Genomic DNA, 57172 nt, shown 5'->3' with positions numbered 1-57172 from the left:
TGCCTGTGCCGGTGCCGGTGCCGGTGCCGGTGCCTGTGCCGGTGCCTGTGCCGGTGCCTGTGCCGTCAAGAACCGGACGGCATGATCTCCGGCTTGTAGAGATCGAGCCACAGCGCGAGATCCAGGGTCCGCTCCAGACCGCGCCGGGACGCCTGGGTGATCTGCGGCCCGTCGTGCTGCGCCAGCCGCGCGACCCGGCCCCGGTCGACGAGGTCGAAGACCCGGTGCGAAGGCCTCGCGAGCAGGTCCTTGGCATGGTCCTGCAGGGCGAGTGCGTACTTGGGGTCCTGTGTGGAGGGATAGGGGCTCTTGACCCGGTCGTAGACCGACTGCGGCAGGACGTCCGCCGTCGCCTCGCGCAGCAGGGACTTCTCCCGGCCGTCGAAGGACTTCAGCGACCAGGGGGTGTTGTACACGTACTCGACGAGACGGTGGTCGCAGAACGGCACGCGCACTTCGAGTCCGACGGCCATGCTCGCCCGGTCCTTGCGGTCGAGCAGGACGCGGACGAAGCGGGTCAGGTGCAGATGGCAGATCTTGCGCATCCGGAACTCGAAATCGCTCTCGCCGTCGAGGCGCCGGATCCCGGCGACCGCGGTGTCGTAGCTGTCCTGGATGTACGAGGGGAGGTCGAGGGTGGCCGTCAGGTCGGGCCGCAGCACGCCGGAGTCGTCCCCGAAGTGCTGGGCGAAGCGCACCAGCCAGGGGAAGGTGTTGGCGTTCCTGGCGTCCTCGTCGAAGAACTGCAGGTAGCCGCCGAACACCTCGTCGGCCGACTCCCCGGAGAGCGCGACCGTGGAGTGCTCGCGGATGGAGCGGAACAGCAGGTACAGCGAGGCGTCCATGTCGCCGAAGCCCATCGGAATGTCCCTGGCCCGGATCACCTGGGCCCGCACCTCGGGATCGGCCAGGGCATGCGAGTCGAGCACGATGTCGCGGTGGTCGGTGCCCGAGGCCCGTGCGACGTCGTGGACGTAAGGGGTGTCGGCGGTGGGGCGCAGTTCGTCGGCGACGAAGTTGTCTGCCTGGCCGACGAAGTCGACGGCGAAGCTGCGGACGCTCTCGCCCGTCTCGGCCAGCTGGCGGGCGGCTATCGCCGTCATCGCCGAGGAGTCGAGACCGCCGGAGAGCAGGGTGCAGCGCGGTACGTCCGCGACCAGCTGGCGCCGCACGATGTCGTCGAGGAGGTCCCGCACATGGGCGATGGTGGCGTCCTTGCCGTCCGGGTGCGGACGGGTCTCCAGCTCCCAGTAGACGTGCCGGCGCAGCCCGCCCCTGTCCACCGTGACGACCGTGCCGGGCTCGACCTCGCGCATGCCCTCCCATACGGCGTGGCCGGGGGTCTTGACGAAGGCGAAGAGCTCCCGCAGCCCGTCGATGCCGACGCGGGCGCGGGCCAGGGGGTTGGCCAGGATCGCCTTGGGCTCGGAGCCGAAGAGGACGCCGTCCGGGGTCTCGTAGTAGTAGAAGGGCTTGATGCCCATGCGGTCGCGGATCATGACGAGCTTGTCGTGGCGTCCGTCCCAGACGGCGAACGCGTACATGCCGTTGAGGCGCTCCGCGACCGCTTCGCCCCACTCCAGGTAGCCGTGCAGGACGACCTCGGTGTCGGACTCGGTGGTGAACCGGTGCCCGCGGCCGGTCAGTTCGCGGCGCAGTTCGGTGAAGTTGTACGTCTCGCCCGAGTAGACGAGAGCGACCGTGCCCTGCGGCGTGTCGGCCGTCATCGGCTGACGGCCGCCGGGCAGGTCGATGATGGCCAGCCGACGGTGCCCGAGAGCGGCCGGACCGCTGATGAACGTGCCGCGGTCGTCGGGTCCGCGGCAGGACATCGTCTCCGTCATCGCGTCCACGGTCGCGGACGCGGACGCACCCTGCAGATCACGTGCGAAGGAGACCCAGCCGGTGATGCCACACATGTGCTACCTCCTGCTTGAAACAAGGTGTATCTAGCAGTTACGTAACAAGCGTGTGTCCGACGGCCGTATACGGTCAACGGGGCCGCAACACGGCCGCGCCTCCCACCCGCACGCTTTCGGCCCTGCGCCCGGCAGGTGGAGACGGGCGGGTCCGGGGCGGCCCGTGCCCCGCCCGGCCGGTGCGGAGTCGGACCATCATGTTCCGGCCACGGGCAAAGACTTACTCAATGATGCAAAAGGGGCCGGCCCACCTGGGCCGGCCCCTTTTGCGTCACGGTCAGACGAGGTCGAACCGGTCCAGGTTCATGACCTTGTCCCACGCGGCGACGAAGTCCTTCACGAACTTCTCCTTCGCGTCATCGCTCGCGTAGACCTCCGCGAGCGCGCGCAGCTCGGAGTTGGAGCCGAAGACCAGGTCGGCACGGGTACCGGTCCACTTGACCGCGCCGGAGGCGTCGCGCCCCTCGAACTCGTCCTGCGCGTCGGACGTCGACTTCCACTCCGTGGCGAGGTCGAGCAGGTTGACGAAGTAGTCGTTGGTCAGCGTGCCCGGACGGTCCGTGAGGACGCCCTGCTTCGCTGCGCCCGCGTTGGCGCCGAGAACGCGCAGACCGCCGACGAGAACCGTCAGCTCGGGGGCGCTCACGGTGAGCAGGTTCGCCTTGTCCGTCAGCAGGAACTCGGCCGGCAGCCGGTTGCCCTTGCCGACGTAGTTGCGGAATCCGTCGGCCTTCGGCTCGAGCGCGGCGAACGCCTCGACGTCCGTCTGCTCCTGCGAGGCGTCCACCCGGCCCGGCGTGAACGGCACCTCGACCTGGACGCCGCCGGCCTTGGCCGCCTGCTCCACGGCCGCGGTACCGGCGAGCACGATCAGGTCGGCCAGGGAGACCTGCTTGCCGCCCTTCGCGTTGAAGGACTCCTGCACGCCCTCGAGCGTACGGAGCACCTGCGCGAGGTCGTCCGGGTTGTTGACCTCCCAGCCGCGCTGCGGCTCGAGGCGGATGCGGGCGCCGTTGGCGCCACCGCGCTTGTCGCTGCCACGGAAGGAGGAGGCCGAGGCCCAGGCGACGGAGACGAGCTGCGCGATCGTGAGGTCCGAGCCGAGGATCTGCTCCTTGAGGGAAGCGATGTCCGCGGCGCCGACGACCTCGCCATCGCGCACCGGCAGCGGGTCCTGCCACAGCAGCACCTCGGAGGGAACCTCCGGGCCGAGGTAGCGCTGGACCGGACCCATGTCACGGTGCGTCAGCTTGTACCAGGCACGGGCGAACGCGTCCGCGAACTGATCCGGGTTCTCGTAGAAGCGCCGCGAGATCTGCTCGTAGACCGGGTCGAGGCGAAGCGAGAGGTCGGTGGTGAGCATCGTCGGGAGCTTCTTCTTCGACGCGTCGTGCGCGTCCGGGATGATCGCCTCCGCGTTCTTCGCCACCCACTGGTTGGCACCGGCGGGGCTCTGGGTCAGCTCCCACTCGTAGCCGAAGAGGTTCTTGAAGAACTCGTTGCCCCACTGGGTCGGCGTGCTGGTCCAGGTCACCTCGAGGCCGCTGGTGATGGCGTCGCCGCCCTTGCCCGTGCCGTGGGTGCTCTTCCAGCCGAAGCCCATCTGCTCCATCGGGGCGGCCTCGGGGTCGTCGCCGACACTCTCGGCGGGACCCGCGCCGTGGGTCTTGCCGAAGGTGTGGCCGCCGGCGATGAGAGCAACGGTCTCCTCGTCGTTCATCGCCATCCGGAGGAACGTCTCACGGATGTCGCGGGCCGCGGCGATCGGGTCCGGGTTGCCGTTGGGGCCCTCCGGGTTGACGTAGATGAGACCCATCTGGACCGCGCCAAGCGGGTCCTCCAGCTCACGGTCGCCCGTGTAGCGCTGGTCGTCCAGCCAGACCTGCTCCGGGCCCCAGTAGACGTCCTCGTCGGGCTCCCACACGTCGGCGCGACCGCCGGCGAAGCCGAAGGTCTTGAAGCCCATCGTCTCCAGGGCGACATTGCCGGTGAGGACCAGAAGGTCGGCCCAGGAGATGCTCTGGCCGTACTTCTTCTTGACCGGCCACAGCAGACGGCGGGCCTTGTCCAGGTTGCCGTTGTCCGGCCAGCTGTTGAGCGGCGCGAAACGCTGCTGCCCGGAGCCTGCGCCGCCGCGGCCGTCGCTGATGCGGTACGTACCGGCGCTGTGCCAGGCCATACGGATCATCAGCGGGCCGTAGTTGCCGAAGTCTGCGGGCCACCAGTCCTGCGAGGTCGTCAGCACCTCGGCGATGTCCCGCTTCACTGCCGGTAGGTCGAGGGTCTTGAACGCCTCGGCGTAGTCGAATTCCTCGCCGAGGGGGTTGGCCGCGGCGGGGTTCTTGGCGAGGATCTTCAGGTTGAGCCGCTCCGGCCACCACTGGCGGTTGTCCCCGCCCTGGGTCGGGTGCGGCGCGCGACCGTGCGCGACGGGGCAGCCCCCGGCCTCCTCCAGCTTCGGGTCTGTGACGATCGCGTCATGGTTCTCGGTCATGGGAATCCTTCCGGACGGGGCGGATCACGCTGCTCAGGAACTGCGGACGAGGGAACGGTCCGGGCCCGGACTCGCGGTCCGGATGCCGATGTACGGGGCGAACGGACCCGTCTCCTGAAGTCACGCGCTTTCCCCTGCTGCTGCCCTGTCCCTTGGCCATAGCCCGGAACTGATCCTACGATGGACGAAGTCCAAGTCAATACGACAGACAGGCCCGGACGAGTCATTCGTCGGACGAAGCACAGAGAGGCTGGTGTCCATGAGTGATCTGCTGGAACGTCTGCGCGGACGAGGCTGGCGCATGACCGCCCAACGCCGGGTGGTCGCAGAGGTACTCGGCGGTGAACACGTCCACTTCACCGCGGACGAAGTGCTCGAACGTGCGACCGCCCGATTGCCGGAGATCTCCCGTGCCACGGTCTACAACACCCTCGGCGAGCTCGTCTCGCTCGGCGAAGTGATCGAGGTGGCCACCGACGGACGCGCCAAACGCTACGACCCGAACGCCCACCATCCCCACCAGCACCTGATCTGCTCGGGCTGCGGCGCCATCCGGGACGTCCACCCCGGCGGCGACCCGCTGGCCGAGCTGCCGGCCTCCGAACGCTTCGGCTTCACCGTCTCCGGGGTCGAGGTGACCTACCGGGGCCTGTGCCCGGACTGCGCCCGCGCATGATCGGGACGTACGACATCGGGACGTGCGGTTCTGCCGGGTGCGGGCCTGTCCGGCGTGGTTCCCCAGCTCCCGGAAGAGGCCGAACGCCCGCGTGAAGTGACGGCACCGAGAGTCCGGTCAGGGGGGCGACCGGTGATCAGCGGCAGACAGCCGGGCAGCAGACTTCGGTACGGGCCGACCTGCGCGTCCAGCGTGTCCGGCACACCGGCCGCGCGTACGCCAAGGGCCTCCAGGAGTCCGCGTACCGCCCGGTCGGGGGGGGTGTGCTGCGCCGCCGTACCGGTGTACGCGCGAGGTGGTGCCCAGGTGGCGGCTCTGTCCGTACTGACCGATCCGGACCACCGGTTGGAACGCCTCGCCGACCGGCGTGCTGTTCCGCTCAGTGGCACAGCGGGCGACAGACCCGGCCCGTGTCAGCAGGCTGTGCACTTCGGCCGGAGTGCCACACGCACCGCACCAGGTGCGCAGCGGCTCCCAGGGTCACGAAGGAGGGCACCATGGAGTCGTCAGCGACGCGTGACGAGAACGGCGAGCACGCCCGCACTCCCCGCGGCAACGTTCCACGCGACCGCCGTGTCGACCCCTTGGCCCTGCTGACCTCGGAGTTCGACGGCGTCCACGACGTGTGGCGCTCGGCCGCCGGCACGGTGTGCGTGGCCGGTCCCGAGACCGCCAGGGCGGTGATGGGCAACCGGCACGCCGCCGTCGCCGAGACGTCCGACTTCTACCGGACCCGGCACGGCGTCTTCGGACCGCGCGCCGCACAGATCCGGATCGGCCGCTCGGCACGGGCACTGATGCGCCGGCACCTCGACGCGCGGCGGGCGGAACTGCCCGGCCTGGTCGCCGAGCACCTCGCGCCGAGCAGCGTCTGGCCGGACGCCGGGAATCTTCTCGTCTTCCGGCACCTGCGGGACGCCCTGCTGCACCCGGAAGCGCCTGCCCAACTGCACGCCACCGTCGAGGAGATCGTCAACCGCTCGGTGCTGGCGGGCGCGCGAAGGCGCCACTCGCCGCCGTCCAGGCTGCTCTTCCGGCGCCGTGCGCTGAGCACGCTCCACGCCGAGATACGCGCCAGGCAACGCGACCAGCGGCAGTGCGCGGGCCCGGCCGAACCCCGGGACCTGCTCGACGTCGTACTGGACGGAAACGGCGACGGGACCGGGGACGGAAGCGGAGAGACGAACGGGGGCGGCGACCTCGCCGACCCGAGTGAACTCGCCGAGGTCTACCTGTCGTTCCTGTTCGCCTCCGTCGGTTCGATCGGCTTCGCGCTCGGCTGGTCGCTCCACCTCCTCGGCACGCACCCGGGCACCCCTGCCGCGGAACCGGGCTGGACCGTACGCGAGGCCCTGCGCCTATGGCCGGTGGCCTGGCTGTTCGCGCGTACGCCGAGCAGGGTGCAGGACCTCGGCGGGACGACGGTGACCCCGCGGGACCAACTCGCCGTCTGCACCTATCTGGTGCACCGGCACCCCGGGCACTGGGAGCGGCCGGACGAGTTCGTCCCGCAGCGCTGGGCGGCCGCCGCCCCGGACGCGGCCTACCTCCCGTTCGGGCTCGGACCGCACACGTGCGCGGGCGCGACCGTCACCATGCGGCTCCTCGAAGACCTCATCGGCCTCATCACCCGTGACTGGCACCTGTCGGTCACCTCAGACGGCGGCGGACCCCACGTGGGCCCGGCGCTGGCTCCGCCGCGCTTCACCGCGGTGCTGAGCTTCCGCGACGGCTGCCCCGGAGGGGGGTGAACCCGCATGCGCGCGCTGTATCTCAAGGCGAAGTCGGTCCTCAACATCCGAGGCCAGTACGAATACTTCTGGTACCTGTACCACCACATCTGACCGGCCCGACGCGGGGAGCCGACGACCGGTCGGCTCCCCGCCACCCCACGAGGGGAACGCACACGATGACCACCCCGCAGCACCCCGAGGACTTCCTGCGCTTCATGCGGATGCGCAGCGCGAAAGAGGACGGCATCTTCTGGGTCGACGACACGCGCCTCGGTGTGTTCGAACCGGAGGCGGCGCGCCGGGTCAGCGCCAAGAACTGGCACCGGTTCGTCATGCACGACCGTCTGATCGACATGGTGCGCCGGCGCCCGAGCGCCGAGGTGCGCTGGAGCCAGATCCGCTCCGCCTGGCTCACCCAACTGCACACGCTCGCCACGGCGGAGCATCACGGCCGCCTCATCGAGCGCATGGAACGGATCATCGACGCGCGGCTCGGCGACGATGTGGACCTGGTCATGCTCACCCAGGACGTGGCCCTGCGGTCCATGCTGCCCGTCGCCCTGTCGGGCCTCACCGCCGGGGAGGAGGACCTGGTCCGCCGGGACCTGGAGATGAAACTTCTGCGCCTGATATCTCCCGACCCGGGCAGCACCTGGTACCACCTCCGCTTCATCGCGGTCCAGTTGCGCTCCGGGCTCGTCGTCCGCCGTGTCCTGCGCCAGCGCGCCCGCGGGAAGCGGACCCGCGAGCTGGACCTCGCCGACCCGTTCGTCGACCTGCTGCCCCAACTCGGCATGGACCGCGCGCTGGACGTGGTGACCGCCGTCCTCACCGCCATCGGCGGCCCGCCCGGCACCGCCGCCGCGAGTCTGCTGTACGAGTTCGCCCGCCACCCCGAGTGGCAGAAGCAGCTCGCCGACGAACTGTGCGCCGTGGACCCGGTGGAGTTCCGTACGTCACCGACGAGCGCGGCCCCGGTGACCCACCGGTTCGTCAAGGAGGTGCTGCGCCTCTGGAGCCCTCCGCTGCTGCTGGTACGGCGGTCCAAGTTCGGTTTCGACCTGGGCGGTACGCGGCTGGATCCCGGCCAGTGGTACCTGCTGAGCCCGCACCTGATCCACCGCGACGAACGCGTCTGGAAGCAGCCCGACGTGTTCGACCCGGACCGCTTCCTGCCCGGTGCACCGCACGGCCCTGCGGACCGCACCTGCTACGTGCCGTTCGGCTGGGCACCCAAGAAGTGCGTCGGCGCGAACATCGGCACCGTCCAGCTGATGGCCCTGTGCCATCTGCTGTGCACCCGCTACCGCCTGACCGTCGACCGGCCGGAAAAACTCACGATGGCCCTCCGCTTCGCACCGGTGCCGGAGAACTTCCGCGGCAGCCTCGCCGTGCGCTAGCTGTCGCGCCGGGCGGTGACCAGCCAGGCGGAACTGCGCAACCGGACCGCGTCATGGTCCTCGTACGGACGGAGCGCGTCCACGAGGGCCTGGCGGGCCCGTTCCCGTACCTCCGCTTCGACCTGCTGGGTCAAATGGCGTCCGGGACCGGAGTCCAGCAGGAAGTCGGCCGTCGCTTCGGCATGCGGACCCCAGACGCCGCGCGTCTCCGCACGCTCCACGGTGATGTGTACGAATCCAGCCGCCGCCAGGACCGCCCGGACGCGTTCCGGATCGCTGAGGGAGAACATGCCGGGTCCGCCCGGCGTGCCGAGGTCCCCCATCGGCAGATGCGCGCGCAGCGATGCCATCGCCGTCAGCCACTCATTGCGCTCGGGGCCGGCACCGCAGACGAACGCCAGTCGCCCTTCGGCGCGCAGCGCACCCGCGATATTCGTGAACGCGGCAACAGGGTCGGCGAAGAACATCACTCCGTAGCGGCTGATGGCCACGTCGAAGGCACCGGGCTCGAACGGATGGACCTGGGCATCCGCCTGCTCGAACGCCACGTTGTCGAGCCCCTCCCGCTGCGCCGACTCCCGAGCACGGGCGAGCATCGGTGCCGACAGGTCAAGTCCCCGCGCCTGCCCGGCATGCGCCGTCCGTGCGGCGAGGCGCGTCGTGAACCCGGCCCCGCAGCCGATGTCCAGGACGCGGTCCCCTTCGGCGATCGAGGCAGCGGCGAACAGCGGGGCATTGAAACCGGCGTTGACGCTGTCCCAGCGGTCCTGGTGCGTGGCCCAGTACGTGCCCTCGTAACCGTTCCACGCCTGCTCCTGCTCTGAGTTGGCGATGCGTCGCATGGGTGCTCCCTGGTGTATCGGCGCGGCATTAGTATGGGCGCCTGCCCATCAACAGTATGGGCGGACGCCCATACTGGCAATGCCGTTACGGAGAGAGGGCCTATGTCACCGCGCGGGGTAGCGACTCCAGACGTCCGTGAGCTGCTGTTCAGCGCTGCGGAGCGGGTACTGGAGCGCGAGGGGCCGGGAGCCCTGACGAGCAGGGCGATCACCGGCGAGGCGGGCTGTGCCAAGGGCCTTCTGCACGCGCACTTCGCCGGGCTGGACGAATTCGTGGCCGAGCTGGTCCTCGACCGGTTCGCCCGCGCGGCGCTCCATGCCGAAGAGCTCCACGGGCGGGTCGGGCACGACACCGTGGCGGAGAATCTCCTCGCGGTCGCCCTCACCCTGCTGTCGTCGGCCGGCCCCACGGTCGCCGGGCTCGCGCTCACCCGCCCCGGGGCGTCCCTGCGCGTCCATGAGGCGCTGGAGGGCGGTGCGCCGGGCTTCGCCTCGATCCAGGAGGCGATCACCGGGTACCTGGACGCGGAACGACAGGGCGGACGGGTCGCGGAACATGCCGAGACGGGAGCCGTCGCACTGGCCCTGGTCGGGACGGTCCACCACCTGCTGATGACCAGCGGGCACGACAAGCAGGACGCACGGGAGCGGGCCGGGCAACTGGTCTCCGTCCTCGCGACCGCCCTACGGCCGTAGCCTCCGCGGGGAATCCCCGTGGCAGGTCTGCCGGACTCAGCGCAGGTGCACCGGAAGCGACTCGATGCCGTACACGATCGACAGTTTGCGGAAGGCCAGGTCCTGGGGCGGGACGGCGAGACGCAGCTGCGGGAACCTGCGCACCAGGGCCGGATAGGCGGACCGTAGTTCCATGCGCGCCAGTTCGGCGCCGATGCAGCGGTGGATTCCGTAACCGAAGGCGAGATGCCCGGTGGTGTCGCGGTGCGGGTCGAAGCGGCCGCCGTCCGCGGTGTACGAGGGGTCGCGGTTGGCGCCGCTCAGGGAGCACAGGACCATGTCCCCCTGGGGGATGACCTGCCCGGCTATCTCGATGTCCTGGCGGGCGAACCGGGGGAAGGCGATCTGCACCGCGGTGAGGTAGCGCAGTACTTCTTCGACAAAGGGGGCGGTCATCGCCTCTTCGGTCCGTATTCGCCCGAAGAGGTCCTGGTCCCGCAGCAGTACGAGCGAGCCCAGCGCGAGAGTGCTGGCGGTCGTCTCGAATCCGCCGGTGAGCACCCCGTCGGCGAGACCGGCGAGTTCCTCGTCGCCGACGCTGTCGCCGTGCTCGCGCACGATCATGCCGAGCAGGCCGTCTCCCGGCTCCGCACGCTGCTTCTTGACGACGTCCCGGAAGTAGGCGAGCGAGGCCGACATCGCGCCGAAGGGTGCGGTCGATCCGGCGGCGAGGTCGAAGCGGTCCATGGCCAGCTGCTGGAAGTCGTGGCGGTCCTCGTAGGGCACGCCGAGCAGTTCGCAGATCGTCAGGGAGGGGATCGGCAGCGCGAACTCCTGCACCAGGTCGACGGGGCCCTGCCGGGCGTCCATCGCGTCGAGGCGCTCCTCCACGATGGCCTCGATCCTGGGCGCCAGGCGCCGCAGCCTTCGCATCGTGAACTCGGGGGTGAGGATGCGCCGGAGCCTGGTGTGTACGGGAGGATCGCTGAAGCCCAGCCCTCCCGGGGCCTGTTCCGCAGTCACCCCGGCGTTCGCGGCGAGGTGGGCGAAGTCGGTGCTGAAGGCGTCCGCCGCGCCGAGGACCGCTCTCGACTCCTCGTAGCCCGTGACGACCCAGGCGTCCATGCCGAACGGCAGCGAGACCTTGGACACCGGCGCGTTCGCCCGCACCCTGGCCAGTCTGTCCACGGGGTCCATCCCGTCCCGGCGCATCAGCATCAGCAGATCCGCGGGCAGCAGTCTGATGGTGGAGGGGCCGAGTCCGCGCTGCTGGAGCCTGGACAGATAGGCGCGCCCGATCCGGGCGGTCATACGAGAACGGAACGTCGTCCTCAACGTGCACTCCAAGGGATGGACAGAAGGCGCGGAATCGCGGAACGGGCGAGTGCCGACGTGACGGACGGTGCGTGTGACTGCGTCCCGGGGCAGAACCCGGGAGACCGCCGACGCTACACAGTGCCCCGCGCGCACCCGTCCGCGCCCTCCACCAGGGCGATCTTCGATGGCCGGCATCGGCCGGGACCCCCGCGCGCGAGGCAGGCTCCGTGCAAAGCCAGTTGAGACAGCACTGCACACCTCTAGACACCCGATCTCTCCACCGAAAAGATGGCGAAATCTTCGCGAATGGCGATGCGGTCGTTGCCATTCCGCACAAAAGCACCGACCAATATGTCGAGAGGTCTCAACGTGCCCCAGGATTCCGCACCGCAGCGCCGGAGCGTCCTCAAGTTCAGCGGTGCACTCGCCATGGCACCGCTGCTCACTCAGGTGGCCGGCGGGGCCGGTGTGGGACAGGCCGTCGCCGCGGCTGCCGCGCCGACGGCCGTCCAGTGGCCGAAGTTGTCCCGCAAGGCGCTCAAGTACCCCGTCCCTGCCGTGGACTGGCAGTCGCAGGCCCTGCCGATCGGCAACGGCAGACTCGGCGCCATGCTCTTCGCCGACCCTGACGAGGAGCGCATCCAGTTCAACGAACAGAGCCTGTGGGGCGGCGTCAACAACTACGACAACGCCCTCGCGGGCAAGCCGGACGGCGATTTCGACACCAGCATGACCGGCTTCGGGGCGTACGGGACCTTCGGCGACCTCGTCGTCACCTTCGCCGCCCGCCCGAAGGTCACCGCTCCGGGGGGACCGTACGCCACCTCCGCGTCCGAGGGCGTCGACAAGACGTGCGACGGCGACCCCGGCACCAAGTGGTGCATCGTGGGCCCCGGTTCGAAGGTGCAGTGGCAGGTCGAGCTGCCCGACCCCGTCGCGGTCGGGACCTACCGGCTGACGAGCGCCAACGACGTGCCGGACCGCGACCCACAGCAGTGGACACTCTCCGGCTCCACCGACGGCACCACGTGGACCACGCTGGACAGCCGCTCCCTGGCGACGCCGTTCGAGAGCCGCCTCCAGACGAAGGAATTCACCTGCGCCGGCACCGCGGCCTACCGCTGGTTCCGGTTCGACTTCGTCCCGAAAGCGGGTGTCAGCCACTTCCAGGTGGGCGAGATCGGTCTGTCCGGTGTCGACCTGGGCGGGCGCGGTTCGATGTACCTGTCGTCGCCGAGCGGGCACTCCGAGGGGTCGGGTGCCGGGACCGGGTCCCGGGCCACGGACATATCGAGCTCGGTGGACCGTGATCCGGCCACGGTCTGGCGGGTCGGCGCCGGCGCGGCGAAGGTCGTATGGCAGTCCGATCTCCCCCGCCAGGCCGCCGTCACCTCGTACACGCTGACGGCAGCCCCGGACCGTCCGCAGGACGACCCACGGAGCTGGGTCCTCGAGGCGTCGCAGGACGGCAGCGCCTGGGTGACCCTCGACACGCAGAGCCCCGGGGCGCCCTTCGCGGGCCGCGGCGAGACCCGTACCTTTCAGCTCACCAACAGCGCGGCCTACCGCGCCTACCGGCTCTCCCTGACCCCGGGAGCGCCCTCGGCAGGCTTCCAGATCGCGGAGATCGCCCTCCAGGGCAAGGACTTCGACACACGCGCACAGCGCGCGGTCGTCGACTACCAGCGCACCCTCGACTTCGTCGAAGGCGTGCACGTCACCCGTTTCGGCGCGCCGGGCCGGCACGTCGTGCGGGAGGCCTTCGCCGGCCGGTCCGCCGACGTCATGGTTCTCCGGTACACATCGGACACCGCCCACGGCCTCTCCGGAGCGATCTCCCTGACGTCCGGACAGGCGGAGTCCCCGACGACCGCCGACGCCGGCGCCCGGCGGATCTCCTTCCACGGTGTGATGGGCAACGGCCTGAAGCACGCGTGCACCGTCCAGGCCGTGCACACGGACGGCGACTTCCGGACCGACGGGTCCGTGCTCCGCTTCAGCGGCTGCACGACTCTGACGCTGCTCCTCGACGCCCGTACGGACTACAAGCTGGACGCCGCCGCCGGATGGCGCGGGGCCGATCCGCAACCGCTCGTCGCCAAGTCGCTCGCCGCGGCGGCCGCCCGCACCTACGGCTCCCTGCGCGACGAGCACACCGCCGAGATGCGTGCCGTGATGAACCGCGTCGCCGTCGCCTGGGGCACGTCCTCCGACGCCGTCGTCGCCCTGCCGACCGATGCCCGGCTGGCGCGTTACGCGGCGGGCGGGCAGGACCCGACCCTCGAACAGACGATGTTCGACTTCAGCCGGTACCTGCTGGCCAGCTGCTCCCGCCCGAACGGCCTGCCCGCCAACCTCCAGGGCCTCTGGAACGACAGCAACCAACCGGCGTGGGCCTCCGACTACCACACCAACATCAATGTCCAGATGAACTACTGGGGGGCCGAGACGACGAATCTGTCGGAGTGCCATGAGGCACTCGTCGGGTTCATCCGGCAGGTGGCGGTGCCCAGCCGCGTGGCGACCCGCAACGCCTTCGGCCAGGACACGCGCGGCTGGACCGCCCGCACCAGCCAGAGCGTCTTCGGCGGGAACGCATGGGAATGGAACACCGTCGCGAGCGCCTGGTACGCGCAACACCTGTACGAGCACTGGGCGTTCACCCAGGACATGACGTATCTCCGTTCCGTCGCCTACCCGATGATCAAGGAGATCTGCGAGTTCTGGGAGGACCAGCTCAAGGAGCGCGCTGACGGACTACTGGTCTCGCCCGACGGCTGGTCGCCGGAGCACGGGCCGCGCGAGGACGGCGTCATGTACGACCAGCAGATCATCTGGGACCTGTTCCAGAACTACCTCGACTGCGAGGCGGCGCTCGGCACGGATCCCGCATATCGCGCCAAGGTCACCGACATGCAGGCGCGGCTGGCGCCGAACAGGATCGGCAAGTGGGGTCAGCTGCAGGAGTGGCAGGAGGATATCGACGACCCCGCCGACATCCACCGTCACACCTCGCACCTCTTCGCGGTCTATCCGGGCCGGCAGATCACCCCGCAGAAGCCGGACTTCGCGGCTGCGGCCCTCGTCTCGCTCAAGGCCCGTTGCGGCGAGAAGGAAGGTGTCCCCTTCACGGCCGCGACGGTCTCGGGCGACAGCCGCCGCTCGTGGACCTGGCCCTGGCGGGCGGCACTCTTCGCACGTCTCGGTGACGGGCATCGCGCCCAGATCATGCTGCGCGGGCTGCTGACGTACAACACGCTGCCCAACCTGTTCTGCAACCACCCGCCCTTCCAGATGGACGGCAACTTCGGCATCTCGGGCGCGGTGGCGGAGATGCTCCTGCAGAGCCACAACGGCGTCATCCAGCTGCTGCCCGCCCTGCCGGACGGCTGGAAGGCCGAGGGGTCCTTCACCGGGCTGCGCGCGCGTGGCGGTTACGAGGTCAACTGCGCGTGGCGGGACGGGAAGGTCACGTCGTACTCGATCGTGGCCGACCGGGTGAAGACGCGGAAGAAGGTCACCGTACGAGTGAACGGTGCCGACAGGAAGGTGAAGCCGGCCAAGTCCTGACGGCCGGGACGGCTCGCCGGGCGCGCCCTACTTGGGCGCGCCCTACTTGTTCGGGTCCCGGAAGCGGCCGAACGCCTTCGTGAGGGCGTTCAGCGGCGAGCCGTCCGCCCTGGTCTGCCCCGGTGCGGATGGCCGGGGCAGCCCCGTCGGACCACTGCCGCCGGTCGCCTCGGCCAGCGCGGCGTGCGCCGCCTCGGCCGCCTCGCGGTACCGGTCACGGGAGTTCGTCATGGCATCGAGCGCCTCGGCGTACTTGGCGACCATGCCCTGGGCGTGGACCAGCTCCTCGTCCGGGGTGAGCAGGTGCCAGCCCTGGCGCAGCCGCGTCAGGGCCCGCTCGGCGTCGGCCGGCAGCGGCCGGGGCAGCGCCGCGAACTCCTTGATCCTGTCGATGAGTTCGGCCGGTTCCGAGCCGTCCAGGAAGACGCTGCGCACGGTGAAACGATCCGCTTCGTAACCCGGGCCCTGCGGTGACGCGGGCAGGACGACGGCACCGCCGCGCGGCAGCCGTACGCTCAGCTCCTTCTTCAAAGCGAAATCGGCGATCTGCGCCTGCTCCGGCGTGCCCCGGTGCTCGACCACCCGGTGCCGCAGACTCGGCGGCAGAAACGCCGAGATCGGCTTCTGGCCCCTCGCGTCCGGCGTCATCGCCTCGTGCACGACGACATGGATGCACCAGCTCTGCCGGGCGCAGTCCCGCAGCCGGCGGCGCAGCTCGTCGTCGTCCTTCGGCAGGTGGTTCGTCGTCCGCAGACGGACGTCGGGCACCGTGTCGTGGTCCCAGGCGACCCGGTCGCTGTCCGGCCAGAACATGGTGGCGGGCGAGGGCCAGTGCGCGTCCCACGTCCGTACCGCCTCGGCCGCCAGGATCCAGGCGACGCCCTCGCCTTCCTTGCGGCGACTCTCGGGGTCGTACGTGGTGAGCTGTGCGCGCACCGTGATGTCGCCGCCCACCCGCCAGCGGGCCTCGAAGACACGGCGGGCCGCCGGACCGGGGTCGGCGGACTCGTCCAGGGGGTGCAGGACGGTGGAGCGGGCCGCCTCGACGGGGTCGAGATCCAGGAAGTCGTCGAGCACCCCGGCCGCCTTGAGGGCGATCAGATTACGTCTGACGTCCTGCTCGGGCTCGGGCCCGAAATGGCGCCCGCGCCCCAGCCACGCGGTGTCGGGGACGGTGGTCGATGAGGTGCTGTTCTTGGCCATGGACTCGTTCTGTGGGTTGTCGGGGCCCGACCAGTATGGCCCGACGCCCTGCCGGAAAGGCAGCGCCGGGTCCGATCAGCAGCCGCTTCCACCACAGCAGGAGGTGCCCTCGGCCTCGGCGGCCGGCAGGTGAGCGGCGGCGCCAGGAGTGGCGGCCGGCTTGCCTGCGCGGACGATGGCGGAGTGCATGCCGTCGGCGACGGCATGGGCCGGGGTGAGTTCGATGTCCGTGAATCCGGCCGCGGCCAGCCCTTCGCGGTACTCGGCGAAGGACAGTGCCCCCGCGATGCATCCGACGTGGTCGCCCCGCTCCGCGCGCTGGGCGGCAGTGAGCTCGTCGTCGGCGACGACGTCGGAGATGCCGATGCGTCCGCCGGGAGCCACGACACGGAACATCTCCGCGAAAACGGACGGCTTGTCGGTGGACAGGTTGATGACGCAGTTGGAGATCACGACGTCGATCGTGTTCGCGGGCAGCGGGATCGCCTCGATGGTGCCCTTGAGGAACTCGACGTTGGTGGCGCCGGCCTTCTTCTGGTTGGCCAGGGCGACCGTCAGCATCTCCTCGGTCATGTCCAGCCCGTACACCTTGCCGGCGGGACCGACGCGACGGGCGGAGAGCAGTACGTCGATGCCGCCGCCCGAGCCGAGATCCAGGACGCGCTCCCCTTCGCGCAGGTCGGCGACGGCGGTGGGGTTGCCGCAGCCGAGCGAGGCAGCGACGGCTTCCGCGGGCAGCGCTTCGCGCTCGTCGGCTGCGTACAGCGTGGATCCGAAGTTCGCGTCGACCGCGATCGCCTGCGGGCCGCAACAGGCGCTGCCCCCGCTGCAAGCATCGGCTCCACTGGAGCTTCGCACCCCCTCTTGGACCTGGACGGCGGCTGCGGCGTATCGCTCACGAACGGCCTCGCGCAGGTCAGCGGACTGATCACTCATGGTGTGCCTCCTGGATGGCAGGGCTCGACCGGGCTGTTTCGATGCATCTCGATGCAACCTTGCGCTCTGAATTGACGTTTGTCAATATAGAAACATGTCGAATCAAGAGCTTGTGGTGCTCGGCCAGGCGGACAAGGACCGGGCCACCGAGCCGGCCAAAGTGTTCAAGGCCCCTGCCGTCGTGGAAGCGGTGCACGAAGCAGCGCCTCGCGTGCAAGGTCGGGAGCGGCGTCCATGACCGTACGGGCCGCCCCGGCCTGCAACTCGCGGGCGATGCGGGCCCGTTCGCGCTCGGCGGCGCGGCGCAGATCCTCGACCCGCTCGCGCTCGAGTCCCGCCAGGATGGTGGGCACGTCCGGGGTACGGACCATGTTGAGCGCGAGGAGGGCCACCGGGATGCTCGCCAGGACGGGCACCCGGTAGGCGCTGTACGTGATCGCGGAGTACGCCGCGCCGAGGACGGTGTAGAGGATCACCCGCGCCTCGCTCCCCGGCGCCACGAGGCCCGCGGCGATCACGGTCCACATCACCCTCTCGCAGCCGTCCGGCCGCCGGTGCGTTGGTCACCGGCCCATGGTCACCACCCGCCCCACCCCGGGACATCCTCCCCAGGTCCGCCGTACCGCGATCACGTACATCAGCGGTCCACACCGCGAGGAGGACCCCTGGTAGCGCCAGGGAGACGTACCGAGGGGGACGTAGTGTTCGAGCAGGTCCTCGCGCGTCCCCGCCCCCTCGCCCGGAGGAGTACCCCATGGCTTCGCTGCCCCTGGAAGGCATCACCGTGGTCAGCCTGGAACAGGCGGTCGCCGCCCCCTTCGCCACCCGCCAGCTGGCCGACCTCGGCGCCAGGGTGATCAAGATCGAGCGCCCGGGACCGGGGGATTTCGCCCGGGGCTACGACGAGTCCGTACACGGCCAGTCGAGCTATTTCGTGTGGCTGAACCGGTCGAAGGAATCGCTCACTCTCGACATCAAGACACGGGGCGGCCGCGAGGTCCTGGAGAAGCTGCTCGGCAAGGCGGACGTCTTCGTACAGAATCTGGCGCCCGGCGCCGCGCGCCGACTGCACCTCGGCGCCGACGAGTTGGCCGCCAGGCACCCGTCGCTGATCGTCTGTGACATCTCGGGGTACGGCAACACCGGCCCGTGGGCGCACCGGAAGGCGTACGACCTGCTGGTGCAGTGCGAGACCGGCGTGGTCTCCCTCACCGGGTCGCCCGAGGAGGCCGCCAAGGTGGGGATCTCCATCGCCGACATCGCCGCCGGCATGTACGCGTACTCCGGGATACTGACCGCGCTGTACGAGCGGCAGGCGACCCGGCGGGCCCGCGCGGTCGAGGTCTCCCTCTTCGAGTCGCTCTCGGAGTGGATGGGCTCCCCGGCCTACTACACGGCGTATTCGGGCAACCAGCCGGCACGTGTCGGCGCCCAGCACGCCACCATCGCGCCCTACGGGCCGTACAGCGCTGCCGACAAAGTGACTGTCCTGCTCGCCATCCAGAACGAGCGCGAGTGGGCTTCGTTCTGCGACGTGTTCCTCGGTGACGCCTCGCTCGCCGCCGACCGGCGCTTCCACCGCAATTCGGCCCGGGTCGCGCACCGGGAAGAACTCAACGCGATCGTCTCCGCTCGCTTCGCCGAGCTGGACGCGGCCTCGGCGGTGGCGCTCCTCGACAGCGCGAAGGTCGCGAACTCACGGCTCAACTCGGTGTCCGAGTACTGGGACCACCCTGTCCTGTCGGGCCGCGACCGGTGGCGGGACGTCGTGACACCCGGCGGTTCCGTGAAGGCGCTGCTGCCGCCGGCGACGCTGAGCGGCGTGAGCCCGCGCATGGACCCGGTCCCCTGGGTCGGCGAGCATTCGGACTCGGTGCTGCGCGAGTTGGGGTACGAGGACGCCGCCATTTCCGGACTGCGTGCCGACGGCGCTGTCTGACCAGGATTTTGGCGCTGGTCCGGGTTCAGGGAGTGTCGATGTGCACGTTTGTCGACTTCACACGGGCGGTGACCGTGTCACCGACTTCGATGCCGAGCTCCTCGACGGACTCCCGCGTCACCAGCGAGACGATCCGGTGCGGCCCCGACTGAATCTCGACCTGCGCCACGACGTCGTCGAGCGTCACCCGGGTCACGATCCCGGCGAACGCGTTCCGTACGGAAGTGACCACGGCACCCTCAGGCAGCGGATGCATGCCCTCCGCCCGCTCCTTCGCGAACGCGGCCAGGCTCACCCCGTCGACCGCGCGGTTCCCCGGCCCTTCCCGGTCCATGCGCAGCCGTCCGGAGTCGGCCCACCTCCGGGCGGTCTCCGAACTCACGCCCAGCAGCTTCGCTGCCTGCCCAATGCTGTACGACGCCACAGACCGCACCTTAAGCGCGCGGCGCCGCGGCGGGCGACCAGGGCTGCCGTGTCCGTCCCGCGCCGAGTCGCCCAACTCTTCCTCGATCCTGATGAGTTGGTTGTACTTCGCGGTGCGGTCGGAGCGGGACAGCGAACCGGTCTTGATCTGGCCGCAGCCCGTCGCCACGGCCAGGTCCGCGATCGTGGTGTCCTCCGTCTCGCCGGAACGGTGCGACATGACGACCGTCCAGCCTGCCCGGTGCGCGGTCGCGACCGTGGCGAGCGCCTCGGTCAGGGTGCCGATCTGGTTGACCTTGACCAGGACGGAGTTGCCGACCCCGGTGCGGATACCCTCGCGCAGCAGTTCCTCGTTGGTGCAGAACACGTCGTCGCCGGTGAGCTGGCAGCGGTCACCGACGCGGGCGGTCAGCTCGCGCCAGCCATCGAGGTCGTCCTCGGCCATCGGGTCCTCGACGGAGACGATCGGATATGCGTCGATCAGCTTGGCGAGATAGTCGACCTGCTCGGTGGGTGTACGGCGCACACCCTCGCCCTCGTACACATACGTACCGTCCCGGAAGAACTCCGACGATGCCGGGTCCATGATCAGGCCGATGTCCGCGCCGGGCCGGTATCCGGCACGCTCGACGGCCGCCATGACGAAGTCGAGTGCCTCCTCGGCGGTACGCAGCGCGGGCGCGAAGCCGCCTTCGTCACCGACGCCCGTGGAGTGCCCAGCGGACAGCAGGTCGCGACGGAGCGTGTGGAAGATCTCGGACCCCATGCGGACCGCTTCCGCGAAGGTCTCGGCACCCACCGGCGCGATCATGAACTCCTGGAAGTCCAGCGGATTGTCGGCGTGAGCGCCGCCGTTGACGATGTTCATCATCGGCAGTGGGAGGAGCCGGGCGTCGGCGCCGCCGAGGTAGCGGTAGAGCGGCTGGCGGTGAGCGGCCGCGGCGGCCTTCGCGGCGGCGAGGGAGACGCCGAGGAGCGCGTTGGCGCCGAGGCGGGACTTGTCGGACGTGCCGTCGAGCGCGACGAGCGCGGCATCGAGACCCGCCTGATCGTCGGCGTCGCGCCCCACGACCGCTGCCGCGATCTCGCCGTTGACGTGGGCGACCGCACGATCGACACCCTTGCCGTGCCAGCGGCCGGGCTCGCCGTCGCGCAGCTCTACGGCTTCCCGGGCACCGGTGGAGGCGCCTGAGGGGACCGCGGCGCGGCCGAGGGAGCCGTCGGCGAGGAGGACATCGGCCTCGACAGTGGGATTGCCCCGGCTGTCGAGGACCCTGCGGGCGGTGACGGACTGAATGGCAGTGAACCCAACCGAGCTGGTGGCCATGGGAGTTCCTTCGCGTTGCTGCATGCCGCGGCCCTGCTGCGACAACGCTGGCGCGCGCCGCGACAGAATCGACTCTACAGCAATGCTGTTCAGTTCCGCTGTTCAGTTCTGCTGTTCAGCATTGCTGCTCACCTCTGCTGCGCAGGTCAGCTGCGCAGCGAGAGTGCCCAGTCCCGCCGGCAACCGCGGGTTAAAGTGCCGTATGCCCACCCCGGAACCCGCCGCCGTCGCCGCCGAACTGCGTACCGCGATGGGCAAGCTCTCACGGCGCGTGAAGCACGAGGACCGGATCCCGCTCGGCCAGGTCGCCGTCCTCGGCACTCTCGACCGCGACGGCGCCATGACCACCAGCGATCTCGCCGCGGATCAGCGCGTACGCCCGCAGTCCATGGCCCGCGCGGTCGGGCTGCTCATGGAACAGGGCCTGATCTCCCGCCGGGCGCACCCCACGGACGGCCGCAAGTCCCTGGTCGAGCTCTCCGACGCGGGGCGGGCCGCGCTCGAAGCGGAGCGCGGGCGCAGGGTCGGCTGGCTCGCGCAGGCCATCGAGGCCGAACTCACCGGCGAGGAGCGCGAGACGCTGGCACGCACCGCCGCACTGATGGAGCGGCTGGCCGCCCGCTAGCGGACGGTGGCGAGAGAGATCTCGGTCGACTTGATCAGCGCGACGACCGAGGAGCCGGAGGCGAGCTTCAGGTCGGCGACGGCGTCCTTGGTGATGGCGGCGGTCAGTTCGCCGCCCTCGACGGCGACCTTCACGGAGGCCATGGCGCCACCGGTGGCGACGTCGGTGACCGTGCCGGGGATCTGGTTACGGATGGAAACGCCCTCGACCGGGCCGGTAGCGAGGGAGACCTCGGTGGACTTCACGAGGGCCTTGACCTCGGAGCCCTCGGCGAGGCCGAGCTCCTTGACGGCCTCCAGGGTGATCGCGGCGGTGACGTTCTGGCCGCCGGCAAGACGAACCTTGACGGTGGCCATGACCTCACCCGTAGTGACTGCGGTGACGGTGCCGGCGATCTGATTGCGGATGCTCAGACTCATGAAAATACGCCTCACAGAGAAGTTGATGCGGTGGCGTCAGGCTGCGGACCTGCGGTACTTCACACGCTAATGCCGCGAAACGGACGCGGCGCGCAGCACATCGCATCCGCAGGCCCGGCGCGCCGTTCCGCCTGGCATTCGCACTCCGCCGAGGCGTCTATCCGAAGGTGAAGGCGTAGCCCTGGATACCCGGGGTGAGACGGAGTTCGAGTTTCGCTTCACCCGGGTCGGCGTTGTCGACCAGGGAGTAGAGGGACGGCGTGCCGTGCACCTGCAGGGTCTTCGTCTCCTTGCCGTTGACGAGGACCGTGACCGACCCCTCGCCCGCCAGGACCAGGTTGACGTTCTTGGCCCGATAGGTGAACGCCAGCCGGGCATCCCTGCCCGCGGTGAAGTGGTCGTATCCGGCGGTCCACGTACCGTCCAGGGAGAGCGAGTTGAGGGGGATGTCGGCCGGGAAGCGGTAGACAGTCGCCTTGTCGTCGACGATCGGGGTGCCGACGTAGTTCCGTATGCGGAGGTTGCTGAGATAGGTCTCCGGGGTGCGGCCCGCGGTCAGGTCGTCGGCCTTCTGGCCCGTCTTGGGCGGCAGTTGGACCTGAGGGTCGGCCTGCTTCAGGAGCGTACGGATGAAATCTTCGGTCTTGTCGTACTGCCCTTCACCGAACTTGAAGTACCGCACCGTTCCCTTGTCGTCGATGAGGTACTTGGCGGGCCAGTACCGGTTGCGGTAGTTGTCCCAGGTGGTCAGGTCGTTGTCGAGGGCGACCGGGTAGCTCACACCGAGCTTCTTCGCCTGGTCGGCCACGTTGCCCGCGTTCTTCTCGAAGGGGAACTCGGGCGAGTGCACGCCGATCACTTCGAGCCCGTACGCCTTGTACGCCGCGTTCCACGCCTCGATGTGCGGAAGGCTGCGCTGGCAGTTGATGCAGGAGTACGTCCAGAAGTCGATCAGCACGACCTTCCCGCGCTGCTTCGCCAGGTCGACGGGCGCGCCGCCCGGGGTGTTGAGCCACTTGGCGATGCCGTCGATGGCGGGGGCCTGCCCGCAGGAACGGAGCTCGTCGGCACCGTCCTCGCAGCGGGAGAGTTCCTTGTTGGAGTTGTTGTACAGACCGGACAGCTTCTGCCGGGCGGTGTCGCTGTCCTCGATCTTCTTCTGGGCAGCAGAGGTGTAGTCGGGCAGGGCCCGCTGGATGGTGTCCGTGACGTTGAAGGCCAGCGCGAAGGCCAGGACGACCATCAGCACACCGGCGGCGATGCGCAGCTTGCGAGCCCGGGTACGAAAGGCCGCCACGCGCTCGGCGACACGCCTCCCGGCCAGGGCGAAGACCAGCAGCGGGACGGCCGTGCCGACCGCGAAGGACACGGTCAGGGTGACGATGTCGGCGCTGATCTGCCCGCGCGCCCCGGCCACCGTGATGGCGGCCAGCACGGGCCCCGCGCACGGTACGTACAGCAGTCCGAGCCCGAGGCCCAGCACGAAGGCGCTGCCCTCCTTGTTGACCTGCCGCTGCGGGATCCGCGCGAACGGCTTCTCCAGCAGCCGCTCGACCGGCGGGAAGATCAGCCCGAGACCGATCAGCACCAGCAGGGCCAGGCCCACGTACCGCAGGATGTCCTGCGGCAGGCCGAGCGCCGACAGCAGCGTCACCCCCAGCAGGGTGAAGAAGCTGAAACTGAGGACCAGCCCAGCCACCACGGCGTACGGACGGCGATTGCGCGCGGGAGTGGGCTCCGCCGGCGCCGCGGTCTCGGTTCCCGGGCCTCCGGCGAGGAAGACGACCGGCAGAACGGGCAGGATGCACGGCGATACAGCGGTTATCAGCCCTCCGAGAAGACCGATCAAGATCAACGTGAGCATGGCGAACGCCCTCCGGTCGGGAGACCGGTGCGCCCGTTCTCCATGACTGTGATTCGGAGGGCCTCGCCTGCCAGATTGGTCTTATTAGACATTCGGGGATATTTCCGGCCCCGAACGAGGTGAACAGGAGACCAGGGCGTGTTGCTAAAGCCTTGCTGCACGCGGCGTGAGCGCCCGGAAGACTGCGGCGACGTCTGAATCCGCCCCGCACAGCCGGGAGACGCCGATCAGGTCTGGCCCTTGGCCCGCGACTTCGCGACGTTGTTCGCTCCAGGACGCGGATCGTTCGACGTGACACGGCAGAGGCTCGGAGAGGCGCCCGGCGCGCTGGTCGCCCAAGGCTGACCGAAACTCGTTGCCCGCGCGCACCACGAAGCGTCTACTGGTCAGAAGGGATCGGTGAACGAGATCGGCTTGCCGGTGACGTGGGCGTATGCGATCTCCCTGCTCGTGGACTCGCCGATATACCCGCCTGGGTTGACGACAAGAACCCGGTCTGCCAGGTCGATCTTGCGCAGGTGGAGGGCGTCCAGCGCGGTCTTCTGCTCGTTGGTGATCAACTCGTCTGCTTCGTGATCCTCGGCGCGCAGGAAGACGCCTGGCGCGACGACGATGACACCTGCGAAGGTCAGATCACGGTTCGCCGCGCTCATCTCGTCCACGAACCGGGTGGAGCCGCAGATACAGACAATCTCAGGTCGGTCGGGCACGGCTCAGTCCTTCAGGTCGAACGGGAAACCGTCAGTGTGCACGTAGCCATCACAGAGGGGCATACGAGCCAACCGTTTACGCAGCGAGATGGACACCACGCGGCTGCACCGTCGGAGGCGGGAGGTGCGGCCCGTGCTGGGAATGACGCTGCTCGACGCCGAAGTCCGGGGTGCACCCGGCTCACCAGCTTCCCTCAGCAACACGGCCTAGGCGTCCCGGCACTGGTCCCGGACCTCGGGGCACTCCTGGAAGCCCGCCGACCGGTAGGTGGCGACGGCGCCGACATTGGAACTCGGGGTGCAGACGAGCGCGCTCGACGAGCCCAGCTCCTGGAGTGCGGCCGCCGCCGCGACACAGATCGCCTCGCCGTAGCCATGACGGCGATGCTCCCGGTGCACGCCCATCGGTTCGAGCAACCCGGGCCTGCCCGGACCGGCGGACCACACCGTCACCACCGCCACCGCATGACCCTGGTCGTCGTACGCGACCAGACCCCGGGCATCGGCGTACGGCAGTCCGGCCGCCATCGCATGCCAGCGCTCGTCCGTGGCCGTCGACCCTTCGAACGCTGCCCGATGTACGGAGACGAACGTGTGCGCCTGCTCCGGCCCGACGACCTCGATGCGCACACCCGGGTCCTTCACCGGCTGCGTAAGGTCGCGGCGCAGGGGCGTCCACGGCTCATCGGTGTTCCAGCCGTCCTCGGACAGGAGATCTTGGACCAGTGCGTCCATCGGCGCCTCGATGTTGGCCTTCCCCTCGGGCAGTACGCCGCGCTCCGGGTCGGTCACGTCCTCCACCAACTGCCGCGCAAGCTCCTCGTCCCGCCGAACGTCCGGCGCGATGGTCATCCGCAACAACCCGGGACCGTCCAGCAGCCCGACGCCGAGAATCCGTCCGTCCCGGCTCCACGTCCGGACCGACGCGGCGGTCCCTTCCGCGCCTGCCCGCCAGAACCAGCCCAGGTCCCCCGGATGCAGTTGCATCGGCGCCCCCTCGTACTGCCACTCCCGCAGCACGCCCACAGCCTCGCTCAGCCCGTCGACTCCCGGCTTGCGCAACTCAATCGCCATGCCCCGATGACACACCATGGCACCGGCAGTCCGCACCTGGTTTCCGACCGGTGCCGAAGGGACACGGCCACGCTCACGCACGGCATGGGCGGGGTGAGCTCGGAAACGCAGTGGCGAGGCGGGTGAGCCATCGTCGACGCTCCGACGATGCCGTGCGGAAGCGGGCAGCACTGGCCCACGCGGACCTGGGGATCAGGGACGCGGTCGAGCCCTTGTGGCGCGTACCGCGCCTGTGCGGAGCGGGCGACGCCGCCTGCGACCCGGCCCTGCCCCCATTGACGGACCCACTGCACACTGCGACGGGAACGTTCAGTGCCGCGTGGCCGGCGCCCTGGCCGGAACTGGTCGAATCAGCCCGTGACCGGGCACCGCTCGAAGCCACCGAAGCTCACGCAGACGAGAGCTCACGCACCATGGCAAGAATCGCATCCGCGTCCGCGAAGGTCAGCTCCTCAACGAACCAACCCTCCTGGTGTTCCTGCCACGAGCGTCAGCGCGATCGAGGTGAGCACCGCTGGATATTTCGCGGCCACCCCTAGGACGATCTTGATCAACCCAGGAAGCTCAGTCGAACCTGACGGTTGGCATTGGAGATGTTCGTGTCGACCAGACAGACCGACTGCCAGGTACCCAACTCCAGCCGCCCGCTGATCACCGGCAGGGTCGCGTGCGGCGGTACGAGCGCCGGCAGGACGTGGTCCCTGCCGTGGCCCGGCGTGCCGTGGCGGTGCTGCCAGCGGTCGTCGGCGGGGAGCAGGGTGCGGAGGGCGGCGAGCAGGTCGTCGTCGCTGCCCGCGCCCGTCTCCAGGACAGCGATCCCGGCCGTCGCATGCGGCACGAAGACGTTGAGCAGGCCGTCACGGCCCGCCGCCGCCTCGCGCAGGAACTGCTCGCAGTCGTGGGTCAGATCGGTCACGGTCTCGGTCCGGCCGGTGGCGATGTGCAGGACGCGGGTGGTGAAGGTGTCGGACATGCGGCTCATTCTCGCGCGGCCCTGCGCTAGTCCAGAGGACGAGACGCCATTGACCGCGTCCGGGCCGCTCGCTACGTTCGGCGCCATGTTGCGTTCAGTGCTGCTCACCACGCGCGGTCATATCGACCTGCTGCGGGTGGCCTCTGCCGCGTGTTGTCGCCGCGGGTTCTGACGCCTTTCTTCCCCCTTCTTCTTTCTCTCTTTTCTTTCCCCCTGTCTTCCCTCTACGGAAGAGGCTTCGCCATGTCCGTGCATCTGCACTGGTTCCTGCCCACCGGCGGTGACGGCCGCACGCTGGTCGACCGTCACGCGTACACCGACGGAGGGATCACGCGTTCGCAGATCACTCCGGCCAGCGGGGTGCGCGCTCCCGACATCGAGTATCTGGCCCAAATAGCCAAAGCCGCCGAGCAGTTGGGCTTCGAAGCGGTGCTCACTCCGACCGGGACCTGGTGCGAGGACGCCTGGCTGACGACCGTCGCGCTGGCTCAGCACACCGAGCGGCTGAAGTTCCTGGTGGCGTTCCGGCCGGGGGTCATCTCGCCCGTGCTCGCCGCGCAGATGGCGGCCACGTACCAGCGGATCACGCGCGGGCGGCTGCTGCTCAACGTGGTGACGGGCGGGGACGCGACCGAGCAACGGCGGTTCGGGGACCACCTCGACCACGACCGGCGTTATGCGCGTACGGCCGAGTTCCTGTCGGTGGTGCGCGGCGCCTGGGGCGGGAAGCCGTACGACTTCGACGGCGAGCACTACCAGGTGGAGGGCGGGCTCACCCCGCTCCCGCCGGATCCGCTGCCGGAGATCTTCTTCGGGGGCTCGTCGGCGGCGGCCGGGCCGGTCGCCGCCGCGCACGCGGACGTGTATCTGACGTGGGGCGAGCCGCCCGCCCAGGTGAAGGAGAAGATCGACTGGATCCGGGGGCTCGCGGAGGAGCGGGGGCGGACCGTCCGGTTCGGCATCCGTATCCACACCATCTCGCGGGACTCGGCGCGCGAGGCCTGGGCGACCGCGGACCGGCTCCTCGGCGATCTCGACACCGAGACGATCGCGGCCGCCCAGGCGGCGCTCGGCAAGAGCGAGTCCGTGGGGCAGCAGCGGATGCTGGCGCTGCACGGCGGGACGCGCGACAAGCTGGAGATCGCGCCGAACCTGTGGGCGGGCGTGGGGCTGGTGCGCGGCGGTGCCGGAACCGCGCTGGTGGGGAGCCATGGCGACGTCGCCGACCGGATCGAGGAGTACCACGCGCTCGGCGTCGAGCACTTCGTGCTCTCGGGCTATCCGCACCTGGAGGAGGCGTACTGGTTCGGGGAGGGCGTACGGCCCGAGCTGGCGGCCCGCGGGCTGCTCCCGGGCAGCTGAGCCGCCCGTACGGGAAGATCCAGGACCCCGAAGCTGTTGGTAGAACCGTGAACAGCTTTGGGGTGCGGGCCATCGAAATGGCCGTGGTCGTGATCGGCGCCGGGCAGGCGGGCCTGTCAGGCGCCTACCATCTGCGGCGCGCGGGCCTGGAGCCCGACCGCGATTTCATCGTGCTCGACCATGCGCCGCGGCCCGGGGGCGCCTGGCAGTTCCGCTGGCCCTCGCTGACGTACGGCAAGGTCCACGGGATGCACGCACTGCCCGGGATGGAGCTGACGGGCGCGGACGGGCGCCGCCCCTCCTCCGAGGTGATCGGGGAGTACTTCAGCGCGTACGAGGAAGCCTTCGATCTGCGCGTGCACCGGCCGGTGGAGGTGGCCGCCGTGCGCGAGGGGGAAGGCGGGCGGCTGCTCGTCGAGACCTCCGAGGGCGGGTATGCGGCGCGTGCGCTGATCAACGCCACGGGGACGTGGGACCGGCCCTTCTGGCCACGCTATCCGGGCCAGGAGACCTTCCTGGGGCGGCAGTTGCACACCGCCGGCTACCCGGGACCCGAGGCGTTCGCCGGGCTGCGCGTGGTCGTGGTGGGCGGTGGTGCCTCCGGGACCCAGCATCTGATGGAGATCGCCGAGTACGCGGCCGGGACCGCCTGGGTCACCCGCAGGCCGCCCGTCTTCCGCGAGGGGCCTTTCAGCGAGGACGCGGGGCGGGCCGCCGTCGCGATGGTGGAGGAGCGGGTACGGCGCGGGCTGCCGCCGCAGAGCGTGGTGTCCGTGACCGGGCTGCCCGTCAATGACGCCGTTCGCCGCGCCCGCGAGCAGGGCGTCCTGGACCGGCTGCCGATGTTCGACCGCATCACCCCGCACGGGGTGGCCTGGGACGACGGGCGCACGGTCGAGGCGGACGTCATCCTGTGGGCCACCGGCTTCCGCCCCGCGATCGACCATCTGGCGCCGCTCAAGCTGCGCGAGCCGGGTGGCGGCATCCGGGTCGAGGGGACGGCAGCCGTCCGGGACGAGCGGATCCATCTGGTGGGTTACGGGCCTTCGGCGTCCACGATCGGCGCCAACCGGGCGGGGCGGGCCGCGGTGCACGACATCCGGCGGCTGCTCGGCAAGCGTGCGCCCGCGCTCGTCTGACGCCCCTCGCCCGACGCCCCTCGTCCGGCGCCCCTCGTCCGGCGCCGTCAGCTCCTCGCGCTCTTCTGGTTCCTGTTGAACTCCTGGACGTTCTTCTGCTGCTCGCTGTAGCTGTCGGTGAACCGCGTGTCCCCCGGTGCGACCGTGACGAAGTACAGCCAGTTCCCCGGCGTCGGGTTGATGGCCGCATTCATCGCGTCCTGCCCGGGGTTGCCGATCGGGGTAGGCGGAAGTCCCTTGCGCTCATAGGTGTTGAACGGGCTGTCGATCTTGGTGTCACCGGTGGTGGTGTCCAGGGTGGAGCGGTTCAGCGCGTAGTTGAGGGTCGAGTCCATCTGCAGCGGCATGCCCTGCGCGAGCCGGTTGTAGATGACCCGGGAGACCTTCCCCATGTCCGCGGTGGTGTCCGCCTCGGCCTGCACGATCGAGGCGATGGTGACGGTCTGATAGACCGTCACATCGTTGCGCCGCGCCCCTTGGGTGATGTGGTCGGCTCCGAAGTGCCGGTTGGCCGTGTTGACCATGTACGTGAGCAGACCGGCCGGGGTCGTCTGCGCGTCGATCGGATAGGTCGCCGGGAAGAGATAACCCTCGGGATTGCCCCTGGCCTCCGACGGCAGTTTCAGACTCGCCGCCCCCGCGGCCTTCTCCGTGGTGCCGGGTGCCACACCCAGGGACTTGTCCGACGCCGCGTACACCTGGACGGCGCGCCAGCCCTCGGGGATGACGAGAGGCGGCTTCTGCCCGCTGTCGCCCCCGCCGATCAGAAGGACTGCCAGCACGGCGACGGCGGCGGCCACGACGACTCCCGTCACCGCAAGAAGGATCAGTCGTCCGCGGCGCGTGATGCGGAGCTTGTCGTTCGGCATGCGGGCAACTTATCCCGCCATACCGCCCGATTACGCGAGCCTGGCGTCCCGGCAGGGCCAGGGGGAACGAACGAACACGGGATCGGGTGTTCGCTGGAACGTGTGATCGTTCCAGAATCCATTGCCCAACACCCCTGCTGCGCATGATGCTTACGGTGTGCAAGCGACGGGCTGCAGACCGTGATTGCGCAGTCCCACTGATGAATCATGCTCAAGGAGAAGGCACCACCATGAACTTCCTCACCAACCTGCTTGCCGGCATCGTCCACTTCGTGGGTTGGCTCGTCTGACCGTAGTCCCGACCGGCGCCGTCGTTCCCCGTCCCACGGGAGCGGCGGCGCTGCCGTGCGTAGCCGGTCAGGCCGGTCAGGCCGCCTGCGTCAGCTCACTGTCGCGGCGCACCAGGGCCGCGTACCGCCCGTCCAGGGCGAGGAGTTCCTCGTGCGTACCGCGCTCCGCCGTACGTCCGGCGTCCAGGACGACGATCTGGTCGGCGTCGCGGACGGTCGAGAGGCGGTGAGCGATGGTAATGGTCGTACGGCCGGCGGAGAGCCCGTCGATGGCCTGCTGCACCGCGTGTTCGGTGCGGGTGTCCAGCGCGCTGGTCGCCTCGTCGAGGATCAGCACGGGCGGATCGCGCAGGATCGTACGGGCGATGGCCAGCCGCTGCTTCTCCCCGCCGGAGAAGCGGTATCCGCGCTCGCCGACCAGGGTGTCGTACCCGTCGGGCAGCGAGGCGATGTGGTCGTGGATCTGTGCCGCCCTGGCCGCCTCCTCGAGCTCCTCGTCGGTGGCATCGGGCTTGGCGAACCGCAGGTTGTCGGCGACGGAGGCGTGGAAGAGGTACGTCTCCTGGGAGACGACGCCCACGGTGCGCGCCAGGGTGTCGAAGTCGAGGTCCCGTACGTCGACGCCGTCCAGGGTGACGCGGCCGCCGGTCACGTCGTACAGCCGCGGAACCAGATAGCTGAGCGTCGACTTGCCCGATCCCGTCGGACCGACGATGGCCAGGCTGCCGCCCGCGGGGACGGTGAGGTCGATCGCGTCGAGCGTGGATCCGCTCCGCTCGTCGTAGTGGAACTCGACGTCCTCGAAGCGGACTTCGCCCTTCGCCCGGTCGAACCGGACCGGGTCCGCGCGCTCGGTGATGTCCACCCGCAGGTCCAGATACTCGAAGATCCGCTGGAAGAGGGCGAGGGAAGTCTGTATGTCGACACCGGTCGACAGCAGGCTCACGGCCGGGCGGAGAAGACCCTGCTGGAGCGAGACGAAGGCGACGAGCGTGCCGATGGAGACCGAAGGGCCGCCCGTCTGGAGGGCTATGCCCGCGGCCCAGTAGATGACGGCGGGCATGGCGGCCATGACGATGCCGATGGTCGACATCCGCCAGCGGCCGGCCATGCTGGAGCGCACTTCGAGGCCGACCAGCTTCTCGGACTCCGCGGCGAAGCCCTGGGTGAGGGAATCCGAACGGCCCATCGTGCGGCCGAGCAGGATTCCGCTGACCGACAGCGATTCGGTGACCGTGGCGGCCATGGCCGCCATCTGCTTCTGCCGCTGCGTGGTGATCTTCCTGCGTTCGCGGCCGACCCGGCGGCTGATCCAGACGAACACCGGCAGCAGGAGCAGCGAGACGATCGTGAGCCGCCAGTCGAGCGCGAGCATCGCCACGACCGTGGCGATGACAGCGGTGAGATTGGAGACGAGGGACGTCGCGGTGGAGGTGACCGTCGCCTGCATTCCGCCGATGTCGTTGGCGATGCGGGACTGCACCTCTCCGGTGCGCGTCTTGGTGAAGAAGGCGAGCGGCATCCGCTGCAGCTGGGCATAGACGGCGGTGCGCAGATCGTGCATGACGCGCTGGCCGACCGTCGTCGAGATCAGGGTCTGCAGGACGCCGAAGACGCTGGTGACCACGGCGGTCACGATCATGCCGAGGGCGAGCAGGCTGAGGAGCCCGGTCCGGCCCTGCGGGATCGCGACGTCGAGGATCTCGCGCAGCAGGAACGGGGAGGCGACCGATACCAGCGACGAGGCGCCGACCAGCAGGCCGACGAGCGCCAGGCGGGCTCGGTAGGGATGGAAGAGACGGAGGATGCGCCGCACCTCGGCGGGCGGCTGCGTGCCGTCCCGGGGCGGTGGGGTCCAGTCGGGGCGATCGGGCTTCATGGGCTCCCTCAAGGGTTCGACAGCGAAGATTTTAAGAGCCTAGCTCATTGTTACCTATACTCACAATGAACTAGGTCCTGTTATTGTTCCCGGTATGAGCATTCCCGACGCCGACGGCGTGCTGGCCGAGCAGCTGCTGCGGCTCACCCGCAGACTCCACCGCATCCACAAGCAGCATCTGGAGCCGGCCGGCATCACCCCCGCGCAGGGCCGCCTGCTGCGCACCCTCTCGCACTACGACCGGCCGCCGCGGATGGCCGACATCGCCGAGCGGCTGGAAGTGGTGCCGCGCGCCGTGACCAGCCTGGTGGACGCGCTGGAGGAGTCCGGCAAGGTACGCCGCGCCCCCGATCCGACCAACCGGCGGGTGGTGCGCATCGAGCTCACCGACGAAGGACAGACCACCCTGCGGGCGCTGCGCGACGCGCGCCGCGGGGCCGCAGAGGAGATCCTTGCCCCACTGTCCGCCGATCAGCGCGAGGTGCTCGGCGGCCTGCTGTCCGCTCTGGTCGATGGAGCACCGGAGCGCCGCTGCTGAGGGGACTGTGCGCAGATGCCGCTGCTCGAGCCGAAACCCGGAGCTCTCCGCCCGACGACGAGCGAGGGGCCCTCACCCGACCGGGTCACCGACAGCCGGGCAACCGGCACGCCCGAGCCGCTGCGCCGCGAGCTGTCCGCCCTGCTCGGCCCCGACAAGGTCCTGACCAAGATCTCCGATCTCGTACGGTACGCGTCGGACGCCAGCCCGTACCGCTTCGTCCCCCAGGTCGTCGTGATCGCCGAGACCGTCGCCGACATCTCCGCGATCCTCTCGTACGCCCACACCAAGGGGCGGGAGGTCGTCTTCCGGGCCGCGGGCACCTCGCTCAACGGGCAGGCCCAGGGCGAGGACATCCTCGTCGACGTACGGCGCCACTGGGCGGGCATCGAGGTCCTGGAGGACGGCGCGCGGGCCCGTATCCAGCCGGGCACCACGATCGTGCGGGCCAATGCCACCCTCGCCCGGCACGGCCGCGTCCTGGGCCCGGACCCGGCCAGCGCCATCGCCTGCACGCTCGGCGGGGTCGTCGCCAACAACGCGTCGGGAATGACGGCCGGCACCACCCGCAACTCCTACCGGACGCTCGCCTCCCTGACCTTCGTGCTGCCGAGCGGCACCGTCGTGGACACCGCGTCCCCGACCGCCGACACCGATCTGGCCAGGACCGAACCCGACCTCTGCGCGGACCTGCTCGCCGTCAAGGCCGAGATCGAGGCAGACGCCGAGCTCACGGCCCGTATCCGCGCCAAGTACGAGATCAAGAACACCAACGGCTACCGCCTGGACGCCTACCTCGACGGAGCGACACCCGCCGAGATCCTGCGCGGCCTCATGGTCGGCTCCGAGGGCACCTTCGGCTTCATCTCGGAGGTCGTCTTCGACACCCTCCCGCTCAACCGCCTGGTCTCCACCGCGCTGCTCTTCTTCCCCTCCCTGCCCGCCGCGGCCGCTGCCGTGCCCCTCTTCAACGAGGCCGGCGCCATCGCGGTGGAGCTGATGGACGGCAACACCCTGCGCGCCTCGGTGAGCGTGGAGGGAGTGCCCGCCGACTGGGCCGGACTGCCCAAGGAGACCACCGCGCTCCTGGTGGAGTTCCGGGCGCCAGACGAAGAGGGGCGCCAGGGTTACGAACAGGCGGCGGCACGTACGGTCACCGGGCTCGAACTGGTCGCCCCCGTCGCCTCGGTGACCAATGAGTTCACCCGTGATGCCAAGACCATCGCCGGGTACTGGAAGGCCCGCAAGGCCTTCGTCACGGCGGTCGGCGGCGCCCGCCCCTCCGGTACGACGCTGATCACGGAGGACTTCGCCGTACCTCCGTCGAAGCTCGCCGATGCGTGCACGGCCCTGATCGAGCTCCAGACCAGGCACGGTTTCGACGCCGCCGTGGCCGGTCACGCGGCCCACGGAAACCTGCACTTCCTGCTGGCCTTCGACGCCGCGGACCCTGAGGACGTGGAGCGCTACGGCGCCTTCATGGAGGACTTCTGCCGCCTCACCGTCGAGCGCTTCGACGGCTCGCTCAAGGCCGAGCACGCCACCGGCCGCAACATCGCGCCGTTCCTGGAGCTCGAATGGGGCCCCAGGGCAACGGAGTTGATGTGGCGTACGAAGCAGATCATCGACCCCGCCGGGATCCTCGCCCCCCGTATCGTCCTCGACCGCGACCCCAGGGCCCATCTGCGCGGCCTCAAGACCATCCCCAGGGTCGAGCTGGTCGCCGACCCCTGCATCGAGTGCGGATTCTGCGAACCGACCTGCCCCAGCCACGACTTGACCACCTCGCCGCGCCAGCGGATCGTGCTGCGCCGCGAGATGATGCGCCAGCCGGGCGGCTCGCCGGTCGAGGAGAGCCTGCTCCAGTCGTACGGTTACGACGCAGTCGACACCTGCGCCGGCGACTCCACCTGCAAACTCGCCTGCCCCGTCGGCATCGACACGGGCGCGATGATGAAGGACTTCCGCCACCGGCGGCACACCCCGCGCGAGGAGCGGATCGCCGCCCTGGCCGCCAAGAACTTCAAGACGGTCGAGAAGTCGGCGCGCCTGGCCGTGGCGGCCGCGGACCGGATCAGCGACCGGCTCCTGGAGTCCGTGACCGGCCTCGTCCGCAAGGCGGTACGCCCCGACCTGGTCCCTGAGTGGCTGCCCGAGATCCCGGGCGCCGCGGCCCGCACACTCCCCCGCACCCCCCGCGCGGGCGCCACCGCCGTCTACTACCCGGCCTGCGTCAACCGCATCTTCGGCGAACCCGACGGCCACCGCGGCCCCTCCCTCCCCCAGGCCGTCGTCCTGCTCGCGGAGCGCGCCGGAAAGCCGGTGTGGATCCCGGAGGACGTCACGGGCACGTGCTGCGCGACGATCTGGCACTCCAAGGGGTACGACGAGGGCAACATCGTCATGGCCAACCGGATCGTCGAGGCCGCCTGGGGCTGGACCGGCGGGGGGAAACTCCCCCTGATCGTGGACGCCTCGTCCTGCACGCTGGGCATCGCCCACGAGGTCGTCCCGTACCTCAGCGACGACAACCGTGCGCTCCACCGGGAGCTGCGGATCGTCGACTCGATCGTCTGGGCCGCGGACCAGCTGCTCCCCGAGCTGACGGTGGTCCGCAAGGCGCGCTCCGCCGTCCTCCACCCCACCTGTTCCATGCAACACCTCGGCGACGAGGGCCAGTTGAAGGCCGTCGCCGAGGCCTGCGCGGAGGAGGTCGTCGTCCCGGACGACGCCGGCTGCTGCGCCTTCGCGGGCGACCGCGGCATGCTCCACAAGGAGCTCACCGCATCGGCGACGGCGAAGGAGGCCGCCGAGGTCACCGCCAGGGACTTCGAGGTGCATCTCTCGGCGAACCGGATGTGCGAGGTGGGCATGGACCATGCGACGGGCCGCAGCTATTTCTCCGTACTGCTGGAGCTGGAGCGTGCGACCCGTCCGGGACCCGACTACCTGCGGCGGAGCTGATCCGCAGACCAATTACCGGACAATTCAAGAGAGTTGAGTCCAAGGGTTCGTAAACAAGAGTCCAAATCTTCCCCTTGCGCAACAGCAGCCTCAGCCACCAGGGTCCTGACGGGATCACAGAACAGCCGCGCACCGTCAGCACTCTTGGAGGCTCGATGAACGAGGCAGAAGTTCAGGATCACGGGAGCGAGGAGAGCCGGGAGGAAGGCCGCGACGGCGGCATCAGCCGTCGGTCGGCACTGACCGCTGGAGCGGTGGGAGCCGCCGGACTCGGACTCGGACTCGGCGCGCTCGGCACGGGCGCCGCGGCCGCCGAGGAGAGCACCTCGGCCCACGTACCGAAGCGCCAGGGCAGCACCATGGTCGGCGTGCCGTTCGAGCGCCGCTCCACCGTCCGCGTCGGCATCATCGGCCTCGGCAACCGGGGCGGCAGCGTCATCGACCTCTATCTCGCCGTCCCCGGCGTACAGGTCGTCGCCGTCTGCGACCCGGTGAGGACGAAGGCCGAGCAGGCCTCCGCCAAGGTCGTCGCCGCAGGTCGGCCCGCACCCGCTGTCTACGCCAACGGCGAGCACGACTACGAGAATCTCTACCGGCGCGGCGACATCGATTTCGTCCATGTGGCCACCCCCTGGGACGTCCACTTCGACATGGCGAAAGCCGCCCTCCTCAACGGCAAGCACGTCGGCGTGGAGTGCCCGATCGCGCTCAGGCTCGACCAGCTGTGGGAGCTGGTCGACCTCTCGGAACGCACCAGACGGCACTGCATGCAGCTGGAGAACTGCTGTTACGGCAGGAACGAGATGCGCGTCCTGCGCATGGCGCACGCCGGGCTCTTCGGCGATCTGCTGCACGGCGCGGGCGCGTACAACCACGATCTGCGCGGCCTGATGTTCTCGCCGACGTACTACGAAGGCCCCTGGCGGCGCCTGTGGCACACCCGGCTGCGCGGCGACCTCTACCCCAACCACGGCTTCGGCCCGGTCGCCAACTACATGGACATCAACCGCGGTGACCGCGCCGTGTCCATCACCAGCGTCGGCTCGCCCTCGCTCGGGCTCGCCGAGTACCGGGCGGCCAACATGCCCGCAGGCGACCCGAGCTGGAAGGAAACCTACATCGAGAGCGACCGGACGATCAGTCTCGTCCAGACGGCGAAGGGCCGGGTGATCCGCCTGGAGCACGATGTCTCGACGCCCCACCCGTACAGCCGGATCAACAGCCTGGGCGGCACCAAGGGCGTCTTCGAGGACTACCCGGAGCGGATCTACATCGAGCCGGACCACAAGAACGACTCCTGGGGCGACTTCTCGAAGTACGCCGAGTGGGACCACTGGCTGTGGAAGGAACACGCCAATCCGCCCGGCGGGCACGGCGGCATGGACTACATGCTCGTCTTCCGGCTGATGCAGTGCATCCAGCTCGGTCTCGTCCCCGATTTCGATGTGTACGACGCTGCGACCTGGACCTCGCCCGTACCGCTGAGCCATCTGTCGATCAAGGGCAAGGGGCAGCCGCAGCAGATACCGGACTTCACCCGCGGCGAGTGGAAGAAGGCCCGTTCCGGGATGGACTCCACGAGGCCATCGGTGTAGCAGCGGGGCAGGCCCGGCCGGACGTCCGTGGCTCATTCCAGGTCGGAGAGCGGAAAATCGATTGCCCCGGGGACCGCACAGGCGCGAACCTTGCACGGTTTGCGCCAACCATCAATCCCTGGGACGTCATGCAGATTCGCGATCTTCCGTATTCAGATCCTGGCGATCCGGACGTCCGGTCGGGCCCTCGTTTTCTCTACTGGCTCGGCCGCAACCAACTGCGCGGACAGCTCAAGTCCCTCGCCTGGGGCCTGCTCCACCAGTGCGGCATCGCCGGCTTTCCGTTCGGCGTCGGCATGGCCGTACAGGCCGTGATCGACCGCTCGGGCGTCCGGCTGATCATCTCCGGCGGGCTGATCCTGCTGTTCGGCGCGGTGACCGCGATCGGCGACACCATGCTGCACCGCACCGCCGTCACCAACTGGATCACCGCCGCGGCACGCGTCCAGCAGCTGCTGGCCCGCAAGACCGCCCAGCTGGGCTCCGCGCTGACCCGGCGGGTCGCCGCGGGCGAGGTCGTGGCGGTCTCCACCGGCGACGTCGAGAAGATCGGCTGGTTCGTCGAGGCGCTGTCGCGCTTCGCCGCCGCCGCGACCGCACTGGTGCTGATCTGCGTCGGCCTGGCCTTCTACCTGCCGTCGCTCGGGGTGCTGGTGGCGATCGCCATGCCCGTACTGGCCCTGGCCGTACTGCCGCTGCTCCCCCGCGCCACCCAGCGCGCCGACATCCAGCGCGAGAAGGCCGGCAAGGCCACCGAGCTGGCCTCGGACACCGTCGCGGGCCTGCGCGTCCTGCGCGGCATCGGCGGCGAGGAGCTCTTCCTCGACCGCTACCGCCGCGCCTCGCAGGAGGTCCGCAAGGCCGCCGTACGCAGTGCGCGCATGTGGTCGCTGATCTCGGCGATCCAGGTGCTGCTGCCGGGTCTGCTGCTGATCGGGCTGGTCTGTTACGGGGCGAAGCTCGCCTCCGAGGGCCGTATCTCGGTCGGCCAGCTGGTCACCGTGTACAGCGCGGTGACGCTGATGCTCTTCCCTCTGCGGCACTTCGAGGAGATCGCCATGGCGTACTCCTTCTCCCGGCCTTCGGCCAAGCGCGCGGCCAGGGTGCTGTCGCTGGAGCGGACGTCGTACGAGAACGAGGGCACCGCCTCCGGCAGCCCGGCCGGGGATCTCTACGACCCGGCCACCGGACTGCTCGCCCCGGCCGGCCGGTTCACCGCCGTCGTGTGCGGCGACCCGGACGCGGCGGGGGCCCTCGCGGAACAGCTCGGCGGGCATGCCGAGTCCGCGTCCGAGGAGAAGGCGCCGTCCGTGCTGCTCGGCGGGATCGCCCTCGACGACCTGGAGCTCGACGCGGCCCGCCGGGCCGTCCTCGTACAGGACAAGGATCCGGTGCTGCTCTCGGGCACGCTGCGAGAGCTCCTCGACGTCCCCTCGTCCGGCGAGGTGAGCGCCGAGGACGCGCTCGCCGCCGCCCAGTGCGGCGACGTACTGAACGCACTCGCACAGGCGTCCGTCGACGACAGCGACGACCCGATGCGGACCAGGATCACCGAGCGCGGACGGTCGCTCTCCGGCGGACAGCGGCAGCGGCTCGCGCTGGCGCGCTCGCTGGTCACCGATCCCGAGGTGCTGGTGCTCGACGAGCCGACGTCGGCCGTCGACTCGCACACCGAGGCGCGCGTCGCCGCCGGCATCAAGCACCTGCGCGCCGGGCGTACGACCGTGGTCTTCGCATCGTCGCCGCTGCTGCTCGACCACGCGGACCGCGTGGTGTTCGTGCACGACGGCACGGTCGCGGCGGTGGGTGTGCACCGCGAACTGGTGCACACCGAGCCGCTGTACCGCGCGGTCGTGACCCGTGAGACAGAAGAAGAAACCCAAGCCTTCGCAGAGATCGAGGAGTCGGCATGATCGGCCTGGCGCCCCCGGCGTACGACCCGGCGGCACCCCAGACGGCCACCACCCTGCCGGTCGGCACGCCCGCGACCGTACGGACCTATGTGGGCGAGCTGATGAAGCGGCATCGCACTGCTTTCGCGATGCTGATCGGGGTCAACGCGGTCGCGGTGATCGCCTCACTGGTCGGCCCCTACCTGCTGGGCTCCCTGGTCGAGGACCTGTCGAACGGGGCGAAGGAACTCCATCTGGAGCGCACCGCCGCCGTGTTCGGCGTCGCGCTCCTCGTCCAGACCCTCTTCACCAGGCTGGTACGGCTGCGTGGCGCGATGCTCGGCGAGGAGATGCTGGCCGACCTGCGCGAGGACTTCCTCGTGCGGTCGGTCGGGCTGCCGCCGGGCGTCCTTGAGCGGGCCGGCACCGGTGACCTGCTCTCCCGTATCACCACGGACATCGACCGGCTCGCCAACGCCATGCGCGAGGCCGTACCGCAGCTCGCCATCGGCGTGGTGTGGGCGGCGCTGCTGATCGGCGCGCTGACGGTGACGGCGCCGCCGCTGGCGCTCGCCGTGCTGATCGCGCTGCCGGTGCTGGTCGTCGGCTGCCGCTGGTACTTCAAGCGGGCGCCCTCCGCGTACCGCTCGGAGGCGGCCGGGTACGCGGCGGTCGCCGCCATGCTCACCGAGACGGTCGACGCGGGCCGCACCGTCGAGGCCCACCGCCTCGGCGCGCGGCGCGTGGCCCTGTCCGACCAGCGGGTGGCCGAGTGGACGGCGTGGGAACGGTACACATTGTGGCTGCGCTCGGTGCTCTTCCCGGTCATCAACATCACGTACGTGACGATCCTCGGCGCTGTGCTGATGCTCGGCGGCTGGTTCGTCCTGGAGGACTGGATCACCGTGGGCCAGCTGACGACGGGAGCGCTGCTCGCACAGATGATGGTCGACCCGGTGGGGCTGATCCTCCGCTGGTACGACGAGCTGCAGGTGGCGCAGGTGTCGCTGGCCAGGCTCGTGGGCGTACGGGAGATCGAACCGGACGCCGGGGACGAGCGGATCGGACCCGACGGGCGCGAAGTCCGCGCCGACGACGTGCACTTCGGGTACCGGGAGGGCGTCGACGTCCTGCACCAGGTGACCCTCGATGTGCCGCCCGGGACGCGGATGGCGCTGGTCGGGCCTTCCGGTGCGGGCAAGTCGACGCTGGGGCGGCTGCTCGCGGGGATCTACGCGCCGCGTACGGGCGAGGTCACGCTGGGCGGCGCGGAGCTGTCCCGGATGCCGGCCGAGCGGGTGCGTGAGCATGTGGCGCTGGTCAACCAGGAGCATCACGTCTTCGTGGGCTCGCTGCGCGACAATCTGCTGCTCGCCCGTACCGGGGCCGGGGACGCCGAACTGTGGGCAGCGCTCGGCGCGGTGGACGCGGACGGCTGGGCGCGGGCCCTGGAGGAGGGACTGGACGCCGAGGTCGGTTCGGGCGGGATCGCCCTCACGCCGGCCCAGGCCCAGCAGATCGCGCTGGCCCGTCTCGTGCTCGCCGATCCGCACACCCTGGTCCTCGACGAGGCCACGTCGCTCCTGGACCCGCGCGCGGCCCGCCACTTGGAGCGGTCGCTGGCGCGGGTCCTCGACGGTCGTACGGTCGTGGCCATCGCGCACCGGCTGCACACCGCACACGACGCGGATGTGATCGCGGTGGTGGAGGAGGGCCGGATCAGCGAACTGGGCAGCCACGACGAACTGGTCGCGGCGGACGGCGCCTATGCGGCGCTGTGGCGGTCCTGGCACGGCTGACCCGGCGCCTCTTCACGAGGCGCCTCCTCACGAGGCCACGCTGTCGGCGGCTTCCGTATCGGCCGCCGACAGGTGCGTGGCACGCAGCGGGCCCCGGGTGAGGATGCAGAGGAACAGGACGGCCATGACGGCGACGCCTGCCCACATGGCCTGCTGCCAGCCGCCGACGAACGATTCCCGGGCGGCACGGGCCAGCGCCTGTGCGTGGGAGCCCGCTCCGTTCGCGGCCTCCAGGGCGTTGGCGACGCCTTCGCGTGCGGTGTCGGCGGCGCCCCGGGGAACGCCGTCGAGCCGGGAGTCGATGGCATTGCGGTAACCGGCGGACAGGAGCGCGCCGAGCAGGGCGACTCCGAGCGCGGTGCCGAACTCCCGGGTGACGTCGTTGAGTGCGGAGGCAACACCCTGGCGCTCACGCGGCAGGGCGCCGGTGATGGCCTCGGTCGACGGCGTCATGGACAGCCCCATCCCGGTCCCCATGGCGAGCATGCCGGGAAGGACGGAGAGGTAGCCGCCGTCGACGGAGACGAAGGTGGCCATGAGGGCCAGACCGGCGCCTGCCAGGAGGATTCCGGTCGCCATCGTGGACCGGCTGCCGATCCGTGCGGCCAGCTTGGGGGCGAGGCCCGAACTCATCATCATGAGCACGGCCATGGGCATGAGGGCCAGGGTGGACAGCAGTCCCGACCAGCCGAGCACGGCCTGGAAGAACGGGAAGAGCACCACGAAGATCCCTGCCTGTACACCGAAGACCACCAGGAGCGTGATCGAACCGCCGGCCAGTCCGCGCTCGCCGAAGAGGCGCACGTCCAGGAGGGCGGCGTCACGGCGGCGCAGTTCCCAGGCCACGAAGCCGACGGCGGCGAAGAGGCCGACGACCAGGCCGAGCAGGGTGGCGGGGGCGGTCCAGCCCCGTTCGGGTCCTTCCTGAAGGACGAAGATGAGGCCGACCACCGCGACGACGGAGGTCAGCGCACCGACGGTGTCGAAGGTGTGCCCTGACTTCTCGCGGGAGTCGGGTACGGACCGCAGGGCCATGCCGAGCGCCACGACGACGAGCACGACGGGCAGGACGAACAGCCACCGCCAGTTCGCCACGTCGACCAGGGCCGCGGAGAGGAACATCCCCAGGACGCCGCCGCCTCCCGCGACACCGGTCCAGATCCCGATCGCCCGTCCGCGCTCTTCCTCCGGGAAGGTCGAGGTGATGACGGCGAGGGTGATGGGCATGATCATTGCCGCGCCCACGCCGCTGAACAGGCGTGCGGCGAGCATGACTTCCGTCGAGGGGGCGAGACCGGCCACCGCACTCGCGACGCCGAAGACGGTCAGTCCTGTGATGAGCATGGGCTTGCGGCCCCGGCGGTCGCCGAGCGCGCCGAGCGGCAGGAGCAGCGCGGCCAGGCTGAGCGTGTAGATGTTGATGATCCAGAGGATCGTGCTCTGCGAGGCGCCGAAGGCGACCGCGAGGTCGGGCTGGGCGACGTTGAGCCCGGACACCGAGGCGATGACGGCCATCAGCGCGATACAGACGGTCACCAGGATCGTGCGGCGCCGGCGCGCGTCGAGGACACCCTCGCCGGTGGCACCGCCGGGGTCGGCGGCGCGGGGCTGTGGAGACTGTTTCGTACGCATGGATTTCTCTCCCAGGGGCGGTGCGTCGTCGGGGGGCTGCGTTCACGACGGTAAACACTCCTTGCGGTGGGGGCATAAGATGTTGCCTATGACGCAAGACAATGGCGAGCTGGACAGCCTGGTACGCAAACGGATCCGGGCCCTGCGGGTGGCCCAGGGCTGGTCCCTGGAGGAACTGGCCGCGCGCGCCAAGGTCAGTCAGTCCACGCTCAGCCGCATCGAGAACGGCCAGCGCCGTCTCGCCCTGGACCAGCTCGCCACTCTCGCCCGCGCCCTGGACACGTCCCTGGACCAGCTCGTCGAGGCCGACACCGACGACGTCGTCATCAGCCCGGTGATCGACGGAACCCATGGGCTCATGCGCTGGCCCATCAAGGCGGACCCCGGCATGAGTGTCGTACGCCAGCGCATGACGAATCCGCCGCCCGACAGCCCCTCACGCATGCGCGCCCATCCGGGCCGCGAATGGCTCGTGGTCCTGTCGGGCACCGCGGTTCTGCTACTGGGCAACCGGCGCATTCGCGTGGAGACGAACCAGGCGGTGGAGTTCCCCACGATGCTGCCGCACGCCATCGGCGCCGAAGGCGGACCCTGCGAGATCATGGGCATCTTCGACCGCGACGCCCGCCGCGGCCACCCGCGCGGCAACGACGTCTGAGCCGGCGGCCGAGCCTGCCCGGCTTGCGCCTGCGGCCGTACATCCGGCCATCGTCTTGCGCATCCCGGGAACCATGGTGCCGCGACAGCAAGATCCTCTTAGCGTGGCCGACATGACCCACGCATCCCCGCACACGGCACACGAGGGCGCGCACCCCGCTGCCCAGCACACCCCTGACGACTCCGAAGGCCATGCGGAGATCCTCGATCTGGACGCGGAAGTGCTCGCCGAGCACACCGCGTCCATCACCGCATGGCTGCCCGTGGAGAAGGACCCGCGCCACATCGTGGACCTGGGCTGCGGAACCGGGACCGGCACCTTCGCCCTGCTCACGCGGTTCCCCGGAGCCGAGGTGACCGCGGTCGACACGTCGGCCGGCCATCTCCGGCGCCTGCGGGAGCGCGCCGAGGCACTCGGTGCCGGTGACCGGGTGCGCACGGTACAGGCCGATCTCGACGCGGACTGGCCCGAGCTCGGCCGGCCCGACCTGGTGTGGGCGTCGGCGTCGATGCACCACATGGCCGACCCCGGCCGCGCGCTGCGCAAGGTCCACGATCTGCTCGCGCCCGGCGGACTGTTCGCCGTCGTCGAGCTGGCCGGCTTCCCGCGCTTCCTGCCCGGCGACGCGCCGGAGGAGCGGCCCGGCATCGAGGAGCGCTGCCACGCCGCCCTCGCGCACCACGCCGCCGAGCGTGTGCCGCACCGCGGAGCCGACTGGGGGCCCATGCTGGCGGCCGCCGGGTTCGGCGTCGAGGGCGAGCGCACCATCACGGTGAACGTCGAAGGCTCCCGCAGCGACGCGGTCGGCCACTACGCGCTCAGCAGCCTGAAGCGCCTGCGGGACAGCGCCGCCCACGAGCTGTCCGCCGAGGACCTGACCGCCCTGGATCAGCTGCTCGACACCGACAGCCCCCGGAGCATCCTGCGCCGCGGCGACCTGGCGGTCCGTACCGAACGCACCGTGTGGGCCGCACGCCGCGTCTGACCCGGGCAGGAACTCAGATGTAGCCCAGCGCCGCGGCGCAGCCCACCCCGCCCGCCACCATGAACACCGGCATCAGCACCTTCAGCTCCACCCAGCTGCCGGCCCGGAACCGCATCAGCTTCGGCGGCCCGATCGGGTACCAGCGCCTGCGGCCGATCGGGATCGGCCACAGGATCGGGCACCCCGACACCGTCAGCGCGTCCCCGATGTCGTGCACCAGCGCGCCGAGCACGATCGGCAGGCCCAGCCACATGTACGCCTGGCCCGGCTCCGTGAACAGCCAGTCCGCGCCGTTCCCCGGCTTGTCCAGGACCCCCGCGAGGATCCACGCACCGGCGGCGGCGAGCAACCACACCAGGACGTCGCTGCTGGTCCCGCGTGCCGCCCGCCAGAGCAGGCCTTCGATCGCGAGGACCAGGTGGACGAAGAGGATGCCGAGCACCGCCCACCTGCCGCCGAAGATTGCCACGGCCGAGATGCCGGCCCCGAGCAGCACCGCCCACACCCAGGTGTGGGTCAGGGTCCGGTGGCCACCGTTCCTGCGCGGGTCGCCCTTGGCGCGGGTCGCTTTGTAGACGCCGGAGGAGATCTTGTCGACGATCTCGCAGAGCACCCAGGAGACCGGCCCGAAGGCCCGCGAGATGGTCGCGGACTTGTGGTCCAGGTCGGGCGCCAGGGCCGCGCCCGCACAGATCAGTGCTCCGACCACGAGCACCGGCCATGGCATCGGATGGCCCTTGGCCGCCGCGGCGGCCCCCACCCCCAGCCAGGCTGCCGCTCCTGACAGAGAGTGTGCCGGTCCCATCATGGTCGTTCCCGCCCCATTGCTGTTGTGGTGAAGCCAGTTGAGGTCAGAGCGTATCGCTCATGATCTTCGTCCTGACGTCCGGTTCCGTGATCCGGTCGTCCGGCAGGCAAGATGGGGGTGTGACCCTTATTGATCAGCTGCCGCCGACCGCCGACCCCGACGCCCTCTTCGAGGCCTTCTCGTCATGGGCCGAGGATCAGGGCATCACCCTCTACCCGGCCCAGGAAGAGGCGCTGATCGAGGTGGTCTCCGGGGCCAACGTGATCCTTTCCACCCCCACCGGGTCCGGAAAGAGCCTGGTCGCGGCGGGTGCGCACTTCGCCGCGCTGGCCCAGGACAAGGTCACCTTCTACAGCGCTCCGATCAAGGCGCTGGTCTCCGAGAAGTTCTTCGACCTCTGCAAACTCTTCGGCACCGAGAACGTCGGCATGCTGACCGGCGACGCCTCGGTCAACGCCGACGCACCCGTCATCTGCTGCACGGCGGAGGTCCTGGCCTCCATCGCCCTGCGCGACGGCAAGCACGCCGACATCGGCCAGGTCGTGATGGACGAGTTCCACTTCTACGCCGAGCCGGACCGCGGCTGGGCCTGGCAGATCCCGATCCTGGAGCTCCCGCAGGCCCAGTTCATCCTGATGTCCGCGACCCTCGGTGACATGTCGCGCTTCAAGGAGGATCTGACCCGCCGCACGGGCCTGCCCACCTCGATCATCCAGTCGGCGACGCGACCGGTCCCGCTCAGTTACGAGTACCGCCGCACGCCCATCACCGAGACGCTCACCGAGCTCCTGGAGACGAAGCAGGCCCCGATCTACATCGTGCACTTCACGCAGGCGAACGCCGTCGAGCGCGCGCAGTCGCTGATGAGCATCAATATGTGCTCCAAAGAGGAGAAGGAGAAGATCGCCGACCTGATCGGCAGTTTCCGATTCACCACCAAGTTCGGCCAGAACCTCTCGCGTTACGTCCGCCACGGCATCGGCGTCCACCACGCGGGCATGCTCCCCAAGTACCGCCGCCTGGTCGAGAAGCTGGCGCAGGCAGGCCTGTTGAAGGTCATCTGCGGTACGGACACACTGGGCGTCGGCGTCAACGTCCCCATCCGTACCGTCCTGTTCACCGCGCTCACCAAGTACGACGGCACCCGTGTCCGCACCCTGCGCGCCCGTGAGTTCCACCAGATCGCGGGCCGCGCGGGCCGGGCCGGCTTCGACACGGCGGGCTTCGTCGCCGCCCAGGCGCCCGAGCACGAAGTGGAGAACGTGAAGGCGCTCGCGAAGGCGGGGGACGACCCGAAGAAGCGCCGCAAGGTGGTCCGCAAGAAGGCCCCCGAGGGCTTCATCGCCTGGACGGACGCCACTTTCGACAAGCTGATCGCCGCCGATCCCGAGCCGCTGACCTCGCGCTTCCGGGTCACCCACACCATGCTGCTCTCGGTGATCGCCCGCCCGGGCAACGCCTTCGACGCGATGCGCCACCTCCTGGAGGACAACCACGAGCCGCGCAGGGCCCAGCTGCGCCATATCCGTCGCGCCATCGCGATCTACCGCTCCCTGCTGGACGGCGGTGTGGTGGAGCAGCTCGACACCCCCGACGCCGAGGGCCGCACCATCCGGCTCACCGTCGACCTCCAGCAGAACTTCGCGCTCAACCAGCCGCTCTCCACCTTCGCGCTGGCCTGCTTCGACCTGCTGGACGCCGAGTCCCCTTCGTACGCGCTGGACATGGTGTCCGTCGTCGAGTCGACGCTGGACGACCCGCGGCAGATCCTGGCCGCCCAGCAGAACAAGGCGCGTGGCGAGGCGGTCGGCCAGATGAAGGCGGACGGCATCGAGTACGAGGAGCGCATGGAGCTCCTGCAGGACGTCACGTACCCCAAACCCCTCGAAGAGCTCCTGGTCCACGCGTACAACGTGTACCGCACGAGCCACCCGTGGGTCGGCGACCACCCGGTCTCGCCGAAGTCCGTCATCCGCGACATGTACGAACGCGCCATGACCTTCGCGGAGTTCACCTCCCACTACGAGCTGGCCCGCACCGAAGGCATCGTGCTGCGCTATCTCGCGGGCGCGTACAAGGCGCTCGAACACACCATTCCCGACGACCTGAAGTCGGAGGACCTCCAGGACCTGACCGCCTGGCTCGGCGAGCTGGTCCGCCAGGTCGACTCCAGCCTCCTGGACGAGTGGGAGCAGCTCGCCAACCCCGAGGTGGAGACGGCCGAACAGGCCGCCGAGCGCGCCGACCAGGTCAAGCCGGTCACCGCCAACGCCCGGGCCTTCCGCGTTCTCGTACGCAACGCGATGTTCCGCCGCGTCGAACTGGCCGCGCTCGACCGCTTCTACGACCTGGGCCAGCTGGACGCCGAGTCCGGCTGGGACAAGGACGCCTGGAGCGAGGCCATGGACGCGTACTGGGACGAGCACGACGAGCTGGGCACGGGGCCCGACGCCCGCGGCCCCAAGTTGCTGATCATCGAGGAGGACGCCGCCCACGGTCTGTGGCGTGTCCGCCAGATCTTCGCCGACCCCAGCGACGACCATGACTGGGGCATCAGCGCGGAGGTGGATCTCGCGGCCTCCGACGAAGAGGCCCGTGCGGTCGTCCGTGTCACCGCAGTCGGCCAGCTCTGAGACCTCAGGAGATTCACAGATGACGAACCCCGCCGAGCGACTCGTCGACCTGCTCGACCTGGAGCGGATCGAGGTCAACATCTTCCGCGGCCGCTCACCCCAGGAGTCCCTCCAGAGGGTCTTCGGCGGCCAGGTCGCGGGCCAGGCGCTGGTCGCGGCCGGGCGTACGACCGACGGCGACCGCCCGGTCCACTCCCTGCACGCGTACTTCCTGCGCCCCGGCCGCCCGGGCGTCCCGATCGTCTACCAGGTCGAGCGGATGCGGGACGGCCGCTCCTTCACCACCCGTCGGGTCACCGCGGTCCAGCAAGGCCGCACGATCTTCAACCTCACGGCCTCTTTCCACAAGCCGGAGGAGGGCACCTTCGAGCACCAGCTGCCGCCGGCCCGCGAGGTCCCCGACCCCGAGTCGCTGCCGACGGTCACCGAGGAGATCCGCGAGCACCTGGGCGAACTCCCCGACGCCCTGGAACGGATGGCCCGCCGCCAGCCCTTCGACATCCGTTACGTCGACCGGCTGCGCTGGACACCCGACGAGATCAAGGGAGCCGAACCGCGCAGCACGGTCTGGATGCGCGCGGTCGGCGATCTCGGCGACGACCCCCTGGTGCACACCTGCGCGCTCACGTACGCCAGCGACATGACGCTGCTGGACGCGGTCCGCATCCCCGTCGAACCGCTGTGGGGCCCGCGCGGGTTCGACATGGCGTCGCTGGACCACGCGATGTGGTTCCACCGCCCGTTCCGTACGGACGAATGGTTCCTGTACGACCAGGAGTCCCCGATCGCGACGGGCGGACGCGGCCTTGCGCGCGGCCGGATCTACGACCGGGCGGGGAACCTCCTGGTCTCGGTGGTCCAGGAAGGGCTATTTCGTCCGTACAACACAGGTAACAAATCGACACCCTGAACGGGTATCCCGATCCGGTCCGGCCCATACACCCGAATCCGCTCACACCCAGTCGGCTGCAGCAGACTTGCTGCACAGGTCGTGAAAGCCGACAGTCCGGAGCTCGCCAAAGGGCCCTCCCTCGTATGGGCACCGGGTGGAGCCCCGTCGTCGCGCGAACACCGCAGCCGCCCAGGGCCGAGGTGTCAGTGGCTCATGCAAGGGTGCTCCCATGGAACCTTTGGCAGTGGTTGAGGCATTGTGGGATCGGATCCAGGCGCGCGATTGGTCAGGTGTCGCTGACTTGGTCGCAGAGGACGTCGTGGTGGAGTGGCCGGTCAGCGCGGAGCGCATCGTTGGCAACAAGAACTTCGTCGCGGTGAACAGCGAATATCCGGGGGGCTGGTCGATTCGGGTGCTGCGGATCGTAGCTGACGGCAGCGAGGTTGTTTCCGAAGTCGAGGTGCCGCATGACGAGTTCGGCGTGTTCCGTGTGGCCTCGTTCTGGACCGTCCAGCAGGGACGGATCGTGCGTGGCCGGGAGTACTGGACGAGTGTGGGGGCTGATCCGCGCCCGGAGTGGCGGGCGGCTCTGGCTGAGCCCATGTGAGGCGGTTGCCGCTCTCAGCGACGCTCCGGCTGATGTGGCCGTGCCGTAGCAAGGGCCGTGCGGGTTAAGTGAGTTGTGAAGCCGACCTGGGCCCGCGCGGCCTGCTCTCAGCCTGCCCTGTCCGGTGTCTCCCGCTCACACCTCGGCGAGTTGTTCGCCGAACTCGCCGCCCCGTGGGAGGCCACGCGGCAGTCCGGACTTCGCGAAGCCCGAGGTGGGGAACGCCGCAGGGCGGCCGACGCCGGGCGCAAGCCGAGGTCTGCACGGACCGACCCCTCCGATGCGTTACGGCGGGTCTCTGGAACAGTACGTACCCATAGACCCGCAATCCGCACGACAGGAGCTATCGATGAGCCTCTACGACATCCCCCTGCGCACCCTGACCGGCGAGCCCACCTCCCTGGCCGACTACAGCGGCAAAGCGGTCCTGCTGGTGAACGTCGCGTCCAAGTGCGGCCTCACACCGCAGTACGCCGGCCTGGAGCGCCTGCAGCAGACGTACGGCGAGAAGGGCTTCACGGTCCTCGGCGTACCGTGCAACCAGTTCGCGGGCCAGGAGCCGGGCAACGCGGAGGAGATCCAGACCTTCTGCTCGGCCACGTACGGCGTAACGTTCCCGCTGCTGGAGAAGGTCGAGGTCAACGGGGAGCACCGGCACCCGCTGTACACGGAGCTGACCCAGGTCGCCGACGCGGAGGGCGAGGCCGGCGACATCCAGTGGAACTTCGAGAAGTTCCTGACAAATTCACGCGGCGAAGTGGTAGGCCGTTTCCGTCCCCGCACCGAGCCGGACGCCCCCGAGCTCATCGCGGCTATTGAGGCCCAGCTGCCCGCCTGAAGCGGAATCGCCATCGGATAACCATGCACAGAATGAAGCGCCCGCCCTGAAAGGGGACCGGGCGCTTCTTTGCGCTCCGGTGCACTCGGTCCCCGGGCCCCGTGCTTGACGACCGCCGAGACGACACACGGCCCGGTTCCCGGTTCCTCTCCGAGATCCGGCGCACCTGCAAAGCCACCTGCGTAGATCCACTGGGCACGCTTACACCGAGCGACACGGCCTCACCCAGAGCGGCAAGGAGGGCGAGGCCATGGATGCCTTCGGGAGTCTCGTCTTCCTGCGCCCGCCGTGCGGCGGCATCGGGTGGACCGCCGACGCTGAATTCGTGAAGCCTGCCGGCTCACTGGCCGCACTCCGTCATACGCAGAGAAAAGCGCCCGCTCCCTGGCCGGGAGCGGGCGCTTTCGCGCTCCGGCTGTGGGCTCAGCTCTGGGGGCGGCTGCCGTGGTTCGCGTTGTGCTTACGGCGGGCCTTCTTCTTGCGGCGTCGTTTGGAGGCCATGCCTCCTCCTTCCTGAGGGTGCGTTTCTCACCGGAATCTATGATTCCACTCCCTCGCGCCCCGCACGACTCGGCGCTTCGCCCCTAGGAGTCGATGCCGGTGATGACCGCGTCCCCGAGCGGGGCTTCTGCTTCGGTGAAGCCCGCCACCTGCAGGGCGTCGGCCGCGATGCGGCGGGCCTCGTCCTCGGCGCCCGTCGTGTCGTCGGCCTCCACCTCCAGGCGGAGGCTGAACGCTTTGGTGCCGCTGTAGAGCGTGAGGAGAGCGAGATCCTCCGCCTCACCGAACGTGGTCGTCTGCGGATCGGCCGGACTCAGCCTGCTCAGGAGCGTCTGGTGCGCGGCCGGGGTGAGGTCGGCGAGGAATGTGCCGGGGATCGTCACGACGAAGATGGTCATGGTGGAAAAGGTTGCCCCGTCGTGGCCCGACGATGCGTGCGTGAAGGCGGTACGGCGCGTCGGGGACAGTCGAGGGCCCCGCAGGTCCGGCCTGCGGGGCCCTCTTCGTGCGGCGCGTGCTATTCCGGCTTCTTGTCGCCCGTCAGCGAGTCCTTGGCGCCCGCGAGGGTGTCCTTCGCGCTCTCGACCATGTCCTTGGCCTTGCCCTTGGCCTGGTCGGTCTTGCCCTCGCCGGTCATGCGGTCATTGCCTGTCGCCTTGCCGACCGCTTCCTTCGCCTTGCCCTTGAGCTTGTCGAAGGTGCCGTTGTCGTCGCCCATCACTGCCGCCTTTCGTCTACGGTCCCCCGCCCCCACCGTGCCGCAGGTGACGGAGGTCCGCATGCGGAGACGCCGCCGGGACGTCAGCGGATCGGCATGCCCGACAGAGTGCGGGCGATCACCAGGCGCTGGATCTCGCTCGTACCCTCGAAGATCGTGTAGATCGCCGCGTCGCGGTGCATCCGCTCCACCGGGTACTCGCGGGTGTAGCCGTTGCCGCCGAGGATCTGGATGGCCTGGGCCGTGACCTTCTTCGCCGTCTCGCTGGCGTACAGCTTCGACATCGAGCCCTCGGCCGAAGTGAACGGCTTGCCCGCGGACGCCATCCAGGAGGCGCGCCACACCAGAAGGCGGGCCGCGTCGATCTGGGTGCGCATGTCGGCCAGTTGGAAGGCGATGCCCTGGTTGTCGATGATCGGGCGGCCGAACTGGGTGCGGGTCTTCGCGTAGTCGAGTGCGACCTCGTACGCGGCCCGGGCGGTGCCCACCGCCATGGCGCCGACAGCCGGGCGGGACGCCTCGAAGGTGGCCATCGCGGCGTTCTTCACGCGCTCGCCGCCGCCCGCCTTCACGCGCTCACGGGCGCGGGCCAGGCGGTCGTCCAGCTTGTCCTTGCCGCCGAGCAGGCAGTGTCCGGGGATGCGCACGTCCTCCAGTACGACCTCGGCGGTGTGCGAGGCGCGGATGCCGTGCTTCTTGAACTTCTGGCCCTGGGAGAGGCCGGGGGTGTTCGGCGGGACGATGAAGGAGGCATGACCCTTGGAGCCGAGCTCCGGGTCGACCGCCGCGACCACGACGTGCACGTTGGCTATGCCGCCGTTGGTCGCCCAGGTCTTGGTGCCGTTGAGGACCCACTCGTCCTTGGCCTCGTCGTAGACCGCACGGGTGCGCATCGCGGCGACGTCCGAGCCCGCGTCCGGCTCCGAGGAGCAGAAGGCGGCGACCTTGACGTCGGCGGCGTCCCCGTACATCTGGGGAATCCAGGTGCCGATCTGCTCCTCGGTGCCGTTCGCGAGGACGCCGACCGCGGCCAGACCCGTACCGACGATGGAGAGGGCGATGCCCGCGTCGCCCCAGAAGAGCTCCTCCATGGCCATGGGGATGCCGAGACCCGTGGGGTCGAAGAACTGCTGCGCGTAGAAGTCGAGCGAGTAGATGCCGACCTTGGCGGCTTCCTGGATCACCGGCCAGGGAGTCTCCTCACGCTCGTCCCACTCGGCGGCGGCCGGGCGGATGACATCCGCGGCAAAGCCGTGGATCCAGTCGCGCACCTGCTTCTGGTCGTCGTTGAGTTCGAGCGTGAACTCGGCCATGTCCCCTCCAGTACTGCGGTCGTTCAAGGAGTTACTTGCGGTAACCGCAGTCTGTTACCGGTAAGTAGGCGCTGTCAACCTGTTACGTTTCGGCAGGGGATCGGAATCGTACGGACGGGCGGGGAGAAGCACCATGGAGACCACACAGGCCACCCAGCAGCGGTCGGCCGCAAACCGGCGACGCCAGCTGCTCGAGGCTGCCGACCGGGTGGTGCTCCGGGACGGCCCGCATGCTTCCATGAACGCCATCGCCGCCGAGGCCGGCATCACCAAGCCGATCCTCTACCGCCACTTCGGCGACAAGGGCGGCCTCTACCGCGCCCTGGCCAAGCGGCACACCGACGCCCTGCTCGACGCGCTGCGCGCGGCGCTCGACGCCCCGGCCGAGCGGCGCGAGCGGGTCGAGGCCACGCTCGACACCTATCTCGCCGCGATCGAGGCCCGGCCGCAGGTCTATCGCTTCCTGATGCATCCCGCCGAGGACACCGTGATGCCGGAGAACGGCTTCGACGTCGGTCTCCACTCGGCTCCGCTGCTGCGCCGGCTCGGCGAGGAGCTCGCCAAAGTGATCGCCGAGCGCGTCGACCTCGGACCCGGCAGCGAGCAGCTGGCGCGGGTGTGGGGACACGGCATCGTCGGGATGATGCATGCCGCCGGTGACTGGTGGCTCGGCGAACGGCCCTGCTCGCGCGCCGAGTTGGTGCGCTCGCTGGCCGATCTGCTGTGGGGCAGGCTGGCCGCCGCGGGCAACCGGGCCGGCGGCCCCGGCTTCTAGCGGTCCCGGCTTCTCACGTTCGAGGCCCGGTGGTCAGGCCCTCAGGCGTTCGCACCCCAGGGCGTCTTGCGGGCCGCGCGCATCACCTTGCTCTTGCGCCAGCCGCCGAGGCGGTCCGTGTAGACGAGTCCGTCCAGATGGTCGCACTCGTGCTGCAGACAGCGGGCGAAGAAGCCCGTCCCGCCGACCCGCACCGGATCGCCGTCCACCGTGAAGCCCTCGACGACCGCGTGGTCGAAGCGGGAGGTGGCGGCCTCCAGACCCGGCAGCGAGAGACAGCCCTCCGGGCCCCGTACGGTGATGCCATCCGCCTCGACCAGGCGCGGGTTGACCACATGCCCCAGGTGGCGGACGTCCTCGTCGTCCGGGCAGTCGTACACGAAGACCCGCTGCGCCACCCCGATCTGATTGGCGGCGAGCCCGACGCCCTGGGCCGCGTACATCGTCGCGAACATGTTCTCGACGAGCCGGGCGAGCTGGGGACCGAACGCGGTCACGGGTTCGCAGGGCGAGTGCAGCACCGGGTCGCCGAGCAGGGACATCTCCTGCGCGGCTCCCGAACTGCCGGGGATCGGACGGTTTCGCATGGCGGCAAGATTACGTTCTGTACGGGACGAGCCCGCCGCCGGTGGAGCCGAGGTCGGGCCCCGGTGCGGATCTCGATAGGCTGAGGCCCGCGCCGATGCAAGGAGGACCAGGGACGATGTCAGGCAACACGGAGCCGCTGTCGCCGCGGGCCAAGCTGGCCGTGACCGCAGGCAAGGCCGCGGCAGCGGTATCGCGCGCCGCGGGGCGCGGCAGCGGATCGGTGATCGGCGGCAAGGTCGCGCTGAGACTCGACCCGGATCTGCTGGGCCGCCTCGCCCAGCATCTGGACGTGATCCTCGTCTCCGCGACCAACGGCAAGACGACGACGACCCGGCTCATCGCCGAGGCGCTGCAGGCCAGTGGCCCTGTGGTGTCGAACGCCCTGGGCGCGAACATGCCCGCGGGCATCACCTCCGCGCTCGCCGGTGGTTCGGACGCCAGGTACGGCGTGATCGAGGTCGACGAGAAGTACCTCTCCGGGGTCGCACGCGATGTGACGCCCAAGGCGATCGCACTGCTCAACCTCTCCCGCGACCAGCTGGACCGGGCCGCCGAGACGCGGATGCTGGCCGAGAAGTGGCGCGAGGGCCTCGCGGGTACGCAGGCGGTGGTCATCGCCAACGCGGACGACCCGCTGATCGTCTGGGCCGCCTCGTCGTCCCCCACCGTGGTGTGGGTCGCGGCCGGCCAGGAGTGGAAGGACGACGCCTGGTCGTGCCCGTCCTGCGGCGGTGTGCTGCAGCGGCCGAGCGACGACTGGTTCTGCGGCGAGTGCGGTTTCCGCCGCCCCGCGCCCAGCTGGGCGCTCTCCGGCGACCATGTCCTGGACCCGCACGGCTCGGCGTGGCCGATCCATCTGCAGCTCCCGGGCCGCGCCAACAAGGCCAACGCAGCCGTCACCGCTGCTGTCGCCGCCACCTTCGGTGTGCCGCCGCAGGTGGCGCTGGAGCGGATGTACGCCGTACAGGCCGTGGCCGGACGCTATGACGTGGTCCAGTTCCAGGGCCGCGATCTGCGCCTGCTCCTCGCGAAGAACCCGGCCGGCTGGCTGGAGACCTTCTCGCTGATCGACCCGCCGCCCACCCCGGTGATCCTCGCCGTCAACGCCCGCGGCGCCGACGGCACGGACACCTCCTGGCTCTGGGACGTCGACTACACGCGTCTCGCCGGCCACCCGATCTCCCTGATCGGCGACCGCAGGCTGGACCTCGCGGTACGCCTCGAGGTCGCGGGCCTGGACTTCCGGGTCTGCGAGAGCGTGGACGAGGCGGTACGGGCCTCCGCGCCGGGACGGATCGAACTGATCGCCAACTACACCGCGTTCCAGGACGTGCGCCGCCGAGTCGGCAACTGACGCGTTGAGGAGAGCAAGCATGAGCGACAACAGCCTGCGCCTGGTGTGGGTCTACCCCGACCTGCTGTCCACCTACGGCGACCAGGGCAACGCCCTCGTCGTGGAGCGCCGCGCCCATCAGCGCCGCCTGGACGTCACGCGTATCGACGTACGCAGCGACCAGCCGGTGCCCACTTCGGGCGACATCTATCTGATCGGCGGCGGCGAGGACCGGCCGCAGCGACTGGCCGCAGAGCGGCTGCGCCGCGACGGCGGGCTCAGCCGGGCCGCCGCCAACGGCGCGATCATCTTCTCGGTCTGCGCCGGGTACCAGATCCTCGGCCACGAGTTCATCAACGACCTCGGTGAGCGTGAGCCCGGCCTCGGACTGCTCGATGTGGTCTCGACCCGCGGCGAAGGCGAACGGTGTGTCGGCGACGTGCTCGGGGACATCGACGACCGGCTCGGGCTGCCGCAGCTGACCGGTTTCGAGAACCACCAGGGCATCACCCACCTCGGCCCCTCCGCACGCCCCTTCGCACGAGTACGCCTCGGCAAGGGCAACGGTACGGGCGACGGCACCGAGGGCGCGTACAACGACACCGTCTTCGGTACGTACATGCACGGCCCGGTTCTCGCCCGCAATCCGCAGATCGCGGACCTGCTGCTGAAGCTGGCCCTCGATGTGAACGCGCTTCCGCCGACGGACGACCGCTGGTACGAAGCGCTGCGCGCCGAACGCATCGCATCTGCAACGCAGCCCGCATGACGCACAGTTCGCTCAGCTGAGCGAAGTCCAGCAGGCGGACGCCCGGTTCGGTCCCGCCACCTTGCGCCGGTAGGGTGGCGGGGATCCAACCGGACGACGTGGTCCGGTCATCGGCCCACGTTGCAAAGGTTTTCCGGGCAATGCGAATTGGTGTACTCACCTCAGGCGGCGACTGCCCCGGCCTCAACGCCGTGATCCGGTCGGTCGTCCACCGTGCCGTCGTCGACCACGGCGACGAGGTCATCGGCTTCCACGACGGGTGGAAGGGCCTGCTTGAGTGCGACTACCGCAAGCTCGACCTCGATGCGGTGGGCGGAATCCTGGCCCGCGGCGGCACGATCCTCGGCTCCTCCCGTGTACAGCCCGCTCACCTGCGCGGCGGCGTGGAGACGGCCAGGGGGCACGTCGCCGACCTGGGCCTCGACGCGATCATCCCGATCGGCGGCGAAGGCACGCTGAAGGCCGCCAACCTCCTCTCCGAGGCGGGGCTGCCGATCGTCGGCGTACCGAAGACCATCGACAACGACATAGCGTCCACCGACGTGACCTTCGGCTTCGACACCGCCGTCGGGGTCGCGACGGAGGCCCTCGACCGGCTGAAGACCACGGCCGAATCGCACCAGCGCGTGCTGATCGTCGAGGTCATGGGCCGGCACACCGGCTGGATCGCACTGCACTCGGGCATGGCGGCTGGCGCGCACGCCATCGTCGTACCCGAGCGGCCCTTCGACATCGAGGAGCTGACCGCGCTGGTCGGCAAGCGCTTCTCGGCCGGCAAGAAGTTTGCGATCGTGGTCGTTGCCGAGGGCGCGAAGCCGCGTGAGGGCGGTTCGATGAGCGTGGACGTCGGCGTCAAGGACATGTACGGGCACGAGCGCTTCACCGGTGTCGCCAACCGGCTCTCCGTCGAGCTGGAGGAGCGCCTGGGCAAGGAGGCCCGCCCGGTGATCCTCGGCCACGTCCAGCGCGGCGGCACGCCCACCGCGTACGACCGTGTCCTCGCCACCCGCTTCGGCTGGCACGCGGTGGAGGCGGTGCACCGCGGCGAATTCGGGATGCTGACCGCGCTGCGCGGCACCGACATCGTGATGGTCCCGCTCGCCGAGGCCGTGGAGACCCTGAAGACGGTTCCCGCCGAGCGGTACGCCGAAGCCGAGTGCGTGCTCTAGCACTTCCGGATCCGCTTCCGGATTCGCTTCCGGATCCGCTTCCGGATTCGCTTCCGGATTCGCTTCCGGATTCGCTTCCGGATTCGTCCGATACGTAACGAACTGCCCCCGGCCGCTGCTGCGGCCGGGGGCAGTTCTACTCTGGTGCGGACCGTACGGAACGAATCAGGAGCGGACGAATGGATCACAGCGGGCACGGCATGATGATGGATCTGCCGCCGTTCACGCTGGGGCGGGGGCTCGAATTCTCCGCGGACCCCTTCTTTCTGATCGGCTCCCTGGTCGGTCTCGGCCTCTACGGCTGGGGTGTCGTGCGGCTGCGACGGCGCGGCGACAGCTGGCCGGTGCACCGGATCGCGCTCTTCACCCTCGGCGTGCTGAGCGTCGCGCTGGTGATGTGCACCAAGCTCAACGACTACGGCATGGTCATGTTCAGCGTGCACATGGTGCAGCACATGGTGATCTCCATGCTCTCCCCCATCCTGCTGCTGCTCGGCGCCCCGGTGA

The 57172-nt window shown here is 69.8% G+C and carries 48 protein-coding genes and 1 pseudogene (1 of these 49 cut by a window edge); 26 read left to right on the top strand and 23 right to left on the bottom strand.

Features of this window, described 5'->3' with window-relative positions; translation table 11 throughout:
- Window positions 1-65 precede the first annotated feature (65 nt).
- Window positions 66-1919, bottom strand: a complete 1854-nt coding sequence (asnB, locus tag J0695_RS05125) for an asparagine synthase (glutamine-hydrolyzing) (protein WP_206960568.1) — start codon at window positions 1917-1919, stop codon at window positions 66-68.
- 277 nt (window positions 1920-2196) lie between these two features.
- A complete protein-coding gene (katG, locus tag J0695_RS05120) occupies window positions 2197-4413 on the bottom strand; it encodes a catalase/peroxidase HPI (RefSeq protein ID WP_206960567.1) in 2217 nt (738 codons plus the stop codon).
- A gap of 259 nt (window positions 4414-4672) precedes the next feature.
- On the opposite strand from katG, the gene J0695_RS05115 reads away from it, so the two are divergent.
- From J0695_RS05115 to J0695_RS05105, 4 genes are all read left to right on the top strand, one after another.
- Complete coding sequence (locus J0695_RS05115) at window positions 4673-5089, top strand: Fur family transcriptional regulator (RefSeq protein ID WP_206960563.1); 417 nt, start codon at window positions 4673-4675, stop codon at window positions 5087-5089.
- Between the two features lie 497 nt (window positions 5090-5586).
- The gene (locus J0695_RS05110) at window positions 5587-6840 is read left to right on the top strand and encodes a cytochrome P450 (protein ID WP_206960560.1); all 1254 of its coding nucleotides are present in this window, start codon (window positions 5587-5589) and stop codon (window positions 6838-6840) included.
- Between the two features lie 6 nt (window positions 6841-6846).
- Entirely contained in the window at window positions 6847-6933 is an 87-nt protein-coding gene (locus tag J0695_RS46350; protein ID WP_461696010.1) for a hyalucidin A family RiPP precursor, read from the top strand.
- A gap of 65 nt (window positions 6934-6998) precedes the next feature.
- Window positions 6999-8222 (top strand): cytochrome P450, encoded by a 1224-nt coding sequence (locus J0695_RS05105; protein WP_206960558.1) that lies wholly within the window; start codon window positions 6999-7001, stop codon window positions 8220-8222.
- On the opposite strand, the gene J0695_RS05100 is transcribed toward J0695_RS05105, so the two are convergent.
- The gene (locus tag J0695_RS05100; RefSeq protein WP_206960555.1) at window positions 8219-9064 is read right to left on the bottom strand and encodes a class I SAM-dependent methyltransferase; all 846 of its coding nucleotides are present in this window, start codon (window positions 9062-9064) and stop codon (window positions 8219-8221) included. The genes J0695_RS05105 and J0695_RS05100 overlap by 4 nt on opposite strands.
- A gap of 102 nt (window positions 9065-9166) precedes the next feature.
- Between J0695_RS05100 and J0695_RS05095 the strand changes: the two genes are divergently transcribed.
- Window positions 9167-9760 (top strand): TetR/AcrR family transcriptional regulator, encoded by a 594-nt coding sequence (locus tag J0695_RS05095; RefSeq protein ID WP_206960553.1) that lies wholly within the window; start codon window positions 9167-9169, stop codon window positions 9758-9760.
- Window positions 9761-9796: 36 nt separating this feature from the next.
- Here J0695_RS05095 and J0695_RS05090 read toward each other — a convergent pair whose 3' ends face one another.
- Entirely contained in the window at window positions 9797-11050 is a 1254-nt protein-coding gene (locus J0695_RS05090; RefSeq protein WP_206960551.1) for a cytochrome P450, read from the bottom strand.
- A 375-nt stretch (window positions 11051-11425) separates the two neighbouring features.
- Between J0695_RS05090 and J0695_RS05085 the strand changes: the two genes are divergently transcribed.
- Window positions 11426-14626 carry a glycosyl hydrolase family 95 catalytic domain-containing protein gene (locus tag J0695_RS05085; protein WP_206960550.1) on the top strand — a complete coding sequence of 1067 codons (3201 nt, stop codon included), beginning with the start codon at window positions 11426-11428 and terminating at the stop codon, window positions 14624-14626.
- A 42-nt stretch (window positions 14627-14668) separates the two neighbouring features.
- Here J0695_RS05085 and J0695_RS05080 read toward each other — a convergent pair whose 3' ends face one another.
- The 3 genes from J0695_RS05080 to J0695_RS05070 all read right to left on the bottom strand — a co-directional run bounded on the left by J0695_RS05080 (window position 14669) and on the right by J0695_RS05070 (window position 17292).
- Complete coding sequence (locus tag J0695_RS05080) at window positions 14669-15829, bottom strand: hypothetical protein (protein ID WP_206960549.1); 1161 nt, start codon at window positions 15827-15829, stop codon at window positions 14669-14671.
- 75 nt (window positions 15830-15904) lie between these two features.
- Window positions 15905-16765 carry an arsenite methyltransferase gene (arsM, locus tag J0695_RS05075; protein WP_206960548.1) on the bottom strand — a complete coding sequence of 287 codons (861 nt, stop codon included), beginning with the start codon at window positions 16763-16765 and terminating at the stop codon, window positions 15905-15907.
- Between the two features lie 164 nt (window positions 16766-16929).
- Window positions 16930-17292 (bottom strand): hypothetical protein, encoded by a 363-nt coding sequence (locus J0695_RS05070; protein WP_206960547.1) that lies wholly within the window; start codon window positions 17290-17292, stop codon window positions 16930-16932.
- Between the two features lie 227 nt (window positions 17293-17519).
- Between J0695_RS05070 and J0695_RS05065 the strand changes: the two genes are divergently transcribed.
- A complete protein-coding gene (locus tag J0695_RS05065) occupies window positions 17520-18704 on the top strand; it encodes a CaiB/BaiF CoA transferase family protein (RefSeq protein ID WP_206960546.1) in 1185 nt (394 codons plus the stop codon).
- Window positions 18705-18729: 25 nt separating this feature from the next.
- Here J0695_RS05065 and J0695_RS43690 read toward each other — a convergent pair whose 3' ends face one another.
- Together J0695_RS43690 and eno are read right to left on the bottom strand one after the other, a co-directional pair.
- Entirely contained in the window at window positions 18730-19128 is a 399-nt protein-coding gene (locus J0695_RS43690; protein ID WP_307798428.1) for a TOBE domain-containing protein, read from the bottom strand.
- Between the two features lie 45 nt (window positions 19129-19173).
- Window positions 19174-20454: pseudogene (gene eno, locus J0695_RS05060) on the bottom strand (phosphopyruvate hydratase); the annotation flags it as partial.
- Between the two features lie 202 nt (window positions 20455-20656).
- Between eno and J0695_RS05055 the strand changes: the two are divergent.
- Entirely contained in the window at window positions 20657-21079 is a 423-nt protein-coding gene (locus J0695_RS05055) for a MarR family winged helix-turn-helix transcriptional regulator (protein WP_206960544.1), read from the top strand.
- Here the strand turns inward: J0695_RS05055 and J0695_RS05050 are convergent.
- From J0695_RS05050 to J0695_RS05030, 5 genes are all read right to left on the bottom strand, one after another.
- A complete protein-coding gene (locus J0695_RS05050; RefSeq protein WP_206960541.1) occupies window positions 21076-21498 on the bottom strand; it encodes a TOBE domain-containing protein in 423 nt (140 codons plus the stop codon). The genes J0695_RS05055 and J0695_RS05050 overlap by 4 nt on opposite strands.
- A gap of 157 nt (window positions 21499-21655) precedes the next feature.
- Complete coding sequence (locus J0695_RS05045; protein WP_206960540.1) at window positions 21656-23362, bottom strand: cytochrome c biogenesis protein DipZ; 1707 nt, start codon at window positions 23360-23362, stop codon at window positions 21656-21658.
- A gap of 386 nt (window positions 23363-23748) precedes the next feature.
- Window positions 23749-24072 carry a hypothetical protein gene (locus tag J0695_RS05040; RefSeq protein WP_206960538.1) on the bottom strand — a complete coding sequence of 108 codons (324 nt, stop codon included), beginning with the start codon at window positions 24070-24072 and terminating at the stop codon, window positions 23749-23751.
- A 207-nt stretch (window positions 24073-24279) separates the two neighbouring features.
- Complete coding sequence (locus J0695_RS05035; RefSeq protein ID WP_206960537.1) at window positions 24280-25146, bottom strand: GNAT family N-acetyltransferase; 867 nt, start codon at window positions 25144-25146, stop codon at window positions 24280-24282.
- A 550-nt stretch (window positions 25147-25696) separates the two neighbouring features.
- Entirely contained in the window at window positions 25697-26119 is a 423-nt protein-coding gene (locus tag J0695_RS05030) for a secondary thiamine-phosphate synthase enzyme YjbQ (protein ID WP_206960536.1), read from the bottom strand.
- A gap of 243 nt (window positions 26120-26362) precedes the next feature.
- On the opposite strand from J0695_RS05030, the gene J0695_RS05025 reads away from it, so the two are divergent.
- Together J0695_RS05025 and J0695_RS05020 are read left to right on the top strand one after the other, a co-directional pair.
- Complete coding sequence (locus J0695_RS05025) at window positions 26363-27481, top strand: LLM class flavin-dependent oxidoreductase (protein ID WP_206960535.1); 1119 nt, start codon at window positions 26363-26365, stop codon at window positions 27479-27481.
- Window positions 27482-27558: 77 nt separating this feature from the next.
- Window positions 27559-28620 carry an NAD(P)-binding domain-containing protein gene (locus J0695_RS05020; protein ID WP_206960598.1) on the top strand — a complete coding sequence of 354 codons (1062 nt, stop codon included), beginning with the start codon at window positions 27559-27561 and terminating at the stop codon, window positions 28618-28620.
- Between the two features lie 47 nt (window positions 28621-28667).
- On the opposite strand, the gene mltG is transcribed toward J0695_RS05020, so the two are convergent.
- Entirely contained in the window at window positions 28668-29489 is an 822-nt protein-coding gene (gene mltG, locus J0695_RS05015) for an endolytic transglycosylase MltG (protein WP_206960534.1), read from the bottom strand.
- A 366-nt stretch (window positions 29490-29855) separates the two neighbouring features.
- Entirely contained in the window at window positions 29856-31658 is a 1803-nt protein-coding gene (locus J0695_RS05010) for an ABC transporter ATP-binding protein (RefSeq protein WP_206960533.1), read from the bottom strand.
- Window positions 31659-31752: 94 nt separating this feature from the next.
- Between J0695_RS05010 and J0695_RS05005 the strand changes: the two genes are divergently transcribed.
- The 5 genes from J0695_RS05005 (at window position 31753) to J0695_RS04985 (ending at window position 40446) form a co-directional block, all read left to right on the top strand.
- Window positions 31753-32196, top strand: a complete 444-nt coding sequence (locus J0695_RS05005; RefSeq protein ID WP_206960532.1) for a MarR family winged helix-turn-helix transcriptional regulator — start codon at window positions 31753-31755, stop codon at window positions 32194-32196.
- A gap of 15 nt (window positions 32197-32211) precedes the next feature.
- On the top strand, window positions 32212-35160 hold the full coding sequence (locus tag J0695_RS05000) for an FAD-binding and (Fe-S)-binding domain-containing protein (protein ID WP_206960531.1): 2949 nt from the start codon (window positions 32212-32214) through the stop codon (window positions 35158-35160).
- A gap of 155 nt (window positions 35161-35315) precedes the next feature.
- Window positions 35316-36755, top strand: coding sequence for a Gfo/Idh/MocA family protein (locus J0695_RS04995; RefSeq protein ID WP_206960530.1), 1440 nt, complete (start codon window positions 35316-35318; stop codon window positions 36753-36755).
- Between the two features lie 128 nt (window positions 36756-36883).
- On the top strand, window positions 36884-38668 hold the full coding sequence (locus J0695_RS04990) for an ABC transporter transmembrane domain-containing protein (protein ID WP_206960528.1): 1785 nt from the start codon (window positions 36884-36886) through the stop codon (window positions 38666-38668).
- Window positions 38665-40446 carry an ABC transporter ATP-binding protein gene (locus J0695_RS04985; RefSeq protein ID WP_206960526.1) on the top strand — a complete coding sequence of 594 codons (1782 nt, stop codon included), beginning with the start codon at window positions 38665-38667 and terminating at the stop codon, window positions 40444-40446. Before J0695_RS04990 ends, J0695_RS04985 begins: the two co-directional genes overlap by 4 nt.
- Window positions 40447-40473: 27 nt before the next feature.
- Here the strand turns inward: J0695_RS04985 and J0695_RS04980 are convergent, their stop codons facing one another.
- Window positions 40474-42078 (bottom strand): MFS transporter, encoded by a 1605-nt coding sequence (locus tag J0695_RS04980; protein ID WP_206960524.1) that lies wholly within the window; start codon window positions 42076-42078, stop codon window positions 40474-40476.
- Window positions 42079-42166: 88 nt separating this feature from the next.
- On the opposite strand from J0695_RS04980, the gene J0695_RS04975 reads away from it, so the two are divergent.
- Both J0695_RS04975 and J0695_RS04970 read left to right on the top strand, forming a co-directional pair.
- Window positions 42167-42736: an XRE family transcriptional regulator gene (locus tag J0695_RS04975; protein WP_206960522.1), complete on the top strand. Its 570-nt coding sequence runs from the start codon at window positions 42167-42169 to the stop codon at window positions 42734-42736.
- 112 nt (window positions 42737-42848) lie between these two features.
- On the top strand, window positions 42849-43721 hold the full coding sequence (locus J0695_RS04970) for a class I SAM-dependent methyltransferase (RefSeq protein ID WP_206960520.1): 873 nt from the start codon (window positions 42849-42851) through the stop codon (window positions 43719-43721).
- A 13-nt stretch (window positions 43722-43734) separates the two neighbouring features.
- Here J0695_RS04970 and J0695_RS04965 read toward each other — a convergent pair whose 3' ends face one another.
- Window positions 43735-44529 carry a metal-dependent hydrolase gene (locus J0695_RS04965; protein ID WP_206960518.1) on the bottom strand — a complete coding sequence of 265 codons (795 nt, stop codon included), beginning with the start codon at window positions 44527-44529 and terminating at the stop codon, window positions 43735-43737.
- A gap of 59 nt (window positions 44530-44588) precedes the next feature.
- Here J0695_RS04965 and J0695_RS04960 point away from each other — a divergent pair, with 59 nt between their 5' ends.
- The 4 genes from J0695_RS04960 (at window position 44589) to J0695_RS04945 (ending at window position 49499) form a co-directional block, all read left to right on the top strand.
- Window positions 44589-47162 (top strand): DEAD/DEAH box helicase, encoded by a 2574-nt coding sequence (locus J0695_RS04960; RefSeq protein WP_206960516.1) that lies wholly within the window; start codon window positions 44589-44591, stop codon window positions 47160-47162.
- 19 nt (window positions 47163-47181) lie between these two features.
- A complete protein-coding gene (locus tag J0695_RS04955) occupies window positions 47182-48072 on the top strand; it encodes an acyl-CoA thioesterase (RefSeq protein WP_206960514.1) in 891 nt (296 codons plus the stop codon).
- A 211-nt stretch (window positions 48073-48283) separates the two neighbouring features.
- Complete coding sequence (locus J0695_RS04950; RefSeq protein WP_206960513.1) at window positions 48284-48661, top strand: nuclear transport factor 2 family protein; 378 nt, start codon at window positions 48284-48286, stop codon at window positions 48659-48661.
- 349 nt (window positions 48662-49010) lie between these two features.
- Window positions 49011-49499, top strand: coding sequence for a glutathione peroxidase (locus J0695_RS04945; protein WP_206960511.1), 489 nt, complete (start codon window positions 49011-49013; stop codon window positions 49497-49499).
- Window positions 49500-49922: 423 nt separating this feature from the next.
- On the opposite strand, the gene J0695_RS46345 is transcribed toward J0695_RS04945, so the two are convergent.
- The 4 genes from J0695_RS46345 to J0695_RS04930 all read right to left on the bottom strand — a co-directional run bounded on the left by J0695_RS46345 (window position 49923) and on the right by J0695_RS04930 (window position 52031).
- Window positions 49923-50000 carry a 50S ribosomal protein bL37 gene (locus J0695_RS46345; protein ID WP_465269126.1) on the bottom strand — a complete coding sequence of 26 codons (78 nt, stop codon included), beginning with the start codon at window positions 49998-50000 and terminating at the stop codon, window positions 49923-49925.
- An 83-nt stretch (window positions 50001-50083) separates the two neighbouring features.
- Window positions 50084-50398 (bottom strand): hypothetical protein, encoded by a 315-nt coding sequence (locus J0695_RS04940; protein ID WP_206960509.1) that lies wholly within the window; start codon window positions 50396-50398, stop codon window positions 50084-50086.
- A 119-nt stretch (window positions 50399-50517) separates the two neighbouring features.
- Window positions 50518-50718, bottom strand: a complete 201-nt coding sequence (locus tag J0695_RS04935) for a CsbD family protein (protein ID WP_206960507.1) — start codon at window positions 50716-50718, stop codon at window positions 50518-50520.
- An 83-nt stretch (window positions 50719-50801) separates the two neighbouring features.
- Complete coding sequence (locus J0695_RS04930; protein ID WP_206960505.1) at window positions 50802-52031, bottom strand: acyl-CoA dehydrogenase family protein; 1230 nt, start codon at window positions 52029-52031, stop codon at window positions 50802-50804.
- A gap of 133 nt (window positions 52032-52164) precedes the next feature.
- Between J0695_RS04930 and J0695_RS04925 the strand changes: the two genes are divergently transcribed.
- Entirely contained in the window at window positions 52165-52806 is a 642-nt protein-coding gene (locus J0695_RS04925) for a TetR/AcrR family transcriptional regulator (protein ID WP_206960503.1), read from the top strand.
- A gap of 41 nt (window positions 52807-52847) precedes the next feature.
- On the opposite strand, the gene def is transcribed toward J0695_RS04925, so the two are convergent.
- Window positions 52848-53393, bottom strand: a complete 546-nt coding sequence (gene def, locus J0695_RS04920; RefSeq protein ID WP_206960501.1) for a peptide deformylase — start codon at window positions 53391-53393, stop codon at window positions 52848-52850.
- A 116-nt stretch (window positions 53394-53509) separates the two neighbouring features.
- Here def and J0695_RS04915 point away from each other — a divergent pair, with 116 nt between their 5' ends.
- The 4 genes from J0695_RS04915 to J0695_RS04900 form a co-directional block, all read left to right on the top strand.
- The gene (locus J0695_RS04915) at window positions 53510-54748 is read left to right on the top strand and encodes a Mur ligase family protein (RefSeq protein ID WP_206960499.1); all 1239 of its coding nucleotides are present in this window, start codon (window positions 53510-53512) and stop codon (window positions 54746-54748) included.
- 19 nt (window positions 54749-54767) lie between these two features.
- Window positions 54768-55496 carry a type 1 glutamine amidotransferase gene (locus tag J0695_RS04910; protein ID WP_206960497.1) on the top strand — a complete coding sequence of 243 codons (729 nt, stop codon included), beginning with the start codon at window positions 54768-54770 and terminating at the stop codon, window positions 55494-55496.
- 140 nt (window positions 55497-55636) lie between these two features.
- Window positions 55637-56665, top strand: a complete 1029-nt coding sequence (locus J0695_RS04905) for a 6-phosphofructokinase (protein WP_206960495.1) — start codon at window positions 55637-55639, stop codon at window positions 56663-56665.
- 179 nt (window positions 56666-56844) lie between these two features.
- Window positions 56845-57172, top strand: partial view of a cytochrome c oxidase assembly protein gene (locus J0695_RS04900; protein WP_206960494.1) — the start only. The gene runs 626 nt beyond the window's last position; the window shows 328 of its 954 coding nt (coding positions 1-328); its start codon is at window positions 56845-56847; its stop codon lies beyond the right edge, outside the window.

The organism is Streptomyces beijiangensis, from assembly GCF_017315755.1.
Classification (GTDB): domain Bacteria; phylum Actinomycetota; class Actinomycetes; order Streptomycetales; family Streptomycetaceae; genus Streptomyces; species Streptomyces beijiangensis.
This window is presented reverse-complemented; position numbering and strand designations above follow the sequence as displayed.

Excerpts from the sequence above, each read along its gene's own strand:
- J0695_RS05005 (WP_206960532.1), top strand. The coding sequence starts at position 31,753 with ATGAGCATTCCCGACGCCGACGGCGTGCTGGCCGAGCAGCTGCTGCGG.
- J0695_RS04970 (WP_206960520.1), top strand. The coding sequence starts at position 42,849 with ATGACCCACGCATCCCCGCACACGGCACACGAGGGCGCGCACCCCGCT.
- J0695_RS04945 (WP_206960511.1), top strand. The coding sequence starts at position 49,011 with ATGAGCCTCTACGACATCCCCCTGCGCACCCTGACCGGCGAGCCCACC.
- J0695_RS04975 (WP_206960522.1), top strand. The coding sequence starts at position 42,167 with ATGACGCAAGACAATGGCGAGCTGGACAGCCTGGTACGCAAACGGATC.
- J0695_RS04940 (WP_206960509.1), bottom strand. The coding sequence starts at position 50,398 with ATGACCATCTTCGTCGTGACGATCCCCGGCACATTCCTCGCCGACCTC.
- J0695_RS05095 (WP_206960553.1), top strand. The coding sequence starts at position 9,167 with ATGTCACCGCGCGGGGTAGCGACTCCAGACGTCCGTGAGCTGCTGTTC.
- J0695_RS46350 (WP_461696010.1), top strand. The coding sequence starts at position 6,847 with ATGCGCGCGCTGTATCTCAAGGCGAAGTCGGTCCTCAACATCCGAGGC.
- J0695_RS05070 (WP_206960547.1), bottom strand. The coding sequence starts at position 17,292 with ATGTGGACCGTGATCGCCGCGGGCCTCGTGGCGCCGGGGAGCGAGGCG.
- J0695_RS05010 (WP_206960533.1), bottom strand. The coding sequence starts at position 31,658 with ATGAAGCCCGATCGCCCCGACTGGACCCCACCGCCCCGGGACGGCACG.
- J0695_RS05035 (WP_206960537.1), bottom strand. The coding sequence starts at position 25,146 with ATGGCGATTGAGTTGCGCAAGCCGGGAGTCGACGGGCTGAGCGAGGCT.
- J0695_RS05050 (WP_206960541.1), bottom strand. The coding sequence starts at position 21,498 with ATGAGTCTGAGCATCCGCAATCAGATCGCCGGCACCGTCACCGCAGTC.
- J0695_RS05030 (WP_206960536.1), bottom strand. The coding sequence starts at position 26,119 with ATGTCCGACACCTTCACCACCCGCGTCCTGCACATCGCCACCGGCCGG.
- arsM (WP_206960548.1), bottom strand. The coding sequence starts at position 16,765 with ATGAGTGATCAGTCCGCTGACCTGCGCGAGGCCGTTCGTGAGCGATAC.
- J0695_RS04935 (WP_206960507.1), bottom strand. The coding sequence starts at position 50,718 with ATGGGCGACGACAACGGCACCTTCGACAAGCTCAAGGGCAAGGCGAAG.
- J0695_RS04980 (WP_206960524.1), bottom strand. The coding sequence starts at position 42,078 with ATGCGTACGAAACAGTCTCCACAGCCCCGCGCCGCCGACCCCGGCGGT.
- J0695_RS04925 (WP_206960503.1), top strand. The coding sequence starts at position 52,165 with ATGGAGACCACACAGGCCACCCAGCAGCGGTCGGCCGCAAACCGGCGA.
- J0695_RS05025 (WP_206960535.1), top strand. The coding sequence starts at position 26,363 with ATGTCCGTGCATCTGCACTGGTTCCTGCCCACCGGCGGTGACGGCCGC.
- def (WP_206960501.1), bottom strand. The coding sequence starts at position 53,393 with ATGCGAAACCGTCCGATCCCCGGCAGTTCGGGAGCCGCGCAGGAGATG.
- J0695_RS04995 (WP_206960530.1), top strand. The coding sequence starts at position 35,316 with ATGAACGAGGCAGAAGTTCAGGATCACGGGAGCGAGGAGAGCCGGGAG.
- J0695_RS46345 (WP_465269126.1), bottom strand. The coding sequence starts at position 50,000 with ATGGCCTCCAAACGACGCCGCAAGAAGAAGGCCCGCCGTAAGCACAAC.
- J0695_RS04930 (WP_206960505.1), bottom strand. The coding sequence starts at position 52,031 with ATGGCCGAGTTCACGCTCGAACTCAACGACGACCAGAAGCAGGTGCGC.
- mltG (WP_206960534.1), bottom strand. The coding sequence starts at position 29,489 with ATGCCGAACGACAAGCTCCGCATCACGCGCCGCGGACGACTGATCCTT.
- J0695_RS04985 (WP_206960526.1), top strand. The coding sequence starts at position 38,665 with ATGATCGGCCTGGCGCCCCCGGCGTACGACCCGGCGGCACCCCAGACG.
- J0695_RS04955 (WP_206960514.1), top strand. The coding sequence starts at position 47,182 with ATGACGAACCCCGCCGAGCGACTCGTCGACCTGCTCGACCTGGAGCGG.
- J0695_RS04910 (WP_206960497.1), top strand. The coding sequence starts at position 54,768 with ATGAGCGACAACAGCCTGCGCCTGGTGTGGGTCTACCCCGACCTGCTG.
- J0695_RS05080 (WP_206960549.1), bottom strand. The coding sequence starts at position 15,829 with ATGGCCAAGAACAGCACCTCATCGACCACCGTCCCCGACACCGCGTGG.
- J0695_RS05055 (WP_206960544.1), top strand. The coding sequence starts at position 20,657 with ATGCCCACCCCGGAACCCGCCGCCGTCGCCGCCGAACTGCGTACCGCG.
- J0695_RS05000 (WP_206960531.1), top strand. The coding sequence starts at position 32,212 with ATGCCGCTGCTCGAGCCGAAACCCGGAGCTCTCCGCCCGACGACGAGC.
- J0695_RS05045 (WP_206960540.1), bottom strand. The coding sequence starts at position 23,362 with ATGCTCACGTTGATCTTGATCGGTCTTCTCGGAGGGCTGATAACCGCT.
- J0695_RS05115 (WP_206960563.1), top strand. The coding sequence starts at position 4,673 with ATGAGTGATCTGCTGGAACGTCTGCGCGGACGAGGCTGGCGCATGACC.
- J0695_RS04960 (WP_206960516.1), top strand. The coding sequence starts at position 44,589 with ATGATCTTCGTCCTGACGTCCGGTTCCGTGATCCGGTCGTCCGGCAGG.
- katG (WP_206960567.1), bottom strand. The coding sequence starts at position 4,413 with ATGACCGAGAACCATGACGCGATCGTCACAGACCCGAAGCTGGAGGAG.
- asnB (WP_206960568.1), bottom strand. The coding sequence starts at position 1,919 with ATGTGTGGCATCACCGGCTGGGTCTCCTTCGCACGTGATCTGCAGGGT.
- J0695_RS05110 (WP_206960560.1), top strand. The coding sequence starts at position 5,587 with ATGGAGTCGTCAGCGACGCGTGACGAGAACGGCGAGCACGCCCGCACT.
- J0695_RS05090 (WP_206960551.1), bottom strand. The coding sequence starts at position 11,050 with ATGACCGCCCGGATCGGGCGCGCCTATCTGTCCAGGCTCCAGCAGCGC.
- J0695_RS05100 (WP_206960555.1), bottom strand. The coding sequence starts at position 9,064 with ATGCGACGCATCGCCAACTCAGAGCAGGAGCAGGCGTGGAACGGTTAC.
- J0695_RS04915 (WP_206960499.1), top strand. The coding sequence starts at position 53,510 with ATGTCAGGCAACACGGAGCCGCTGTCGCCGCGGGCCAAGCTGGCCGTG.
- J0695_RS04950 (WP_206960513.1), top strand. The coding sequence starts at position 48,284 with ATGGAACCTTTGGCAGTGGTTGAGGCATTGTGGGATCGGATCCAGGCG.
- J0695_RS05105 (WP_206960558.1), top strand. The coding sequence starts at position 6,999 with ATGACCACCCCGCAGCACCCCGAGGACTTCCTGCGCTTCATGCGGATG.
- J0695_RS05065 (WP_206960546.1), top strand. The coding sequence starts at position 17,520 with ATGGCTTCGCTGCCCCTGGAAGGCATCACCGTGGTCAGCCTGGAACAG.
- J0695_RS04990 (WP_206960528.1), top strand. The coding sequence starts at position 36,884 with ATGCAGATTCGCGATCTTCCGTATTCAGATCCTGGCGATCCGGACGTC.
- J0695_RS04905 (WP_206960495.1), top strand. The coding sequence starts at position 55,637 with ATGCGAATTGGTGTACTCACCTCAGGCGGCGACTGCCCCGGCCTCAAC.
- J0695_RS04965 (WP_206960518.1), bottom strand. The coding sequence starts at position 44,529 with ATGATGGGACCGGCACACTCTCTGTCAGGAGCGGCAGCCTGGCTGGGG.
- J0695_RS05020 (WP_206960598.1), top strand. The coding sequence starts at position 27,559 with ATGGCCGTGGTCGTGATCGGCGCCGGGCAGGCGGGCCTGTCAGGCGCC.